At 71.1% G+C, this 55,808-nt stretch carries 48 protein-coding genes, 1 tRNA gene and 1 pseudogene; 33 read left to right on the top strand and 17 right to left on the bottom strand.

All coding sequences use genetic code 11. The features are described from left to right. Positions 1-12: 12 nt before the first annotated feature. Positions 13-1,410, bottom strand: a complete 1,398-nt coding sequence (locus ABD207_RS03660; protein ID WP_344009978.1) for a GntP family permease — start codon at positions 1,408-1,410, stop codon at positions 13-15. A gap of 85 nt (positions 1,411-1,495) precedes the next feature. Beyond that, positions 1,496-2,014, bottom strand: a complete 519-nt coding sequence (locus ABD207_RS03655; protein WP_344009976.1) for a gluconokinase — start codon at positions 2,012-2,014, stop codon at positions 1,496-1,498. Between the two features lie 139 nt (positions 2,015-2,153). On the opposite strand from ABD207_RS03655, the gene ABD207_RS03650 reads away from it, so the two are divergent. Continuing rightward, a complete protein-coding gene (locus tag ABD207_RS03650; RefSeq protein ID WP_344009974.1) occupies positions 2,154-2,855 on the top strand; it encodes a FadR/GntR family transcriptional regulator in 702 nt (233 codons plus the stop codon). A gap of 63 nt (positions 2,856-2,918) precedes the next feature. Here ABD207_RS03650 and ABD207_RS03645 read toward each other — a convergent pair whose 3' ends face one another. Further along, positions 2,919-3,290, bottom strand: a complete 372-nt coding sequence (locus ABD207_RS03645; protein WP_344009972.1) for a YchJ family protein — start codon at positions 3,288-3,290, stop codon at positions 2,919-2,921. A 92-nt stretch (positions 3,291-3,382) separates the two neighbouring features. Beyond that, positions 3,383-3,467 (bottom strand) — tRNA-Leu (locus tag ABD207_RS03640). A gap of 194 nt (positions 3,468-3,661) precedes the next feature. Here ABD207_RS03640 and ABD207_RS03635 point away from each other — a divergent pair. From ABD207_RS03635 to ABD207_RS03625, 3 genes are all read left to right on the top strand, one after another. Then, complete coding sequence (locus ABD207_RS03635; RefSeq protein ID WP_344009970.1) at positions 3,662-4,987, top strand: M20/M25/M40 family metallo-hydrolase; 1,326 nt, start codon at positions 3,662-3,664, stop codon at positions 4,985-4,987. A gap of 148 nt (positions 4,988-5,135) precedes the next feature. Beyond that, positions 5,136-5,369 (top strand): chaplin ChpH, encoded by a 234-nt coding sequence (chpH, locus tag ABD207_RS03630; protein ID WP_343997868.1) that lies wholly within the window; start codon positions 5,136-5,138, stop codon positions 5,367-5,369. Positions 5,370-5,499: 130 nt separating this feature from the next. Beyond that, complete coding sequence (locus ABD207_RS03625) at positions 5,500-6,231, top strand: chaplin (RefSeq protein WP_344009969.1); 732 nt, start codon at positions 5,500-5,502, stop codon at positions 6,229-6,231. Positions 6,232-6,299: 68 nt separating this feature from the next. Here ABD207_RS03625 and ABD207_RS03620 read toward each other — a convergent pair whose 3' ends face one another. Beyond that, positions 6,300-6,488 (bottom strand): DUF5703 family protein, encoded by a 189-nt coding sequence (locus ABD207_RS03620; RefSeq protein ID WP_167990418.1) that lies wholly within the window; start codon positions 6,486-6,488, stop codon positions 6,300-6,302. A gap of 47 nt (positions 6,489-6,535) precedes the next feature. On the opposite strand from ABD207_RS03620, the gene ABD207_RS03615 reads away from it, so the two are divergent. Then, positions 6,536-7,258: a hypothetical protein gene (locus ABD207_RS03615; RefSeq protein WP_344009968.1), complete on the top strand. Its 723-nt coding sequence runs from the start codon at positions 6,536-6,538 to the stop codon at positions 7,256-7,258. A gap of 45 nt (positions 7,259-7,303) precedes the next feature. Here ABD207_RS03615 and ABD207_RS03610 read toward each other — a convergent pair whose 3' ends face one another. Both ABD207_RS03610 and ABD207_RS03605 read right to left on the bottom strand, forming a co-directional pair. Then, a complete protein-coding gene (locus ABD207_RS03610; RefSeq protein ID WP_344009966.1) occupies positions 7,304-9,325 on the bottom strand; it encodes a helix-hairpin-helix domain-containing protein in 2,022 nt (673 codons plus the stop codon). Further along, the gene (locus ABD207_RS03605) at positions 9,322-10,308 is read right to left on the bottom strand and encodes an aldo/keto reductase (protein WP_344009964.1); all 987 of its coding nucleotides are present in this window, start codon (positions 10,306-10,308) and stop codon (positions 9,322-9,324) included. The genes ABD207_RS03610 and ABD207_RS03605 overlap by 4 nt, the downstream gene beginning before the upstream one ends. A 286-nt stretch (positions 10,309-10,594) precedes the next feature. Here ABD207_RS03605 and ABD207_RS03600 point away from each other — a divergent pair, with 286 nt between their 5' ends. Together ABD207_RS03600 and ABD207_RS03595 are read left to right on the top strand one after the other, a co-directional pair. After that, positions 10,595-11,650, top strand: a complete 1,056-nt coding sequence (locus tag ABD207_RS03600) for an LLM class F420-dependent oxidoreductase (protein ID WP_344009962.1) — start codon at positions 10,595-10,597, stop codon at positions 11,648-11,650. Positions 11,651-11,939: 289 nt separating this feature from the next. Continuing rightward, the gene (locus tag ABD207_RS03595) at positions 11,940-12,728 is read left to right on the top strand and encodes a ferritin-like domain-containing protein (protein ID WP_344009960.1); all 789 of its coding nucleotides are present in this window, start codon (positions 11,940-11,942) and stop codon (positions 12,726-12,728) included. 51 nt (positions 12,729-12,779) lie between these two features. Here the strand turns inward: ABD207_RS03595 and corA are convergent, their stop codons facing one another. Continuing rightward, positions 12,780-13,775 (bottom strand): magnesium/cobalt transporter CorA, encoded by a 996-nt coding sequence (gene corA / locus ABD207_RS03590; protein ID WP_344009959.1) that lies wholly within the window; start codon positions 13,773-13,775, stop codon positions 12,780-12,782. 158 nt (positions 13,776-13,933) lie between these two features. On the opposite strand from corA, the gene ABD207_RS03585 reads away from it, so the two are divergent. The 4 genes from ABD207_RS03585 (at position 13,934) to mshC (ending at position 17,783) form a co-directional block, all read left to right on the top strand. Continuing rightward, positions 13,934-14,620, top strand: a complete 687-nt coding sequence (locus ABD207_RS03585) for a histidine phosphatase family protein (RefSeq protein WP_344009958.1) — start codon at positions 13,934-13,936, stop codon at positions 14,618-14,620. Positions 14,621-14,749: 129 nt separating this feature from the next. After that, positions 14,750-15,340, top strand: coding sequence for a DUF3090 domain-containing protein (locus tag ABD207_RS03580; RefSeq protein ID WP_343997857.1), 591 nt, complete (start codon positions 14,750-14,752; stop codon positions 15,338-15,340). Beyond that, positions 15,304-16,137, top strand: a complete 834-nt coding sequence (locus ABD207_RS03575; protein WP_344009956.1) for an SCO1664 family protein — start codon at positions 15,304-15,306, stop codon at positions 16,135-16,137. The genes ABD207_RS03580 and ABD207_RS03575 overlap by 37 nt, the downstream gene beginning before the upstream one ends. A 416-nt stretch (positions 16,138-16,553) precedes the next feature. Then, on the top strand, positions 16,554-17,783 hold the full coding sequence (gene mshC / locus ABD207_RS03570) for a cysteine--1-D-myo-inosityl 2-amino-2-deoxy-alpha-D-glucopyranoside ligase (RefSeq protein WP_344009954.1): 1,230 nt from the start codon (positions 16,554-16,556) through the stop codon (positions 17,781-17,783). A 111-nt stretch (positions 17,784-17,894) separates the two neighbouring features. Here mshC and ABD207_RS03565 read toward each other — a convergent pair whose 3' ends face one another. The 5 genes from ABD207_RS03565 to ABD207_RS03545 all read right to left on the bottom strand — a co-directional run bounded on the left by ABD207_RS03565 (position 17,895) and on the right by ABD207_RS03545 (position 24,324). After that, complete coding sequence (locus tag ABD207_RS03565; protein ID WP_344009953.1) at positions 17,895-18,881, bottom strand: PAC2 family protein; 987 nt, start codon at positions 18,879-18,881, stop codon at positions 17,895-17,897. A 286-nt stretch (positions 18,882-19,167) separates the two neighbouring features. After that, positions 19,168-20,790 (bottom strand): glycerol-3-phosphate dehydrogenase/oxidase, encoded by a 1,623-nt coding sequence (locus tag ABD207_RS03560; protein WP_344009952.1) that lies wholly within the window; start codon positions 20,788-20,790, stop codon positions 19,168-19,170. 9 nt (positions 20,791-20,799) lie between these two features. Then, positions 20,800-22,338, bottom strand: a complete 1,539-nt coding sequence (gene glpK / locus ABD207_RS03555; protein WP_344009951.1) for a glycerol kinase GlpK — start codon at positions 22,336-22,338, stop codon at positions 20,800-20,802. 59 nt (positions 22,339-22,397) lie between these two features. After that, entirely contained in the window at positions 22,398-23,192 is a 795-nt protein-coding gene (locus ABD207_RS03550) for an MIP/aquaporin family protein (protein WP_344009950.1), read from the bottom strand. Between the two features lie 358 nt (positions 23,193-23,550). Next, positions 23,551-24,324 carry an IclR family transcriptional regulator gene (locus ABD207_RS03545; RefSeq protein WP_344009949.1) on the bottom strand — a complete coding sequence of 258 codons (774 nt, stop codon included), beginning with the start codon at positions 24,322-24,324 and terminating at the stop codon, positions 23,551-23,553. 296 nt (positions 24,325-24,620) lie between these two features. On the opposite strand from ABD207_RS03545, the gene metH reads away from it, so the two are divergent. The 4 genes from metH (at position 24,621) to ABD207_RS03525 (ending at position 32,682) form a co-directional block, all read left to right on the top strand. Further along, a complete protein-coding gene (gene metH / locus ABD207_RS03540; protein ID WP_344009948.1) occupies positions 24,621-28,133 on the top strand; it encodes a methionine synthase in 3,513 nt (1,170 codons plus the stop codon). A gap of 142 nt (positions 28,134-28,275) precedes the next feature. Further along, positions 28,276-28,977: an HAD family hydrolase gene (locus ABD207_RS03535; protein ID WP_344009946.1), complete on the top strand. Its 702-nt coding sequence runs from the start codon at positions 28,276-28,278 to the stop codon at positions 28,975-28,977. A gap of 443 nt (positions 28,978-29,420) precedes the next feature. Beyond that, positions 29,421-31,025, top strand: coding sequence for an ABC transporter substrate-binding protein (locus ABD207_RS03530; RefSeq protein WP_344009944.1), 1,605 nt, complete (start codon positions 29,421-29,423; stop codon positions 31,023-31,025). Between the two features lie 67 nt (positions 31,026-31,092). After that, a complete protein-coding gene (locus ABD207_RS03525) occupies positions 31,093-32,682 on the top strand; it encodes an ABC transporter substrate-binding protein (RefSeq protein ID WP_344009942.1) in 1,590 nt (529 codons plus the stop codon). A 123-nt stretch (positions 32,683-32,805) separates the two neighbouring features. On the opposite strand, the gene ABD207_RS03520 is transcribed toward ABD207_RS03525, so the two are convergent. Together ABD207_RS03520 and ABD207_RS03515 are read right to left on the bottom strand one after the other, a co-directional pair. Beyond that, entirely contained in the window at positions 32,806-33,477 is a 672-nt protein-coding gene (locus tag ABD207_RS03520) for a response regulator (RefSeq protein ID WP_344009941.1), read from the bottom strand. 16 nt (positions 33,478-33,493) lie between these two features. Next, positions 33,494-34,432, bottom strand: coding sequence for a RecB family exonuclease (locus tag ABD207_RS03515; RefSeq protein ID WP_425580619.1), 939 nt, complete (start codon positions 34,430-34,432; stop codon positions 33,494-33,496). 896 nt (positions 34,433-35,328) lie between these two features. Here ABD207_RS03515 and ABD207_RS03510 point away from each other — a divergent pair. The 3 genes and pseudogenes from ABD207_RS03510 to ABD207_RS03500 all read left to right on the top strand — a co-directional run. Beyond that, positions 35,329-36,963: pseudogene (locus tag ABD207_RS03510) on the top strand (site-2 protease family protein); the annotation flags it as partial. Between the two features lie 43 nt (positions 36,964-37,006). Next, positions 37,007-37,909, top strand: a complete 903-nt coding sequence (locus ABD207_RS03505) for a tRNA (adenine-N1)-methyltransferase (RefSeq protein ID WP_167990455.1) — start codon at positions 37,007-37,009, stop codon at positions 37,907-37,909. Between the two features lie 226 nt (positions 37,910-38,135). Continuing rightward, positions 38,136-38,714, top strand: coding sequence for a hypothetical protein (locus tag ABD207_RS03500; RefSeq protein WP_344009940.1), 579 nt, complete (start codon positions 38,136-38,138; stop codon positions 38,712-38,714). Between the two features lie 67 nt (positions 38,715-38,781). Here ABD207_RS03500 and ABD207_RS03495 read toward each other — a convergent pair whose 3' ends face one another. Then, positions 38,782-39,087 carry a ferredoxin gene (locus ABD207_RS03495; RefSeq protein WP_344009939.1) on the bottom strand — a complete coding sequence of 102 codons (306 nt, stop codon included), beginning with the start codon at positions 39,085-39,087 and terminating at the stop codon, positions 38,782-38,784. 246 nt (positions 39,088-39,333) lie between these two features. Between ABD207_RS03495 and arc the strand changes: the two genes are divergently transcribed. The 5 genes from arc (at position 39,334) to prcA (ending at position 45,261) form a co-directional block, all read left to right on the top strand. Beyond that, positions 39,334-41,100, top strand: coding sequence for a proteasome ATPase (arc, locus tag ABD207_RS03490; RefSeq protein WP_344009937.1), 1,767 nt, complete (start codon positions 39,334-39,336; stop codon positions 41,098-41,100). Between the two features lie 231 nt (positions 41,101-41,331). Continuing rightward, on the top strand, positions 41,332-42,843 hold the full coding sequence (dop, locus tag ABD207_RS03485) for a depupylase/deamidase Dop (RefSeq protein WP_343997836.1): 1,512 nt from the start codon (positions 41,332-41,334) through the stop codon (positions 42,841-42,843). A 198-nt stretch (positions 42,844-43,041) separates the two neighbouring features. Continuing rightward, positions 43,042-43,260, top strand: a complete 219-nt coding sequence (locus ABD207_RS03480) for a ubiquitin-like protein Pup (RefSeq protein WP_344009936.1) — start codon at positions 43,042-43,044, stop codon at positions 43,258-43,260. 338 nt (positions 43,261-43,598) lie between these two features. Further along, positions 43,599-44,444 carry a proteasome subunit beta gene (gene prcB / locus ABD207_RS03475; protein ID WP_344009934.1) on the top strand — a complete coding sequence of 282 codons (846 nt, stop codon included), beginning with the start codon at positions 43,599-43,601 and terminating at the stop codon, positions 44,442-44,444. 64 nt (positions 44,445-44,508) lie between these two features. Then, positions 44,509-45,261 (top strand): proteasome subunit alpha, encoded by a 753-nt coding sequence (gene prcA / locus ABD207_RS03470; RefSeq protein ID WP_344009933.1) that lies wholly within the window; start codon positions 44,509-44,511, stop codon positions 45,259-45,261. A 678-nt stretch (positions 45,262-45,939) separates the two neighbouring features. Here prcA and ABD207_RS03465 read toward each other — a convergent pair. Continuing rightward, complete coding sequence (locus ABD207_RS03465; RefSeq protein WP_344009931.1) at positions 45,940-46,965, bottom strand: LacI family DNA-binding transcriptional regulator; 1,026 nt, start codon at positions 46,963-46,965, stop codon at positions 45,940-45,942. A 113-nt stretch (positions 46,966-47,078) separates the two neighbouring features. On the opposite strand from ABD207_RS03465, the gene ABD207_RS03460 reads away from it, so the two are divergent. The 10 genes from ABD207_RS03460 to tatC all read left to right on the top strand — a co-directional run bounded on the left by ABD207_RS03460 (position 47,079) and on the right by tatC (position 55,698). Then, the gene (locus tag ABD207_RS03460) at positions 47,079-48,338 is read left to right on the top strand and encodes an MFS transporter (RefSeq protein ID WP_344009929.1); all 1,260 of its coding nucleotides are present in this window, start codon (positions 47,079-47,081) and stop codon (positions 48,336-48,338) included. A gap of 9 nt (positions 48,339-48,347) precedes the next feature. Continuing rightward, positions 48,348-49,709, top strand: a complete 1,362-nt coding sequence (pafA, locus tag ABD207_RS03455; RefSeq protein WP_344009928.1) for a Pup--protein ligase — start codon at positions 48,348-48,350, stop codon at positions 49,707-49,709. Between the two features lie 179 nt (positions 49,710-49,888). Continuing rightward, positions 49,889-50,890: an FKBP-type peptidyl-prolyl cis-trans isomerase gene (locus ABD207_RS03450; RefSeq protein WP_344009927.1), complete on the top strand. Its 1,002-nt coding sequence runs from the start codon at positions 49,889-49,891 to the stop codon at positions 50,888-50,890. 61 nt (positions 50,891-50,951) lie between these two features. Continuing rightward, complete coding sequence (locus ABD207_RS03445) at positions 50,952-51,323, top strand: FKBP-type peptidyl-prolyl cis-trans isomerase (RefSeq protein ID WP_184824563.1); 372 nt, start codon at positions 50,952-50,954, stop codon at positions 51,321-51,323. 115 nt (positions 51,324-51,438) lie between these two features. Further along, on the top strand, positions 51,439-52,392 hold the full coding sequence (locus tag ABD207_RS03440) for a helix-turn-helix transcriptional regulator (protein WP_344009923.1): 954 nt from the start codon (positions 51,439-51,441) through the stop codon (positions 52,390-52,392). Between the two features lie 18 nt (positions 52,393-52,410). Further along, on the top strand, positions 52,411-53,406 hold the full coding sequence (locus ABD207_RS03435) for a helix-turn-helix transcriptional regulator (protein WP_343997823.1): 996 nt from the start codon (positions 52,411-52,413) through the stop codon (positions 53,404-53,406). An 85-nt stretch (positions 53,407-53,491) separates the two neighbouring features. Next, positions 53,492-53,785, top strand: a complete 294-nt coding sequence (locus ABD207_RS03430; RefSeq protein WP_344009921.1) for a hypothetical protein — start codon at positions 53,492-53,494, stop codon at positions 53,783-53,785. Between the two features lie 156 nt (positions 53,786-53,941). Next, positions 53,942-54,136, top strand: a complete 195-nt coding sequence (locus ABD207_RS03425) for a hypothetical protein (RefSeq protein ID WP_167990479.1) — start codon at positions 53,942-53,944, stop codon at positions 54,134-54,136. Positions 54,137-54,430: 294 nt separating this feature from the next. Beyond that, positions 54,431-54,712: a Sec-independent protein translocase subunit TatA gene (tatA, locus tag ABD207_RS03420; RefSeq protein WP_167990480.1), complete on the top strand. Its 282-nt coding sequence runs from the start codon at positions 54,431-54,433 to the stop codon at positions 54,710-54,712. A 47-nt stretch (positions 54,713-54,759) separates the two neighbouring features. Continuing rightward, complete coding sequence (gene tatC, locus ABD207_RS03415; protein ID WP_344009918.1) at positions 54,760-55,698, top strand: twin-arginine translocase subunit TatC; 939 nt, start codon at positions 54,760-54,762, stop codon at positions 55,696-55,698. The last annotated feature ends 110 nt before the right edge of the window (positions 55,699-55,808 follow it).

The raw sequence follows: 55,808 nt of genomic DNA, 5'->3' as shown, positions 1-55,808 counted from the left end.
GTCCGACCGCCGCTATATGAGCAGGGACAGCAGCAGCACGATCGCCCCGGCGACCACCGAGATGATCGTCTCCATCACGGACCAGGTCTTGATGTTCTGGCCGACGCTGAGCCCGAAGTACTCCTTCACCAGCCAGAACCCGGCGTCGTTGACATGGCTGAAGAAGAGCGAGCCGGCACCGATCGCGAGGACCAGCAGCGCCGCGTGGGTGGTGGACATGTCGGCCGCCAGCGGCGCCACCAGACCGGCCGCCGAGACGGTCGCCACGGTCGCCGAACCGGTCGCCAGCCGGATCGCCACGGCGATCAGCCAGGCCAGCAGCAGCGCGGGGATCGACCAGTCCTCGGAGATCTCCAGGACCATCTGACCCACGCCGGTGTCGATCAGCGTCTGCTTGAAGCCGCCGCCCGCGCCGACGATCAGCAGGATGCCCGCGATGGGGGCGAGGCTCTTCTCGACCAGCGGCGACAGGCGCTCCTTGCCGAAGCCGGCCGGCCTGAGCAGCGTGAAGATGCCGACCAGCACGGCCGAGAGCAGGGCGATCAGCGGGGAGCCGATGACGTCGAAGACCCGCTGGACGGTGTTCTCCGGGTCGTCGATCACGATGTCCACCAGCGCCTTGGCGAGCATCAGCACGACCGGCAGCAGGATGGTGAACAGGGTCGGGCCGAAGCCGGGCCGCCGCTCCAGTTCCTCCGAGGCGCGCTGCGGGATCATCCGCTCGGGCGCGGGCACGTCCACCCAGCGGGCGGCGTACTTCGAGAAGACGGGGCCGGCGATGATCACGGTCGGGAGGGCGACCAGCACGCCCAGGGCCAGGGTGACACCGAGGTCGGCGCCCACCGCGTCGATGGCGACCAGCGGGCCGGGGTGCGGCGGGACCAGCCCGTGCATCACCGACAGACCGGCGAGCGCCGGGATGCCGATGCGCATCAGCGAGTAGTTGCCGCGCTTGGCCACCATCAGCACGACCGGGATCAGCAGGACGACGCCGACCTCGAAGAACAGCGGCAGACCGATCACCGAGGCGATCAGCACCATCGCCCACGGCATCGCACGCCCGCCCGCCTTGGCGAGGATGGTGTCGACGATCTCGTCGGCGCCGCCCGAGTCGGCGAGCATCTTGCCGAGGATCGCGCCGAGCGCGATCAGTACGCCGACACCGGCGACGGTGGAGCCTAGCCCGGTGCTGAAACTGGTGATGACCTTGTCCAGGGGCGCCCCGGCGAACGCGCCGAGCGCCAGTGACCCGATGGTCAGCGCCAGGAAGGCGTGCAGCTTGAACTTGGTGATGAGCAGGACGATGACGGCGATGCCCGCCAGGACGGCGATGCCCAGCTGAGCGTGGCCGGCCGAGGTGATCGGCTCGGGTGCGTCCGCTGCCAGCATCTCGACGCTGAGTCTGGTCACGGTGGATCCCTTGCAGGTACGGGGAGTCGGGGGGAGAAGTCCGGGGAGGTGGGGGAGCACCCCGGGGATAAGCGGCCGGTCGGGCTCATGCGGCCGGCTCGGGGAGCTCGGCGAGGGCGGCGACCGCCCGCGCGGTGATCTCCTCCGGGCTGCCCGTCACGTCCACGGCGACCCCGGCCTCGTCCCGCTCCAGCGGCTGGAGCGTGGCGAACTGGGAGTCGAGCAGCGCCGTGGGCATGAAGTGGCCCTTCCGGTGCGACATCCGGTCCTCGATCAGCGCGCGGTCACCCGTGAGGTGCAGGAAGACCACGCCCGGTGCGGCATTCCGCAGCCGGTCGCGGTACGACCGCTTCAGCGCCGAGCAGCTGACCACCCCGCCGAGCCCGGCCCGCCCCTGCGCCCAGTCGCCGATGGCGTCCAGCCACGGCCACCGGTCCTCGTCGGTGAGCGGGATGCCGGCCGACATCTTGGCGATGCTGGCCCGCGGGTGGAAGTCGTCGCCCTCGGCGTACGGGACGCCGAGCCGGGCGGCGAGCAGAGGACCGATGGTGGTCTTGCCGGTGCCCGCGACGCCCATGACCACGACGACATGGGGGGTGTTCATCCGCTGCCTCACTGTCTGCTGTCTTCGTCGACACGTGATGTCGACGCACACTGAAACCCATTAGGTACGACGAATTCAAGAGTCTGTGACATATAAGTCTGACTTTTTGTTTCCGTGATCCGCCTCGTACGCTGAGTGCATGAGCACCACGGGCCGGGGGCTGCACGGCCGCGTACTGGACACCCTCGGCCCCGAGATCACCGCGGGTACGTACCCGCCCGGCAGCGTGCTGCGCACCGACGAGCTGGCCCAGCGTTTCGACGTGTCACGCTCCGTGATGCGCGAGGTGGTGCGGGTCCTGGAGTCCATGCACCTGGTCGAGTCCCGGCGGCGGGTGGGCGTGACCGTCCTTCCGGCCTGCGAGTGGAACGTCTACGACCCGCAGGTCATCCGCTGGCGCCTGGCCGGCGCGGACCGCCCCCGCCAGCTGCGCTCCCTCACCGTGCTGCGCTCGGCCGTCGAACCCGTCGCCGCCCGGCTCGCCGCCGAGAACGCCACGGCGCAGCAGTGCGCCGAACTCACCGAGGCCGCGCTCGGCATGGTCGCCCACTCGCGCGGCCACAAGCTGGAGGGCTACCTCTTCCACGACGTGGCCTTCCACCGCGTCATCCTCACCGCGTCCGGCAACGAGATGTTCGCCCGGCTCGGCGACGTCGTCGCCGAGGTCCTGGCCGGCCGCACCCACCACGACGTGATGTTCCACGACCCCGACCCGGCCGCCGTCACCCTGCATGTCCAGGTCGCCGAGGCGGTCCGCGCACGCGACGCGGAACGCGCGGAACGCCTGACCCGCGAGATCACCGAGGGCGCGCTCCAGGAGCTGGACATCCTGGCGCCGTAGTGCTGTTGCGGGTGGACGGTACGACCGTGCGGGCGCCGGGTGCCCGCACTCAGGAAGTCGCTGTCAGCTCAGGAAGTCGCCGTCGACATAGACCCAGGCGCCGTCCACTCGCTCGAACCGGCTGCGCTCGTGCAGCGAGCCGCCCCGGTAGGACGCCCGGAAGGTGACGGTCCCGGTGCTGTGGAAGGCGGACCCGTCCGTCGTCTGAAGGATCTCCAGGCCCGTCCAGCGCATCCCGGGGTCGAAGTCGATCCGCTCGGGGCGGGTGCGAGGATGCCAGGTCCGCAGCAGATAGCCGGCGTCCTGCCGGACGAAGGCGCTGTAGCGCGACCGCATCAGCTTCTCGGCGGTCGGCGCCGCCGCGCCGCCGTGGTACCGGCCGCAGCACTCCTCGTACGCCGCGGGCAGCCCGCACGGACAGGAACGCGTGGTCATGATCACCCTCCGCGGCGCGATCGTCTTCCCTGCAGCTCTTCCCTGCAACGCGCGAGGGCCGCGACCTTCGCGGTCGCGGCCCTCGCCTCACGTGTCCGAGGGGGGACTTGAACCCCCACGCCCGATAAAGGGCACTAGCACCTCAAGCTAGCGCGTCTGCCATTCCGCCACCCGGACAAGGTGTCTGTCGCGCGGGTTTCCCCCCGCGGCGACGACGTAAACATTACCAGGTGTTCCCCGGTGACCCGATCACCCCCGGCCCCGAAAGCCCCGATCGCCGCGGCCGGGCCGGGGCTTGGGTGCCGGGCGGTGCGGGGAGAGGATGTGGGGAGCACCCACAGCCCACCAGCAGTGACAGCGGGAGGAAGCACGTGAGCGAGACGGACACGGCCAGGAGCGTCACCGGTGAGGACGAGGTCGTGGACCTCTGCCGCGAGCTGATCCGGATCGACACCAGCAACTACGGCGACCACTCCGGCCCCGGCGAGCGCAAGGCGGCCGAGTACGTCGCCGAGAAGCTCGCCGAGGTCGGGCTCGAACCGAAGATCATCGAGTCCCACCCGGGGCGCGCCTCCACGGTGGCCCGGATCGAGGGCGAGGACCCCTCCCGGCCCGCGCTGCTCATCCACGGCCACACCGACGTCGTCCCGGCCGACGCCGACGACTGGACCCACCATCCGTTCTCCGGGGAGATCGCCGACGGATGCGTGTGGGGGCGCGGCGCCGTCGACATGAAGGACATGGACGCGATGACCCTCGCGGTCGTCCGCGACCGGCTGCGCAGCGGCCGCAAGCCCCCGCGCGACATCGTGCTCGCCTTCCTCGCCGACGAGGAGGCAGGCGGCACCTACGGCGCCAAGTACCTGGTGCGCGAGCACCCCGAGCTCTTCGAGGGCGTCACCGAGGGCATCGGCGAGGTCGGCGGCTTCTCCTTCACGGTCAACGAGCAGCTGCGCCTGTACCTGGTGGAGACCGCCGAGAAGGGCATGCACTGGATGCGGCTCACCGTCGAGGGCACTGCCGGGCACGGCTCGATGACCAACACCGACAACGCCATCACCGAGCTGTGCGAGGCCGTCGCCCGCCTCGGCCGCCACACCTGGCCGGTGCGCGTCACCAAGACCGTACGAGCCTTCCTGGACGAGCTGTCCGACGCGCTCGGCACCGAGCTCGACCCGGAGAACATGGACGAGACGCTCGCCAGGCTCGGCGGCATCGCCCGGATGATCGGCACCACGCTGCGCAACTCGGCGGCGCCCACCATGCTCGGCGCCGGCTACAAGGTCAACGTCATCCCCGGCCAGGCCACCGCCCACGTCGACGGCCGCTTCCTGCCCGGCTACGAGGAGGAGTTCCTCGCCGACCTCGACCGCATCCTCGGCCCGCGGGTGAAGCGGGAGGACGTGCACGCCGACAAGGCGCTGGAGACCGACTTCGACGGCAGGCTGGTCGACGCCATGCAGACCGCCCTGCGCGCCGAGGACCCGATCGCCCGGGCCGTGCCCTACATGCTCTCCGGCGGCACCGACGCCAAGTCCTTCGACGACCTGGGCATCCGCTGCTTCGGCTTCGCCCCGCTGCAGCTGCCCCCGGAGCTGGACTTCGCCGGGATGTTCCACGGTGTGGACGAGCGGGTGCCGGTTGACGGTCTCAAGTTCGGGGTTCGCGTCCTCGACCGGTTCCTGGACGCCTCATGACCCTCCCGACGCCCCCAACAATCGGGCAGATGTCCGGAGTTGACCGGTACGGGTGAATGCGACCATAAGCTCGTAGCCTCATTACTCCTCCTTCGTTACCCGAGGTGTGATCCGCAATTTGGGATCGCATTGCCAACAAGGAGGAATAATGATCAAGAAGGTCGTCGCTGTCGCGGCTGCCACCGGTGGGCTGGTTCTCGCGGGCGCGGGCATGGCCGCTGCGGACTCCGGTGCCCAGGGTGCCGCGGTGCACTCCCCGGGCGTCGTGTCCGGCAACGTGATCCAGGCCCCGATCCACGTCCCCGTGAACGTCTGCGGCAACACGGTCTCCGTGATCGGGCTGCTGAACCCCGCCTTCGGCAACACCTGCGTCAACCAGTGACCTTGTGCCCCGCCCGCTAGGGCAGGTCACTTCAGGGTTTGAACCCGTCGGCCCCGGAACGCGCGCCGTGCGCTCCGGGGCCGACGGTCTTGACGAACGTGGGAACCTTCCGAAGGCAGGGAAATCGACTATGCGACAGGTCACCCGCAAGGGACTGATGACCGTGGCGGCCGCGACCGGGGTCATCGCCGCCGCGGGCGGCGCCGCCCACGCCGACTCCGGAGCACACGGCACCGCCTCCGGCTCGCCGGGCGTCCTCTCCGGCAACTCGGTGCAGGCACCCGTGGACGTACCGGTCAATGTCTGCGGCAACACCGTCAACGTCGCCGGGATCCTCAACCCGGCCATGGGCAACACCTGCGTCAACGAGGGGGGCTCCGCGGCGTCCGGCAACGGCGGCTCCGGCGCCCACGGCGGCGCGCACGCGGACGGCAAGGCCTCCGGCTCGCCCGGTGTCGCCTCCGGCAACAAGGTGCAGGCACCGGTGCACATCCCGGTGAACGTCTGCGGCAACAGCGTCGACGTCCTGGGCGCCGGCAACGGCGCGGAGGGCAACGGTTGCGCGAACGACTCCTCCGGCACCCCCGGCACGCCCGGGCAGCCCGGTGAGCCGGGCAGCCCGGACGAGCCCGAGCGTCCCGGCCGGCCCGACGGGCCGGACACCCCGTCCACGCCGGACGACACCGGGCGCTCCCCGGATGGCGGCGACCAGCCGGGCGCCCGCGCCGACATCCAGCCCGCCGCGGAGGCCCAGCTGGCCCACACCGGCAGCGACCTGCCGGTTGGCCTCGCCGTGCCGCTCGGCGCCGGCGCGCTGCTCGGCGGCGCGATCCTCTACCGCAAGGCGCGCGCGGCCCGCTGATCCCGGCACCCATCGGGTGATTCCGGGCACACGTCAGGGGCCTGCGGTGACTCCGCAGGCCCCTGCACTCACCAGGTGGCGCGCACCTGGCGGATGATCCGCCGCCTCAGCCGCACTCTGCGACTGCCGTCCCGCAACAGGGTCAGGCGGTACAGCTCCCAGTGACCGTACTCTGCATGGTCCGTCAGCAGACGCGTCGTCTCCTTGCGGGAGACCCCGCGCGGCACGTACACGTCGACAAATTCGTATTCCGGCATCGCATCTATTGTGCGGTCCGGGGCCCGGTACGGATAGCGTCTGCACTATGTCTGATGCTGCGCAGCCCACCGCTGCCGAGGTACGCGCCGCCGCCGAGGCGGTCAAGGCCGCGCTCGACCGCCACCTTGCCGCGGTCGAACGCCGGTCGGGGGACGACGACCCGGCCGTCTACGAGGCGTTCAACCAGCTGGCCGCAGCCGCGGAGGCGTACGACGAACTGCTCTACGACCGCTACGACGAGGTCACTCCTTTCGAGATCCCCGGCGGGGACGGCACGCTGCCGCCCTACGCCGGCCCCGAGGAGCCGAACGCCCTCAGCGTGCTGATCCGCCGCGACTACACCGTCGCGCAGCCCAAGCGGCTGCTGGCACACGCCCAGCGGATCGAGGCGGCTGACGAGGGCGAGCCCACCCAGGCCTCCGGCACCGTGCACGGTGCGCTCGGCATCCTCTTCGGCGAGTTCGAGCCCGACGAGATCGCCTCCCGGCACAAGGAGTTCGGGCTGGAGGAGGGCGACTCCACCCTCTGGGTCACAGCGTCGGACGACCCGCCGGAGCCGGGGGAGTGGCTGGAGGCCCCCTTCGAGCAGGTGGACCCGGAGCGGGTGGTGTGCCGCTTCGACGTCAGCGCGGTCTTCGACGAGGAGGCCGACGACGAGGACGACGAGGACGACGACCTCCAGGAGGACGTCGAAGACGACGAGGCGGACGTGGACGACGCGGCCCTGGACGTGGACGAGGACCTGGAACCCCTCGACACCGACCGCTGACGACGGTGGCCCGGCCCGGGCCACCGTCCACTCCTCGCCTCGCCGTCAGCCGGTCACGACCTGCGGGGCCAGCAGATGGGGCAGGCGCGTGGTCCGCGGCTTGGCCGGCACCTCGGCCACGGCCCTCGGCAGCGCCTGCTCCACCCCGTGCACCACGGACAGATGCCGGTCGGCCCGGCTGAACGCCGTGTACACCCACGGCCGGCTCAGCGCCGGCACCGCGTCCCCCGGCAGCACCACGACCGCCGCCGGCCAGCGGCAGCCCACCGCCTGGTGCGCGGTCAGCGCCCAGGCGTGCCGCACGGAGCGCTCCACCCGCTCCTTCGGCACGACGATCTCCTCACCGGCGCAGTCCAGATGCAGCCCCTCGGCGTCCGCCCGCACCACCCGGCCCGGCAGCATCCGCCCCGGAGCGGGGGAGTAGGCCACCCGGTCGCCCGGATCGAACCCGCCGAACCGGCCCGGACCGGGATTCAGCCGCTCCTTCAGCGCGGCGTTCAGCACCCGCGTCCCGACCGCGCCGCCATGGCCCGGCGTGATCACCTGCGTCTCCTCGGCCGGCACACCGAGGGCACGCGGCACCGAGTCCACCACCAGCTGCACCGTCCGGTGCACCGCCTCGCCCGCGTCCCGCACCGGCACGATCACCACTTCCTTGCCGGGCGCCTCGACCTGGAGCAGCTCCCCGGCGCCGACACCGGAGACCAGCTCGCCGAGCGGCCCCGGATCCGGCCGCCGGGAGGCGATCTGCGGACACACCCGCGCCGCCAGCAGATCGGCGAACACCCGCCCGGGCCCCACGGACCACAGCACCCCCGGATCCCCGGACAGCACCAGCCGCGCCCCGTCCGGCAGCGACTCCGCCAGCAGCGCCGCCGCCTCCACATCCAGCTGCGGGGCGTCCAGCACCACCAGCAGATCGACGTCCAGCGTCCCGTCGGCGTCCCGCCCGGGACCCTCGGCCCCGGCCAGCAGCCCGGCAACCGTCGCGACACCCGGGCCGTCCTCGCCCACCAGCGCAGCGAACCGGGCCCGCCCCACGGGGCTGTGCACGGCGGCCCAGGCCCGCAGCCCCATGCCCCGCGCGGCCCGCAGCAGCGCCGCCGGCTCGGCCCGCGCCGCCTCGCCGCCGGTGTGCAGCACCAGCCCATGCCCGGCGACGGCACGGATCAGATCAGCCGCGGCCCCCTCGGCCTCTGCGGCAGCGGACTCCCACTCCTCACCGGACCCGTCCTGCTTGGGCACGGAGTTGACCAGCCGGGCCAGCCCGTCGGCGAGGCTCTCCTCGGCCAGCGCATACCGCTCCAGCCCCACCAGCACCCGGACCGGCACCTCCTCCTCCCCCTCGGAGGGCGCCTCCAGGCCGTCCTGGAAGACCAGCACGTCCCCCTCGGAGACGGCACCGCGCACCGCCCCCTCCGCGTCCGGAACCCCCTGCCGCTCCAGCGCGGCGACCAGCGCCGGCATCTCCAGCGCCGTGTGCCCGGCGAGCGCCGCCTGCTCCAGCAGCCACACGGTGACCGCCCGGCCCCGCCGCTCGTCGTCCGGGGACGCCTCACCGCCGAGCAGCGCCCGCGCGAACGCGTCGGCCTGCTCCCGCCGCACCCCGAAGACCCGCAGCAACTGCCACGGATCCGCGCGCAGCAGCTCCCCGGCGCCCTCGCCGAGCACCTCCGCGGTCTGCACGGCGAGCCCCTCGGGCGCGCCGCCCTCCGCGAGCACCCCCCGCACCGCCTCGACGACATGCGGGGCGGCCTCCGCGCCGGCCGCCGGGACCGGCATCCGCCGCACCGGCTCGGGCGCGGGCCGCCGGGGCGCGGGCGCGGGCGCGGGCTCCTCGAACACCGTGGCCGGCGGCTTCTCCCCGCTCTCCACAGCCCGCACCGCGGCGAGCAGATCGGCGGCCTTGCCGCTCAGCTTGGCGCCGGCCTCGATGCGCCCCTTCTCCGCCTTGCGCCGCTCGATGCGCTCCCGCTCGATCCGCTGGGCCCGCAGCTCGGCCTCGGCCTCCGACAGCTGCTCACCCTCGGCCGGCTCGGCGTCCTCGGGAGTCTCGGGCGTGGTCACAGCGTGCTCCAGTCATGATCGGGATACCGGTGCACGGGCGCCGACACGTCGTCCAGCGCCCGGCAGATCTCGTCAGGAAGACTAAGCGCCTCCACTGACAATGCCGCCGTGAGCTGCTGTGCGTTGCGCGCGCCGACGATGGGGGCGGTCACTCCGGGACGGTCGCGCACCCAGGCGAGGGCCACCTGCAGCGGGGTCACCGCCAGACCGTCGGCCGCGGTCGACACGGCGTCCACGATCCGCCCGGCCGTCTCGTCCAGATACGGGGCGACGAACGGAGCGAGATGCTCCGAGGCACCCCGGGAATCCGGGGGCAGCGCGTCATTGCGGTACTTCCCGGTCAGCACGCCGCGCCCCAGCGGCGAGGAGGGAAGCAGCCCGATGCCGAGATCGATGGCGGCCGGGAGCACCTCCCGCTCCACGCCCCGCTGCAGCAGCGAGTACTCCATCTGGGTGCTCGCCAGCCGCGTCCGGGCGCCCGGCGCCGCCAGCTGCCAGGTGCCGGCCTTGGCCAGCTGCCAGCCGCAGAAGTTGGAGACCCCGGCGTAGCGGGCCCGGCCGCTGCCGACGGCGATGTCCAGGGCCTGGAGGGTCTCCTCCAGTGGCGTCGTCGGGTCGTATGCATGTACATGCCATACGTCGACGTGGTCGGTGCCGAGCCTCTCCAAGGAGGCGTCCAGGGCGGACAGCAGATGGCCACGGGAGCCGTTGAAACGGCGGTCGGGGTCCGGGACGCTGCCGGCCTTGGTCGAGATCACCAGGTCCCGGCGGGGCACCAGGCCGGCCATCAGCTTTCCGAGCAGGTACTCGGCCTCGCCGTCGCCGTACACGTCCGCGGTGTCGACGAGGGTTCCGCCCGCTTCCCAGAAGGTCTTCAGGAGATCCGCGGCGTCGTGCTCGTCGGTGTCCCGACCCCAGGTCAGGGTCCCGAGCCCGATCCGGGACACGCGCAGGCCGGTACGGCCGAGATGCCTCTGCTCCATGAACGCCGAGATTACTGGCCAGAACCGTGCCGGTGGGTGCCTGTGGACAAGGCAATTCCCCTTCCCGGGGAGGGTCCACTGCGGCAACACCGGTGCAGGTCGCTCACGCGGGTGTTGACAAGTCACCGCCCGGCGCCCGGAGTTGCGTACGCACCCGGTGCGGGTGTTGGCCGGGGGTGGGTTTGTCGCGCACCCCCACCCACCACCAGGCACCCCACCACGCGACCCGCCGGAGGTATACCCTGCCCGCACAAGCCACGTTACTCATCGGTAAGGGGAGACGGCCATGCAGCTCGGGATCAACCTCGGCTACTGGGGTGCCGGAATGGACGCGGACAACCTCACCGTGGCGCAAGAAGCCGACCGGCTCGGCTACTCGGTCTGCTGGGCCGCCGAGGCCTACGGCTCCGACGCCGCCACCGTTCTCGCCTGGGTCGCCGCCCAGACCACCCGCATCGACGTCGGCTCGGCCATCTTCCAGATCCCCGCCCGCCAGCCGGCGATGACCGCGATGACCGCCGCCACCCTCGACTCCCTCTCCGGCGGCCGCTTCCGGCTCGGCCTCGGCGTCTCCGGCCCCCAGGTCTCCGAGGGCTGGTACGGCGTCAAGTTCGACAAGCCCCTCGCCCGCACCCGCGAGTACGTCGAGATCATCCGCAAGGCGATGACCCGCGAGCGCCTCACCTACGAGGGCGAGCACTGGACGCTCCCCCTCCCCGGCGGCCCCGGCAAGCCCATCAAGCTCACGGTGCACCCCCAGCGCGAGCACATCCCGCTCTACATCGCCGCCATCGGCCCGAAGAACCTCGAGCAGACCGGCGAGATCGCCGACGGCGCCCTGCTGATCTTCCCCTCCGCCGACCACCTCGAGGAGACCGCCGTCAAGCACATCCGCGCGGGCCGCGAGAAGGCCGGCAAGACCCTCGACGGCTTCGACATCTGCCCCACCGTCCCGCTCGCCACCGGCGACGACAAGGACATCACCACCCTCGCCGACACCTTCCGGCCCTACACCGCCCTCTACGTCGGCGGCATGGGCAGCCGCAAGCAGAACTTCTACAACCAGCTCGCCCGGCGCATGGGCTACGAGAAGGAAGCCGCCGAGATCCAGGACAAGTACCTGTCCGGCGACAAGGAGGGCGCTGCGGCCGCCGTCCCGCACGACCTCATCGACTCCACCACGCTCCTCGGCTCGGTCGACCGCATCGCCGACCGCATGAAGGCCTACGCCGAAGCCGGCGTCACCACCCTCACCCTCGCCCCCGCCGGCTTCACCCTCGAGGAGCGCCTCGCCTCACTCCGCGCCGGCACGGAGGCCCTGGAGCGCGCCGGGCTGGCATAACGCCATAGCCGCAGCCACAACAGCAACCACATCCGACCGGCAACCGGCAACCACATCGGACAGGCGCAACCCGCAAAACCCCACGGCCGTGGTGGGGGCTCGGGGGCCCACCCCGCCACGGCCGTCAAACACAACAACGCCTGACAGCCCCCACGGTTACGCCCCCCGACCCCCACTCCGTCCTCCATTTGGCGGAGTTGTCCGCCCCACCTGTTGCGGCGCCCGCCCGATCCGCATTTGACTCGTTCTTGGCCCGGCTTGCGCATCGGCGGAGAGGTGGCTGGTCCCCTTGCTTTCGGCCAAGAGTCTGTTCCAGGAGATCGTCGACAACGACGAGTCCTTCGCGCTGTTCTGCTCCATCGCCGCCAGCGGCGAGTCCCAGGGCGGCTGGGAGAACGCCCGCATCGCCGCCCTCGTCCCCGAGACCGAGCGCGACATGGCCCCCAAGATCACCCGCCACGGCGCCGACGAGGACAAGCACGGCCGCATCTTCCACGCCCTGATGAAGAAGCGCGGCCTGGACCCCGTCCCCGTACCGCCCGAGACCGACTACACCATGCTCCTCGAACGGGGCGGCATCGGTCTGGCCCACGACAAGCTCAAGCGGGACGAGCCTCTCACCGTCCAGGACGTCGTCACCTACCTCGCCCACAGCAGGGTCACCGAGCAGCGGGCCTCCGAGCAGATGCAGCTGCTGCGCAAGCAGTTCGCCGACCACCCCGACCTGGGCCGCGCGGTGAAGATGATCTCCAACGACGAGGACAACCACCTCGCCTACTGCCACGAGGAACTGCTCCGCTTCGCCCGCGCCGGACACGGCCGCACCATCCAGCGGACCCTGCGCGAGTGCGCGCTCGCCGAGATCCGGATCTACCGCGACGTCAGCCTCGCCGTGATGGCCCACATGGGCCGCATCCTCGGCTGGTCCAGGCCCAAGGCCGCGCTCCTGGCCCTCGGCATCCGCGCGGTGTACCTCGTCGAACGCCTCGTCGGCTGGCGCCGCATGGTCTCCCTCAGGATGCCGGCCCGCCGCAACGCCCTCGGCGGCCCCGCCGGCCCCGAACCGGAATTCGCCTGAGCCCCCGCTCCTGGACTGAGCCCTCCCGCTCCCGGGGCGGCCACGCCTGCTCTACAGCCACCCCCGGCTCTTGAACAGCCGGAACAGCAGCACCTCCAGCCCGGCCATCAGCACGATCACCGCCGGATACGACCACCCCCACCGCAGCTCCGGCATGTGCTCGAAGTTCATGCCGTAGACCCCGGCGATCATCGTCGGCACCGCCGCCATCGCCGCCCACGCCGAGATCTTCCGCATGTCGTCGTTCTGCCGCACGCTCATCTGCGCCAGATGCGCCGACAGGATGTCCGACACCAGCCGGTCCAGCCCCTCCACGGACTCGTTCACCCGGGTGAGGTGGTCGTGCACGTCACGGAAGAACGGCCGGGCCTTCTCCGCGACGAACGGCACGCTCACCCCGGAGACGCCCACCCCCGCCAGCCGGTTCATCGGCAGGGACAGCGGGCCCGTCGCCCGCCGGAACTCCAGGATCTGCCGCTTGAAGTTGTAGATCCGCGACGCGGTGTGCCGCGAGCCCCCGCCGCCCGGGGAGAAGACCTCCGCCTCCAGCTCCTCCAGATCGGTCCCCAGCTCGGTGGCGACCTCCAGATAGTGGTCGACGGTGGCGTCGGCGATCGCGTACAGCACGGCCGTCGGCCCCTTGCCCAGCAGCTCCGGCTCCTGCTCCAGCCGCTTGCGTACCGTCCCGAGCGGTGCGCCCTCCCCGTGCCGGACGGTCACCACGAATGCGTCACCGAGGAAGACCATGATCTCGCCGGAGGACACCGTGTCGCTCCGGGGCTCGTAGACGACCGGCTTGAGCACCAGGAACAGCGAGTCGTCGTACACCTCCAGCTTGGGCCTCTGATGCGCCTTGAGGGAGTCCTCGACGGCCAGCGGATGCAGGCCGAACTCCTGCGAGACCGCATCGAACTCGTCCTCGGTCGGCTCGTGCAGCCCGATCCACACGAAGCCCCCCGCCGACCGCGCCGTGGCGAGCGCAGAGGTGAAGTCCCCGTCCCCCTCCGCACGGCGCCCCTCCCGGTAGACGGCACAGTCGACGATCACGAAGCGCACGCTCCTTCCACCGGCCGCACGTCACAGCCCACCGTCCGGCTCACGCAGCTCACCACCCGCACCTCATGGCCCTCACGGCCCACCGGCCGGACCCTCCGGCCGAACGGCACGCCACCCCGCTCCTGCCCGATACGCCTACCCTGGGCCGCATGCCCACCTTGCTGCTGGTCCGGCACGGACGTTCCACCGCCAACACCGAGCGCGTGCTCGCCGGTCAGATGCCCGGCGTCGCCCTCGACGAACGCGGCGCCGCGCAGGCCGCCGCCCTGCCCGCGCGGCTCGCCGAGGTGCCCCTCGCCGAGGTCGTCACCAGCCCGCTGCAGCGCTGCCGCGAGACCATCGGCCCGCTGCTCGAGGCCCGCCCCGGCCTGACCGCGCACACCGACGACCGCATCGGCGAGTGCGACTACGGCGACTGGTCGGGCCGCAAGCTCGACGAGCTGAAGGACGAACCGCTGATGGAAGTGGTGCAGGCGCACCCGACGGCCGCGGCGTTCCCCGGCGGGGAGTCCATGCGGGCGATGCAGCACCGCGCCGCCGAGGCGGTGCGCGAGTGGAACGCGCGGGTGGAGCGCGACCACGGCGCCGACGCCGTGTACCTGATGTGTTCGCACGGGGACATCATCAAGTCCCTCGTCGCCGACGCACTCGGACTTCATCTCGACCTCTTCCAGCGGATCTCCGTAGATCCGTGTTCCGTCACCGCGATCCGCTACACCCGGCTGCGTCCCTTCCTGCTCCGCCTCGGCGACACCGGCGACTTCGCCTCGCTGGTGCCGAAGAACGAGCCGCCCGCCGACGACGCCACGGTCGGGGGCGGCGCGGGCGCACCGTGATCGTCGGCCGCAGTAGGGTGAAGCGGTTGCAGCACTGTCCGCCTTCGAGTTCACAAGCCGCCCGTACCCCCGACTCGCATCCCTACCCACAGCACCCACCACACCCACGACTCGCAATGGAGACAGGACGTGTCCCGTCAGGTGTTCCTCTATGACCAACCGGACCGCTTCGTGGCCGGTACGGTCGGACTGCCCGGGCGCCGTACGTTCTTCCTCCAGGCCTCCGCCGGCTCCCGGGTGACCAGCGTGGCCCTGGAGAAGACCCAGGTCGCCGCGCTCGCCGAGCGCATGGACGAACTGCTCGACGAGGTGGTCCGGCGCAGCGGCGGCAGCGCCGCGGTTCCGGCCGTGGCACCGGCCGAGATCACCGACACGGCCCCGCTGGACACCCCCGTGGAGGAGGAGTTCCGCGTCGGCACGATGGCCCTGGCCTGGGACGGCGAGGAGCAGCGCATGATCGTCGAGGCGCAGGCCCTGGTCGAGCTGGACGCGGAGTCCGAGGAGGATCTCGCCGAGGCCGAGGAGCGGCTGCTCCAGGACGAGGAGAACGGCCCCCCGATGCTGCGCGTCCGGCTCACCGGCGCACAGGCCCGGGCCTTCGCCAAGCGCGCCCTCGACGTCGTCAACGCCGGGCGGCCGCCGTGCCCGCTGTGCAGCCTCCCGCTCGACCCGGAAGGACACGTATGTCCGCGCCAGAACGGATACCGCCGCGGAGCGTGACGCCCGCCGGCCCGGCCGTCCGGGAGCTGCTCGCCCAGGGCGAGCTGACCGTGCGCGGCCGTATCCGTGAGGCGTCGAACGCCGCCCTGTACTGCACCGTCCGCCACGACGGCCGCGAGGCCGCCTGCGTCTACAAGCCGGTCGCGGGGGAGCGGCCCCTGTGGGACTTCCCCGACGGCACGCTCGCCGGGCGGGAGGTCGCGGCCTACGAGGTCTCCGAGGCGACCGGCTGGGGCCTGGTCCCGCCGACCGTGCTGCGCGACGGCCCGTACGGCGAGGGCATGTGCCAGCTGTGGATCGAGGCCGCGCCGGACGCCGAGCTGCTCGCCCTGGTGGACGGCGAGGAGCCGGAACCCGGCTGGAAGGCGATCGGCCTCGCCGACGTCGGCGAGGGCCGCAGCGCGCTGCTGGTGCACGCCGACGACGAGCGGCTGCGGCGGCTCGCGGTCCTGGACGCGGTGATCAACAACGCCGACCGCAAGGGCGGCCATCTGCTGCCCGCCGAGGACGGCCGCCTGTACGGGATCGACCACGGCGTCACCTTCAACGTCGAGAACAAGCTGCGCACCCTGCTGTGGGGCTGGGCGGGTGAGCCGCTGACGCCGGAGGCCCTGGAGGTCCTGGACGGGCTCGGCAAGGCGCTGGCGGACGGCGGTCCGCTCGCCGCCCGGCTCGCCCCGCTGCTCACCCCGGCCGAGATCGAGCAGACCCGCGCCCGGGTCGAGGGGCTGCTCACCAGCGGCCGTCACCCGGAGCCGAGCGGCGAGTGGCCCGCCATCCCCTGGCCGCCGGTCTGAGCGGCGCAGGCGCCCGGCTGCCCCGAGGGACGGTGCCGGAGCACCGGCGCTGCCCGTGTCCGGCCGCCCCGGGGGGACGGCGCCGAGGCACCGGCGCTGCCCGTGTCCGGCCGCCCCGGGGGGACGGCGCCGAGGCACCGGCGCTGCCCGTGTCCGGCCGGCCCGGGGGGACGGCGCCGAGGCACCGGCGCTGCCCGTGTCCGGCCGGCCCGGGGGGACGGCGCCGAGGCACCGGCGCTGCCCGTGTCCGGCCGCCCCGGAGGGACGGTGCCGGAGCACCGGTACCGCCCGCCGTGCGGACCGCGGGACGCGAAGAGCGGCGCAGCACAGCGGGCGGTGCTGCGCAAGAGCGCCTGTTTGGTCATCCGGCCTGCTCCGGTTCGTATCCGGAACTGCGGTCCGGTTAGGCTCGAGGCATGCATGCCTGGCCCGCTTCCGAAGTCCCCGCCCTGCCCGGTCAGGGCCGCGACCTGAGGATCCATGACACCGCGACCGGCGGTCCGGTCACCCTGGACCCCGGCCCCGTCGCCCGCATCTACGTCTGCGGCATCACCCCCTACGACGCCACCCACATCGGGCACGCGGCGACCTACAACGCGTTCGACCTCGTGCAGCGCGTGTGGCTCGACAACAAGCGGCAGGTGCACTACGTCCAGAACGTCACCGACGTCGACGATCCGCTGCTGGAGCGGGCCCAGCGCGACGGCGTCGACTGGGCCGTCCTCGCCGAGAAGGAGACCGCGCTCTTCCGCGAGGACATGACGGCCCTGCGGATGCTGCCCCCGCGCCACTACATAGGCGCCGTGGAGGCCATACCCGGCATCGTCCCGCTCGTGGAACGGCTGAAAGAGCTCGGCGCCGCCTACGAGGTCGAGGGCGACATCTACTTCTCCGTCGAGTCCGACCCGCACTTCGGGGAGGTCTCCCACCTCGACGCCGCCGCCATGCGGCTGCTGTCCGCCGAGCGCGGCGGGGACCCCGACCGGCCGGGCAAGAAGAACCCCCTCGACCCGATGCTGTGGATGGCCGCCCGCGAGGGCGAGCCCAGCTGGGACGGCGGTTCCCTCGGCCGGGGCCGCCCCGGCTGGCACATCGAGTGCGTGGCGATCGCCCTGGACCACCTCGGCATGGGCTTCGACGTCCAGGGCGGCGGCTCCGACCTGGTCTTCCCGCACCACGAGATGGGCGCCTCCCACGCCCAGGTGCTCACCGGCGAGTTCCCCATGGCCAAGGCCTATGTGCACGCCGGCATGGTCGCCCTGCACGGCGAGAAGATGTCCAAGTCCAAGGGCAACCTGGTCTTCGTCTCCCAGCTGCGCCGTGAGGGGGTCGACCCCGCCGCCATCCGGCTGGCGCTGCTCGCCCACCACTACCGCAGCGACTGGGAGTGGACCGACCAGGTCCTGCAGGACGCGGTGACCCGCCTCGGGCACTGGCGTGCGGCGGTCTCCCGCCCCGACGGCCCGCCCGCGGACGCGCTGGTCGAGGAGATCCGCGACGCCCTCGCCGACGACTTGAACGCCCCGGCCGCGCTGGCCGCCGTCGACCGCTGGGTGGTGCGGCAGGAGGAGACCGGCGGCACCGACACCGGCGCGCCCGGAATCGTCTCCCGCGCGGTGGACGCCCTGCTCGGCGTCGCGCTGTAGCGGGACGTCCGGCACCGGCGCGTCCTCGGACACCGGAAACGAGTGGGGCTCCCCGTCCAGGACGGGGAGCCCCACTCGCATGCCGGCAGACCGGCCATCGGTCGCCGGCCGTCAGTCCTCCGGGGACTCCTCGTCGTCGGAGTCCTGCTGCGGCGGCTTCGGCGGGCGGGTGCGCCCGCCCGGGGTGTCCCGCCGGTAGGACGACGGTCCCTCCCCGCCGTCCGCCGTGGCGTGCCCGCCCGCGGGCGGGCCCGAGGAGCCGTCACGCCGCCGCAGATAGCGCTCGAACTCGCGGGCGATCGCCTCACCGGACGCCTCCGGCAGCTCCGCGGTGTCGCGGGCCTCCTCCAGCGTCTGCACGTACTCGGCGACCTCGCTGTCCTCGGCGGCCAGCTGGTCCACGCCCACCTGCCAGGCGCGCGCGTCCTCGGGCAGCTCGCCCAGCGGGATCCGCACGTCGATCAGGTCCTCCAGGCGGTTGAGCAGCGCCAGCGTGGCCTTCGGGTTGGGCGGCTGGGAGACGTAGTGCGGCACCGCCGCCCACAGCGAGACCGCCGGGACGCCCGCGTGCGTGCACGCCTCCTGCAGCACGCCGACGATGCCTGTGGGACCCTCGTACTTGGTCTCCTCCAGGTCCATCCGGCGGGCCAGGTCCGCGTCGGAGGTGGTCCCGCTGATCGGGACCGGACGGGTGTGCGGGGTGTCCCCGAGCAGCGCGCCCAGGATCACCACCAGCTCGATGCCGAGCTCATGGGCGAAACCGAGCAGCTCGTTGCAGAACGAGCGCCACCGCATCGACGGTTCGATGCCGCGGACCAGCACCAGGTCGCGCGGCTTGTCACCGCCGACCCGGACCACCGACAACCTTGTCGTCGGCCAGGTGATCTTGCGGACACCGGCCTCCATGAACACCGTGGGACGGTTCACCTGGAAGTCGTAGTAGTCCTCGGCGTCCAGCGCCGCGAACACCTCGCCCTTCCACTCCCGCTCCAGATGCGCGACCGCGGTCGAGGCGGCGTCGCCGGCATCGTTCCAGCCCTCGAACGCGGCCACCATGACCGGGTCGACCAGCTCGGGAACCCCCTCGAGCTCGATCACCCACGGCCTCCTTCCGACGAGCCCTCACGTACCCCCCAACCTTACGGCGTGCGGAGGGGACGCCCGCAGCCCCCTCGCAGAGGGAGTGCCCCATCACTGCCCCTGCGGGACGCACGGAAACACCGGGTGGCGGGCACCGGCCAATCCGGTCGTCCCCGAACGGAGTTCGGCCCGCGTCGTGCGGGTGCGGGCCGGTGGTGAGCGGCCTCCCCAAGGACGGCGAAGGGGCGGCCCCGTCGGCGAGGGGCCGCCCCCGGACCGGCTCCCGTGCGGGGGAGCCGGGCTCTCACGCCTGCTTCTTGTCCAGGATCTCCTGCACGTCCGCGCGGACCTCGTCGGTGGCCAGGCCGCGGATCGTCAGGGTGGTGCGGCGGCGCAGCACGTCGTCCACCGTCTCGGCCCACTCGTGGTCCCGGGCCCAGACGACCTGCGCCCAGATCTCCGGCGCGTCCGGGTGGATGCGCCGGCCGAGCGCCGGGTCCTCGTTGGCCAGGCGGGCGATGTCGAAGGCCAGCGAACCGTAGTGGGTGGCCAGGTGCTTCGCGGTGTCCGCGGCCATCCGCGGGCCCGGCGCCGGGTGATCGACCAGCAGCCGGTGGGCCACGGCGCGCGGGTTGGCGACGCCGGGCAGCGGCAGCTTCTTCGGCAGCGAACCGATCGGCTCGAAGTCGTCGCCCAGCGGCCGGCCCGGCAGCGTCTGCAGCTTGCGCATCACCGTCCGGCCGATGTGGCGGAAGGTGGTCCACTTGCCGCCGGCCACGGAGAGCATGCCGCCCCGGCCCTCGGTCACCACGGTCTCCCGCTTGGCCTTCGCGGTGTCGCCGGGACCGCCCGGCAGCACCCGCAGACCGGCGAAGGAGTAGGTGATCAGGTCGCGCTTCAGCTGCTGGTCACGGATGGAGAAGGCGGCCTCGTCGAGGATCTGGGAGACGTCCTTCTCGATGACCGCCACCTCGGCCGGGTCGCCCTCGTACTCCTCGTCGGTCGTGCCCAGCAGCAGCATGTCCTCCCAGGGGAGGGCGAAGGTGATCCGGTACTTGTCGATCGGGGTGGCCAGCGCGGCCCGCCACGGGGAGGTCCGCTTCAGGACCAGGTGCGCGCCCTTCGACAGGCGGATGGACGGAGCGGCGTTGGGGTCCTCCATCCGGCGCAGGTGGTCGACCCACGGTCCGGTCGCGTTCAGCACGAGCCGGGCGTTCACCCCGAACTCGTCGCCGGAGAGCCGGTCGCGCAGCTCGGCGCCGGTGACCCGGCCCCGGGTGAAGCGCAGCCCCGTCACCTCGGCGTGGTTGAGGACGACGGCGCCCGCGTCGGCCGCGGCCCGTACCGTCATCAGCGCCATGCGCGCGTCGTTCATCTGGTCGTCGCCGTACACGGCGACGGCCTTGAGGTTCTCGGTGCGCAGCTCGGGGACGTCCTGCGCGGCCTTGGAGGGGCTGAGCAGGTGGCCGACGCCGTCACCGAAGGCGGAGAGCGCGGAGTAGGCGAACACGCCCGCCCCGAGCTTCGCCGCGCCGTGCGGCCCGCCCTTGTACACGGGGAGGTAGAAGGTCAGCGGATTCGCCAGGTGGGGGGCCACCTGGCGGGAGACCGCACGGCGCTCGAAGTGGTTCTCCGCCACCAGCTTCACCGCGCCGGTCTGCAGGTAGCGCAGACCGCCGTGGAGCAGCTTGGAGGAGGCGGAGGAGGTGGCGCCGGCCCAGTCGCCGGCGTCCACCAGAGCCACCCTGAGGCCGGACTGCGCGGCGTGCCAGGCGGTGGAGATGCCCAGAATGCCGCCGCCGATGACGAGAAGGTCGTACGACGCCTTGGCAAGCTGCTCCCTGGTCTCGGCCCGGCTCGGGTTCGAGCCGGAGGCCGGGCGCGTGCCCAGAGCAGGTATGGACTGCAGGGTGGACTGAGTGGTCATGTCGGGTTCTTACTCCTCGTCCTCGAGCCAGCCCATGGTCCGCTCGACGGCCTTGAGCCAGTTCTTGTACTCACGGTCGCGGGTCTCCGCGTCCATGCGGGGTGTCCACTCGGCGGCCCGGCGCCAGTTGGCGCGCAGGTCGTCGGTGCTGTTCCAGAAGCCGACGGCGAGGCCGGCGGCGTATGCGGCGCCGAGGCAGGTGGTCTCGGCGACCATCGGGCGCACCACGGGGGCGTCCAGGAAGTCCGAGAGCGTCTGCATCAGCAGGTTGTTGGAGGTCATGCCGCCGTCGACCTTGAGGGCGGTCAGCTCCACTCCGGAGTCCTTCGTCATGGCGTCCGCGATCTCCCGCGTCTGCCAGGCGGTGGCCTCCAGGACGGCGCGCGCGAGGTGCGCCTTGGTGACGTACCGGGTCAGGCCGGCGATCACACCGCGGGCGTCGGCGCGCCAGTACGGGGCGAACAGGCCGGAGAAGGCCGGCACGAAGTAGGCGCCGCCGTTGTCCTCGACGGAGAGCGCGAGGGTCTCGATCTCGGCGGCGGTGGAGATCAGGCCCATCTGGTCGCGCATCCACTGCACCAGCGAGCCGGTGACGGCGATCGAGCCCTCCAGGGCGTAGACCGGCTTCTGGTCGCCGATCTGGTAGCCGACCGTGGTCAGCAGGCCGCTGTAGGAGTTGATCAGCTTGTCACCGGTGTTCATCACCATGAAGGTGCCGGTGCCGTAGGTCGACTTGGTCTCGCCCTCGGAGAAGCAGGTCTGGCCGAACAGGGCCGCCTGCTGGTCGCCGAGCGCGGAGGCGACCGGGATGCCGCCGAGCAGGTCGCCCAGCTTGCCGCCCTTGATCTCGCCGTAGACCTCGGCGGAGGAGCGGATCTCCGGGAGCATCGCGAGCGGCACGCCGATGGACTCGGCGATCTTCTCGTCCCACTGCATGGTGTGCAGGTTCATCAGCAGGGTGCGGGAGGCGTTGGTGACGTCGGTGACGTGCCGCCCGCCGTTCACACCGCCGGTCAGGTTCCAGATGACCCAGGTGTCCATGGTGCCGAAGAGGATGTCGCCCGCCTCGGCGCGCTCTTTGAGGCCCTCGACGTTGTCGAGCAGCCAGCGGGCCTTGGGACCGGCGAAGTAGGAGGCGAGGGGAAGGCCGGTCTCGCGGCGGAAGCGGTCCTGGCCGACGTTGCGCCCGAGCTCCTTGCACAGGGCGTCGGTGCGGGTGTCCTGCCAGACGATGGCGTTGTGGACGGGCTCACCGGTGTTCTTGTCCCACAGCACGGTGGTCTCGCGCTGGTTGGTGATGCCGATGGCCTTGATGTCGTCGCGGGTGATGCCGGCCTTCTCCACGGCACCGGCGACGACCTCCTGCACATTGGTCCAGATCTCGGTGGCGTCGTGCTCGACCCAGCCCGGCTTGGGGAAGATCTGCTCGTGCTCCTTCTGGTCGACGGCGACGATGCGGCCGTCGCGGTCGAAGACGATGCAGCGGGACGAGGTCGTGCCCTGGTCGATGGCTGCGATGAACGGGCCGGCGGTGTGGGCGTCGGTCACTGTGTGCTCCTGGGGGTTCCTTGGTTACGGGGCTTTACGTACGGCGCTTCTACTGAAGCTCAGGCGAAGGCGACGTTGTAGATGCCGGCCGCGATGGCGCCGCCGATCAGCGGACCGACCACCGGGATCCAGGCGTAGCCCCAGTCGGAGCCGCCCTTGTTGGGCAGGGGCAGCAGGGCGTGCACGATGCGGGGGCCGAGGTCGCGGGCCGGGTTGATGGCGTAGCCGGTCGGACCGCCCAGCGACAGGCCGATCGAGACGACCACGAGCGCCGTGATCAGACCGCCGAGGACACCGAGGCCGTTGCCCTCGGCGTTGAGGCCCTGGGTGAGCACGGCGAGCAGCAGAACGATGGTGCCGATGATCTCCGTGGCCAGGTTCTGCACCGCGTGGCGGATCTCCGGGCCGGTGGAGAAGATGCCGAGCACCGGGCCCGCGCCCTGTTCCTGGGCCTCGACCGACTTGGCGGTGGTGGCCTGCGCCCCCGGACCGCCGACGATCTCCTTGTCGGTGAGGTGGGCGTGGAACTGGCCGTAGTAGGCCACCCAGACCAGTGCCGCACCGATCATCGCGCCCAGGAACTCTCCGGCGAAGTAGGTCGGAACGTTCGACCACTCGCCGTCCTTGATGGCGAGAGCCACGGTCACGGCCGGGTTGAGGTGTGCGCCGGACATGGGACCGGCGATGTACACCGCCGTCATGACGGCGAAGCCCCAGCCGAAGGCGATGGTGAGCCAGCCGGCGTTACGGGCCTTGGAGGCCTTCAGCGTCACGGCGGCACACACGCCGCCGCCGAGCAGGATGAGTATGGCGGTACCGATGGTCTCGCCGATGAAGATGTCGGAGCTGGACACCCGCGACTCCTTTGTCCTTACGTCCAGGGAAGCCGACCCCCGGGTCCCACCGGGGAGCGGCGCCCTCGAGGGGTGAGAGCGAAGCCGGCCCTTGGCGTTGCCACACTCTAGCGCGTATTGCCGGTAGGTGTTCGACAATGCCGACCGATGGACGGGAGTCTTGCCCGGCGTAAGACGTGCGTCAAGAGTCTGGTTGTCGAAAGTGCGATCGTTATGGATCGCCGTGAGTTATTGATCTACGGGTGGAACCTGTCACCCTGTGCCCGATATGTCCGTCTCAGGGTATGGCCGGAGCCGGAACGCCGTACGGCATCCCGGTCCTCGTGCCCCGCAGTGGCCCCGTGCGCGCCGGGCCGGCTCAGAAGCGCCCGGCGCCCAGATCCCGCGACACGGCGCGGGCGCAGTCGCGCACCGCCGCGATCAGCTCGGGGCGCAGCGCCCCCTCCTCGTCGGGCCGGCACACCCGCTCCACGGCGCCGGTGATGCCCACCGCGCCCACCGGCATGCGCCGCCGGTCGTGGATCGGCGCCGCGATGGAGGCGACGCCCTCCCAGGTCTCCTCCACGTCCGCCGCGTAGCCGCGCGCCCGGGTGAGGTCGAGGATGCTCTCGAAGGCGTCCAGGTCGCACACGGTCCGCTCGGTGAACGCCTTGCGGTCGGCCTCGATCGCCTCGCTGTGCGCCACCGGGTCGTAGGCGGAGAGCACCTTGCCCAGCGCCGTGGAGTGCAGGGGCTGCATGGCGCCTATCTCCAGCACCTGCCGGCTGTCGTCGGGCCGGAAGACGTGGTGCACGATCAGTACGCCCTGCTGGTGCAGCACACCCAGATAGACGCTCTCGCCGCTGGAGCGGGCCAGGTCGTCGGTCCACACCAGCGCCCGCGCCCGCAGCTCGTGCACGTCCAGGTAGGTGGTGCCCAGGCGCAGCAGCTCCGCGCCCAGCTGATAGCGGCCGGAGGCCTCGTCCTGCTCGACGAAGCCCTCCTGCTGAAGGGTGCGGAGTATCCCGTGGGCGGTGCCCTTGGCGAGGCCCAGCGACGAGGCGATGTCCGACAGACCGAGCCGTCGCTCGCCGCCCGCGAGCAGCCGCAGCATCGCCGCCGCCCGTTCGAGCGACTGGATGTTCCGTGCCATCGCCGTACTGCCTCCGTCCCCTTCGAGCGTCGACGTGCGACGTCGATGCCGCTGTTCGGCAATGTCGAACACTACCGGTCCATGCCGACCTCTCGCTAATGGTCGTGCAAGATCCGTTGCTTCAACTGCCGCACACGCCGCAGCCGCCGGTCATCATCGTCCGCCCCGTGGACGCTCTGAACATCAGGGCGCGGTCCCGGATACCCTGACGGCGTGCGCCTGCGCCGGGGAAGTCCCCCCGTGACTTCCGGGCAGGCGCAAAGCCGACAGCCGTCGCACCTGAGGGAGCCCCTTTCATGGCCTCGTTGCCGCCCACCCCTACCGCCGACAGCAGGACCCGTGTGTCCGAACTCCGCGAGGCGCTCGCCACCCGAGTGGTCGTAGCCGACGGAGCGATGGGCACCATGCTCCAGGCCCAGGACCCCACGCTCGAGGACTTCCAGAACCTCGAGGGCTGCAACGAGATCCTGAACCTGACCCGCCCCGACATCGTCCGTTCGGTCCACTCCGAGTACTTCGACGCCGGAGTCGACTGCGTCGAGACCAACACGTTCGGCGCCAACCACACCGCAATGGCGGAGTACGACATCTCCGACCGGGTGTACGAGCTGTCCGAGGCGGGTGCCCGGATCGCCCGCGAGGTGGCCGACGAGCACGCCGCCCGCGACGGCCGCACCCGCTGGGTGCTCGGCTCCATCGGCCCCGGCACCAAGCTGCCCACCCTGGGCCACATCGACTACGGCACCATCCGCGACGGCTACCAGGCCAACGCCGAGGGCCTGCTCGCGGGCGGCGCCGACGCGCTGATCGTGGAGACCACCCAGGACCTGCTGCAGACCAAGGCGTCCATCCTGGGCGCCCGCAAGGCGATGGAGGCGACCGGCACCGAGGTGCCGCTGCTGGCCTCCATGGCCTTCGAGACCACCGGCACCATGCTGCTCGGCAGCGAGATCGGGGCCGCGCTGACCGCGCTGGAGCCGCTCGGCATCGACATGATCGGCCTGAACTGCTCCACCGGCCCCGCCGAGATGAGCGAGCACCTGCGCTTCCTCGCCCGGCACTCGCGCATCCCGCTGCTGTGCATGCCCAACGCCGGCCTGCCCGTCCTCACCAAGGACGGCGCCCACTTCCCGCTCGACGCCAAGGGTCTGGCCGACGCCCAGGAGGCCTTCGTCCACGACTACGGCCTGTCCCTGGTCGGCGGCTGCTGCGGCACCACCCCTGAGCACCTGCGCCGGCTGGTGGAGCGGGTGCGGGGCGTGACCCCGCCGGAGCGCGACCCGCAGCCCGAGCCGGGCGCCGCCTCCCTCTACCAGTCGGTGCCGTTCCGCCAGGACACCTCCTACCTGGCCATCGGCGAGCGCACCAACGCCAACGGCTCGAAGAAGTTCCGCGAGGCCATGCTGGACGGCCGCTGGGACGACTGCGTGGAGATGGCCCGCGAGCAGATCCGCGAGGGCGCGCACATGCTCGACCTGTGCGTCGACTACGTCGGCCGCGACGGCGTCGCCGACATGCGCGAGCTGGCCGGGCGCTTCGCCACCGCCTCCACCCTGCCGATCGTGCTGGACTCCACCGAGGTGGACGTCATCCGGGCGGGCCTGGAGAAGCTCGGCGGACGCGCCGTGATCAACTCGGTCAACTACGAGGACGGCGACGGACCCGACTCCCGCTTCGCGCAGGTCACCCGGCTCGCCAAGGAGCACGGCGCCGCGCTGATCGCGCTCACCATCGACGAGGAGGGCCAGGCCCGCACCGCCGAGAAGAAGGTCGAGATCGCCGAACGCCTGATCGCCGACCTCACCGGCAACTGGGGCATCCGCGAGGAGGACATCCTCGTCGACTGCCTGACCTTCACCATCTGCACCGGGCAGGAGGAGTCCCGCAAGGACGGCGTCGCCACCATCGAGGCCATCCGCGAGCTCAAGCGGCGTCACCCGCGCGTGCAGACCACGCTCGGCCTGTCCAACATCTCCTTCGGCCTCAACCCGGCCGCCCGCATCCTGCTGAACTCCGTCTTCCTCGACGAGTGCGTCAAGGCGGGCCTGGACTCGGCGATCGTGCACGCGAGCAAGATCCTGCCCATCGCCCGGTTCAGCGAGGAGGAGGTCAGCACCGCGCTCGACCTCATCTACGACCGGCGGCGCGAGGGCTACGACCCGCTGCAGAAGCTGATGCAGCTCTTCGAGGGCGCCACCGCCAAGTCCCTGAAGGCGGGCAAGGCGGAGGAGCTGGCCGCGCTGCCGCTGGAGGAGCGCCTGAAGCGGCGCATCATCGACGGCGAGCGCAACGGCCTGGAGGCCGACCTCGACGAGGCCCTCAAGACCCGCAAGGCCCTGGACATCGTCAACGACACGCTGCTCGACGGCATGAAGGTCGTCGGCGAGCTGTTCGGCTCCGGGCAGATGCAGCTGCCGTTCGTGCTCCAGTCCGCCGAGGTGATGAAGGCCGCGGTGGCCCACCTCGAGCCGCACATGGAGAAGACCGACGAGGCCGGCAAGGGCACCATCGTGCTGGCCACCGTCCGGGGCGACGTGCACGACATCGGCAAGAACCTGGTCGACATCATCCTGTCGAACAACGGCTACAACGTGGTCAACCTCGGCATCAAGCAGCCGGTCTCGGCGATCCTGGAGGCCGCCGAGGAGCACCAGGCCGATGTGATCGGCATGTCCGGGCTGCTGGTGAAGTCCACGGTGATCATGAAGGAGAACCTGGAGGAGCTGAACCAGCGCGGCCTCGCCGCCCGGTACCCGGTCATCCTCGGCGGCGCCGCCCTCACCCGCGCCTATGTCGAGCAGGACCTGCACGAGCTCTACCAGGGCGAGGTCCGCTACGCCCGCGACGCCTTCGAGGGCCTGCGCCTGATGGACGCCCTCATCGGCATCAAGCGCGGCGTGCCCGGCGCCAAGCTGCCCGAGCTGCGCCAGCGCCGGGTCCGCGCGGCCACCGTCGAGGTCGAGGAGCGCCCCGAGGCCGGGCACGTCCGGTCCGACGTCGCCACCGACAACCCGGTGCCCACCCCGCCGTTCTGGGGCACCCGCGTGGTCAAGGGCATCCAGCTCAAGGAGTACGCGAGCTGGATCGACGAGGGCGCCCTGTTCAAGGGGCAGTGGGGGCTCAAGCAGGCCCGCACCGGCGAGGGCCCGACCTACGAGGAGCTCGTCGAGACCGAGGGCAGGCCCCGGCTGCGCGGCCTGCTGGACAAGCTCCAGAGGGAGAACCTGCTGGAGGCGGCCGTGGTCTACGGCTACTTCCCGTGCGTCTCCAAGGACGACGACCTGATCATCCTCGACGAGCAGGGCAACGAGCGCACCCGCTTCACCTTCCCGCGCCAGCGCCGCGGCCGCAGGCTGTGCCTGGCCGACTTCTTCCGCCCGGAGGAGTCCGGCGAGAAGGACGTCGTCGGCCTCCAGGTCGTCACCGTCGGCTCCCGCATCGGCGAGGAGACCGCGCGGCTGTTCGAGGCCAACGCCTACCGCGACTACCTGGAGCTGCACGGGCTGTCCGTGCAGCTCGCGGAGGCGCTCGCCGAGTACTGGCACGCCCGGGTCCGCTCCGAGCTGGGCTTCGCGGGGGAGGACCCCGCCGAGATGGAGGACATGTTCGCCCTGAAGTACCGGGGCGCCCGCTTCTCCCTCGGCTACGGCGCCTGCCCCGACCTGGAGGACCGCGCCAAGATCGCCGACCTGCTCCAGCCGGAACGCATCGGCGTCCGTCTCTCCGAGGAGTTCCAGCTGCACCCCGAGCAGTCCACCGACGCCATCGTGATCCACCACCCGGAGGCCAAGTACTTCAACGCCCGCTGAGACCGCGCCGGGGCCCCGTCAGCGGGCCCCGGCGCGGGACAAGAGGCGTTCGTCCGGCCCACGACGTACACTGGTCGGTCCACTGCAGGCCGGTTCCCGCATGGGGAACCGGCCTGATCGTCCCTGTGAAGGAGGTACGTGGATGACCAGTACGGTCCCCGCGCTCGGTACCCGGACGGCCGAGGGCTCCGCCCTGCAGGCCGTGCTCCTCGACATGGACGGCACGCTGGTGGACACCGAGGGCTTCTGGTGGGACGTCGAGTGCGAGGTCTTCGCCTCCCTCGGCCACACCCTCGACGAATCCTGGCGCCATGTCGTGGTCGGCGGGCCGATGACCCGCAGTGCGGGGTTCCTGATCGAGGCGACCGGTGCCGACATCTCCCTCGAAGAACTCACGGTGCTGCTCAACGACGGATTCGAGCAGCGCATCGGCCAGGCCCTGCCGCTGATGCCCGGCGCCGCCCGGCTGCTCGCCGAACTGCGCGAGTACGAGATCCCCACGGCGCTCGTCTCCGCCTCCCACCGGCGCATCATCGACCGCGTGCTGTCCGTCCTCGGCTCGCACCACTTCGCGCTGTCGGTCGCGGGCGACGAGGTCCCGCGCACCAAGCCGCACCCCGACCCCTACCTGGCGGCCGCGGCCGGGCTGGGCGTGGACCCGATGCGGTGCGCCGTCGTCGAGGACACCGCGACCGGAGTGGCTTCCGCCGAGGCGGCCGGCTGCCAGGTCGTGGCCGTGCCCTCCGTCGCGCCGATCATGCCGGCTGCCGGCCGTACCGTCGTTCCCTCGCTGGAAGTCGTGAACCTGTCATTTCTGCATGGCCTGATGACGGAAATGCTCTGACCGTTCACCCAGCGTGCAACCGGCCTTGCGTAGTAATTTCCACCCGAACACTCCGTGGCCGTCAGCACATCTGTACGAGGAAATTCGGCCGCTCAACCGCGGATGATTTCCAGTACCACCGACCCTGTTTTTGCTGTGATTTTCACCACGTTCACGGGGGTCGACGACGGGGGCGGCATGTGCCGTCCGCCCCTTTTCGGCGGTCGCGGGTGCGCCCTTGTGTCCCGATTGGGTGGCGGCTGTACGAATCCTTCCCGGGGCACCTTTACCGATGCGTTCACACCCGGTTCCGCTGCGTGATGAGGGCCCAACTCCGGTGACTGCGAACCCTTCTGCGGGTGCGGACTAATCTCATCGCGAGAACATCGCCCCAACGCCGTGGTCCGCTGCGCCACCCCTGCATGCCGGATACACGGAGTCGACAGCTGTGGAGAAACCCGAGCATGAACCGGAAGACTTTGGTGCCTGCGGCCGCACTCGGCCTGCTCGCACCGGTGCTCGCCGCCTGTGGTGACACCGAGAGCGGGCGCACCGACGGCGACGCGATCGTCGTCGGCACCACGGACCGGTTCACCGCCTCCGAGGAGACGCCCGCGCCCCTGGACCCCGCCTACGCCTACGGCGTGGACACCTGGAACATCCTCCGCCAGACCGTGCAGACGCTGATGGTCCAGCCGCGCGGCGAGGGCGAACCCGTGCCCGAGGCGGCCGAGTCCTGCGGCTTCACCGACGCCGGCAACGAGCGCTACAGCTGCACCCTGCGCGACGGCCTGACCTTCGCCGACGGCGACCCCATCACCGCCGCCGATGTGAAGTACTCCATCGACCGGGCCCGCTCCCTGAAGGCCGACAGCGGCGTCTCCGCCCTGCTGTCCACCATCGACACCGTGGAGACCCAGGGCGACCGCGAGGTCATCTTCCACCTCAAGACCGCCGACGCCACCTTCCCGTACAAGCTGTCCACCCCGGTCGCCGGCATCGTCGACCCGGACGACTACGCCAAGGACAAGCTGCGCGAGGGCTTCGAGGTCGACGGCTCCGGCCCCTACACCGTGGACATCGAGGCCGAGAACGACGAGCTGGTCCGCGCCACCTTCACCAAGAACCCCGACTACAAGGGCGCTCTGAAGGTGAACAACGAGAAGGTCGTGATGGTCTCCTTCGACAGCGCCGACGCCATGGGCGAGGCGCTGGAGAAGAACGACATCGACGTCATGAGCCGCACGATGTCGCCCGAGCAGATCAAGGAGCTCTCCGGCAACGCCGACGACGACATCGACCTGGTCGAGCTGCCCGGCCTGGAGATCCACTACCTGGGCTTCAACACCGAGGCCGGACCGGCGAAGAGCAAGGCCGTCCGCCAGGCCATGGCCCAGATCGTCGACCGCGGCGAACTCGTCTCCAAGGTCTACGGCAGCCAGGCCGAGCCGCTGTTCTCCCTGGTCCCGGCCAGCGTCACCGGCCACTCCAACTCGTTCTTCAACAAGTACGGCGAGCCCAGCACCGCCAAGGCCCGCGCCCTGCTGGAGCAGGCCGGCATCTCCACGCCCGTCGAAGTGACGCTGCACTACACCACCGACCACTACGGACCGGCCACCAAGAAGGAGTTCGAGCAGCTCCAGAAGCAGCTCAACGACAGCGGCCTGTTCAAGGTCGGCATCGAGGGCGAGCCCTGGTCGACGTTCCGCCCCGCCGAGCTCAAGGGCAAGTACGACGTCTACGGAATGGGCTGGTTCCCCGACTTCCCCGACGCCGACAACTTCCTCGCTCCCTTCCTGGACGAGGACAACTTCCTCAACTCGCCGTACTCCAACGCCGAGATCCAGAAGAAGCTGATTCCCCAGTCGCGCCGCCAGGCCGACCGGCTCTCCGCGGCCGGAAGCCTGACGGCGATGCAGAACACCGTGGCCGAGGACGTGCCGGTCCTGCCCCTGTGGCAGGGCAACCAGTACGTCGCCGCCCGCGGCGACATCACCGGCACCGCCTACGCCCTCAACTCCTCCTCCACGCTCCAGCTGTGGGAGCTCGGCCGCGGAGTGAGCGGCTGACGGACCGTCCTGGTCCCGGGCGAGGACGTGGCCCGGGATCCGAAGCAACGAACGACAAGGCACACACGTGAACCTGCGCAACCAGTGGCGGGTCCTGCCGATCGTGGCAGTACTCGCCTCCGGCCTGCTGACCGGCTGCGGATCGGAGAACGGCGACTCGGGGGACGACGGCAACAACGTCGTCGTCGGCATGTCCGACGACGTCCTCGCCACCGACCCCGCCTCGGGCTACGACCCGGGCTCCTGGCTGTTGTTCAACAACGTCTTCCAGTCGCTGCTCAGCTTCCCCAAGGGAGCCACCGAGCCGCAGCCGGAGGCCGCCCAGGAATGCTCGTTCCAGGGCACCGGGACCAAGGTCTACACGTGCACCCTCAAGGACGGGCTGAAGTTCAGCAACGGTGACCCGCTCACCTCGAAGGACGTCAAGTTCTCCTTCGACCGCATGCTGAAGATCGACGACCCCGACGGCCCGGCGATCATGTTCCCGAGCCTGGAGAAGGTGGAGACCCCGGACGACAAGACCGTCGTCTTCCGCCTCAACACGCCCGACGCCACCTTCCCGAGCAAGATCGCCTCCGGTGCCGGCTCCATCGTCAACCACCGCGAGTACGACGCCAACGGGCTGCGCAAGGACGGCAAGGCGGTCGGCTCCGGCCCCTACAAGCTGGACTCCTTCACCGACAAGGAAGCCGTCTTCTCCGTCAACGAGCACTACAAGGGCACCGTCGAGCCCAAGAACACCGGCGTCACGCTGAGGTTCTTCCACGGGGACCAGGACGCCCTGAAGCAGGCCGTCCAGAACGCCGAGGTCGACGTCGCCTACCGAGGCCTCACCGCCGAGGCCATCTCCGACCTGGAGAAGTCCGACGACGGCACCGGCGCCATCGAGGTCATAGAGGGCAGCAGCGCCGAGGTCCAGCACCTGGTGTTCAACATGGATCACCCGGTCACCGGCAAGCTGGGCGTGCGCAAGGCCATCGCCCATCTGCTCGACCGCGACGCCCTGATCCAGGACGTCTACCAGGGCACCGCCACCCCGCTGTACTCGATCATCCCGGCCGGTATCGGCGGCCACAACACCGCCTTCTTCGACACCTACGGCGACCGCCCCTCCAAGGCCAAGGCCGCCGCGGCGCTCGCCGAGGAGGGCATCACCGGCAAGGTGAAGCTCACCCTCTGGTCCACCCCGTCCCGCTACGGCCCGGCCACCGACCAGGAACTCGCCACGATCGCCAAGCAGCTCAACGACTCCGGCCTGTTCGACGCCCAGATGAAGTCCGTCGACTTCGAGCAGTACGAGAAGGACATCGAGGCCGGCAAGTACGGCGTCTATGTCAAGGGCTGGGTGCCCGACTACCCCGACGCCGACAACTTCACCGCCCCCTTCTTCGGCAAGGGCAACGTCCTGAACAACAACTACGAGAACGACACCATCACCGGCATGCTGATCCCCAGCACCGCCGCCGAGGGCGACCGCTCCGCCACCGACCAGGAGTTCGGCCGGCTGCAGGACATCGTCGCCGACGAACTGCCCGTCCTCCCGGTGTGGCAGGGCAAGCAGTACGCCGTCGTCCGCGACGGCGTCGCCGGGCTCGAGTACTGCCTCGACGCCTCCACCGTCTTCCGCTTCTGGGAGATCAGCAAGAGCGAGGTCTGAGCGGGCCACGGCCCGGCAACGGCAGCAGGGCGCCCCTTCCGTACGGGAAGGGGCGCCCTGATCCGTTCTGTTTCGACGCCCTGTCAGGTTCGTTGTGACTCGAACCGTCACGCCGAGCCGGGGTCACTGCGTGCCGGGACGCACCAGCCCGCTCTCGTAGGCGTACACCGCCGCCTGCACCCGGTCCCTGAGGCCCAGCTTGGTCAGCACATGGCCCACATGCGTCTTCACGGTCGTCTCGCTGACGAACAGATCCGCCGCGATCTCCGCGTTCGACAGGCCGCGCGCCACCAGCTTCAGCACCTCGACCTCACGGTCGGTCAGCCTGTGCAGCGTGTCCGGCACCGGCTCCTCGCCCGAGGGCAGATGCGTCGCGTACTTGTCCAGCAGCCGCCGCGTGATGCTCGGGGCCAGCATCGCCTCACCGGCCGCCACCACCCGGATCGCCTGCACCAGCTCGTTGGCCGGGGCGTCCTTCAGCAGGAAGCCGCTGGCCCCCGCCTTCAGCGCCTCCACCACGTACTCGTCCAGGTCGAACGTCGTCAGCACCAGCACCTTGGCCGGGCCGTTCCGCTCCGGGCCGGTGATCTGCCGGGTCGCCTCCACCCCGTCCATCCGCGGCATGCGGATGTCCATCAGCACCACATCGGGCTGCAGGGCACGCACCTGGTCAAGGGCCTGGAGGCCGTCACCGGCCTCGCCGACGACCGCGATGTCCTGCTCGGCCTCCAGGATCATCCGGAAGCCCGTACGCAGCAGCGGCTGGTCGTCGACCAGTAGGACGCGGATGGCCACGTAAGTCTCCTTCTCGCTAGTCCGGCCCCATTCTGCCCTGTTGAGGCCCGCCGGACCCGGCCGCCCTCACCGGCAGCGGATACGGCGGGGGAGTACCGCCGAACTCCGGGCAGAGCGCCTGGTGGTCGCACCAGCCGCACAGCTTCGTGGGACGCGGCCGCCAGTCACCCGTCTCCGTCGCCCGGCGGATCGCCTCCCACAGCGCCAGCAGCTTGCGCTCCACCCGCTGCAGATCGGCCGGGACCGGGTCGTAGGTGAGCACCTCGCCGCTGCCCAGATACACCAGCTGCAGCCGGCGCGGGACCACGCCCTTCAGCCGCCACACCACCAGCGCGTAGAACTTCATCTGGAACAGGGCGTCCTCCGCGTACTCCGGGCGGGGCGCCCTGCCCGTCTTGTAGTCGACGATGCGCACCTCGCCGGTGGGCGCCACGTCCACCCGGTCGATGATGCCGCGGAGCATGAGCCCCGACTCCAGCTCCGCCTCGACGAACAGCTCCCGCTCCGCAGGCTCCAGCCGGCTCGGGTCCTCCAGCGTGAACCACCGCTCGACCAGCGCCTCCGCCTCCGCGAGCCAGCGCGCCAGCCGCTCGCCCTCCGGGTCGTCGGCGAACAGCTCCAGAACCTCCGGCCGGGATTCACGCAGCCGGTCCCACTGGGCCGGGATCAGCGCCTTGGCCCGCGGCGCGGTCCGCTCGGCCGCCGGGGCGTCGAACAGCCGCTCGAGCACAGCGTGCACCAGCGTGCCCCGGGTCGCCGCCTCGCTGGGCTTCTCCGGCAGCCGGTCGATCACCCGGAACCGGTACAGCAGCGGGCAGCGCATGAAGTCGCTCGCACGCGAGGGGGACAGCGAGGCGGGCGGTATGGCGGGGACACCGGCCGGCACGTCCGGCTCGTCCCGCGGCATGACCGCGCTCTCGTCGCACTGCTGCGCGTCCTCGGTGCTCGTCTCCATGACCACAGACCATACGACCCGCCACCGACAGTGACGCGGGCGCCCGTAGGCGTGACGCAGCAGGACGCAGCAGGACGGACGAGGACGGAGGAGCATGGAGGGGTACGCAGGGGCGAGGAGGGAAAGGAGGGGAGCGAGAGGCGCGGCCGCGGGCGGGGAACGACAGGGGTGCCGAGGCGAGACGGGCGGCGACGGCCGCATACCATCGACTCGAGACCTCCCGTCCGGCAGGCGCGGGAGACGCAGCGAACGAGGGGACACCGGTGGACGTAAGCGGCGGGCGCGGGCAGCCGCAGCCCGGCAACGACAAGTCGGCCGAGCACCACCACAAGCCCATCCCTCCGGCCCCCGACCCGGCCACCCCTGCGCCCCCGGACGCCGCCGAACAGTTCGCACAACCCGGCCCCGCAGCCGGCCCGGCGGCGCCGAACGCGCCCCATGGCGCGGCGACCGACTCCGGCCTCGCCGGCCGGGATTCCGGGCCGGATTCCGCCGAGGAAACCGAGAACGCGGGCGCCGCTGCCCACCGGCCGGGCCGGGCGTCTGCTGACGCCGGGTCCGGCGGCGCGCCCCGCCCGGACGACTCCGCCGCGCGGCCTGGGACCGCTGCGAAGACGGACGGGGCGTCCGGTACCCGGTCCACCGGGGCTGATGCTGCCGAGCCGTCCGATGACGCGGCCGCGGCCGCGCATCGGCCTGGCGGCCTGTCCGGCGGTGCGGATGCCGGCACGGCTCCGCCCTCGGACGAGACCGCCGCGCGGAATGCGGCCGCCCCGCGGAAAGACGGTGTGTCCGACGTGTGGGACGCGGCTCCTGCCCCCGTCACGCGGCCCGGCAACACCCCGCCGGACGCTGTCGCCCGACGTGCGGACGGTGCGCCCGGCGACGGGACGGACGGTTCTGGTGCGGCGGGAACAGGCGACGACGAGCGGGGCGGGCGTCATGGCGCCGGCTCTGACGGGCCCGGTGGGCCGCGTCGCGAGGCCGGCCGGACGGATGCGGCCGGGCCCCGTGCCGTTCCGCCGCGCGAGCCACAGGCCCGGCCAGGCGCCGGCGACCCGGGGCGGACCGGGACCGCCGATGGCCACGCGGGGACCCACGGCGCCCCCGACGCCCGACACGACTCCCACGTCACTCAGCAGGCCGCCGGTCACGGCCCCCAGGACGATGGGGACCCCGGCCGACACGGCACCCACGAGACTCCGCACGCCGGCGGTCACCGAAACCACGACACCCCGGGCACCCCCCGCCACGACGACACCCAGGGCCCCGCTCCCCAGCACACCCCCGCCGGACCCGCACCCGGCCCTTCCGGCTCCTCCGGGCGGACCCCCGCGCACTCCGGCAACACGGGTGGGAAGGGAAGCCCGCCCGAGTCGTCCCGGCGCGGCGGGCTGCTGATGGGGCGGCCGTTCGGCGTGCCCGTCTATGTGGCGCCCAGCTGGTTCCTCGTCGCCGTGCTGATCACCTGGGTGTTCGGCGGACAGGTCGACCGCGTGCTGCCCGAGCTCGGGGCCGCCAGCTACCTGGTCTCCCTGTTCTTCGCGGTCGCCTTCTACGCCTCCGTCCTGGTCCACGAGCTGGCCCACACGCTCGCCGCCCTCCGCTTCAAGCTCCCGGTCCGCCGGATCCAGCTGCAGTTCTTCGGCGGTGTCTCCGAGATCGAGAAGGAGGCCGAGACCCCCGGCCGGGAGTTCGTGCTGGCCTTCGTCGGCCCGTTGCTCTCGCTGGTGCTGTCCGGCCTCTTCTACCTGGCCCTGCTCGCCGTCGACCCGGGAACCGTCCCCGGTGTCCTGCTGGCCGGCCTGATGATCTCCAACCTCATCGTGGCCGCCTTCAACCTCCTGCCGGGCCTCCCGCTGGACGGCGGACGCATGCTCCGTGCCGTCGTGTGGAAGATCAGCGGCAAACCCATGACCGGCACCGTCGCCGCCGCCTGGGTCGGCCGCGCCCTCGCCGTCTCCGTGCTGATCGGCCTGCCGCTGCTCACCCAGTCCGGCGCCCTGGGCTCCGCCGCCGAGGACAGCGTCGGCATGGACACCGTGCTGGACGCCCTGCTCGCCGCGATCCTCGCCGCGATCATCTGGACCGGCGCCGGCAACAGCCTGCGCATGGCCCGGCTGCGCGAGCACCTGCCCGAGCTGCGCGCCCGCACCCTCACCCGCCGGGCCGTCCCGGTGGAGACCGACACCCCGCTGTCCGAGGCCCTGCGCCGCGCCAACGCCGCCGGGGCCCGCGCCCTGGTCGTCGTCGACGCCGAGGGCAGCCCCATCGCCATCGTCCGCGAGGCCGCCATCGTCGGCGTGCCCGAGCACCGCCGCCCCTGGGTCCCCGTCGGCACCCTCGCCCAGGACCTCACCGACGGCATGCGCGTCTCCGCCGAGCTGTCCGGCGAGGAGCTGCTGGACGCCCTGCGGGCCACCCCGGCCACCGAGTACCTGGTCGTCGAGGAGACCGGCGAGATCTACGGTGTGCTCAGCGCCGCCGACGTGGAGCGGGCCTTCGTCAAGGCCATGGCCCGGCCCAGCTGAACCGTGGTCCAAGCGGCCGCGGCGAGCGGTTAGGCTTGGTCACATGTCCGAACCGACCGGTGCCGCCCGCCGCCGCGGGCCCTTCAAGGTCGGGGACCAGGTACAGCTGACCGACCCCAAGGGCCGCCACTACACGTTCACGCTCGAGGCCGGGAAGAACTTCCACACCCACAAGGGTTCCTTCCCGCACGACGAACTGATCGGCGCTCCCGAGGGAAGCGTTGTCCGCACCACCGGGAACGTCGCCTACCTCGCGCTGCGCCCCCTGCTCCCCGACTACGTCCTGTCCATGCCCCGCGGGGCAGCCGTCGTCTACCCGAAGGACGCGGGGCAGATCCTCGCCTTCGCCGACATCTTCCCCGGCGCGCGCGTCGTCGAGGCCGGCGTCGGCTCCGGCTCGCTCAGCAGCTTCCTGCTGCGCGCCATCGGCGACCAGGGCATGCTGCACAGCTACGAACGCCGCGAGGACTTCGCCGAGATCGCCAGGCAGAACGTCGAGCGCTACTTCGGCGGCCCGCACCCGGCCTGGCAGCTGACCGTCGGCGACCTCCAGGACAACCTGTCCGACACGGACGTCGACCGGGTCATCCTCGACATGCTCGCCCCCTGGGAGTGCCTGGAGGCCGTCTCCAAGGCGCTCGTCCCGGGCGGCATCCTGTGCTGCTACGTCGCCACCACCACCCAGCTCGCCCGGACCGTGGAGTCCATCCGCGAGATCGGCTGCTTCAACGAGCCGACCGCCTGGGAGACGATGATCCGCAACTGGCACATCGAGGGCCTGGCCGTGCGCCCGGACCACCGGATGATCGGCCACACCGGCTTCCTGCTCACCGCCCGCCGCCTCGCCGACGGCGTCGAGCCGCCCATGCGCCGCCGCCGCCCCGCCAAGGGCGCCTACGGCGAGGACTACACGGGCCCCAACGCCGGCGGTGGCACCGCCCGCTGACGCCGTCCGGCACACCGTCAACGCACCGGCGCCGTGCCGCAGTTCCGCCCCCGGGCCGGGAACTGCGGCACGGCGCCGCCGCGTTGCAGGGCGTATCCGGCCTTCACCGCACCGCCCGTGCGGACCGGCGCATCACAACTGCGCACCCCGCCGTTCCCAGGGACTGTGACGTGTGGCACCATGCTGGCCACCCCCACCGGCACAGCCCTCACAGGAGACACTCCTCGTGCAGCCATCCGCCGTTCCGGAGCTCGCCCACACGCACACCCGCCCCATCCACTGGGTCGCCACCGCAACGGCCGTCGCCGGAGTCGTGGCGCTCTCCTCGGTCCTCCAGCCCGACGCCGCCACCGCCGCCCAGACCCCCGGCGCCAAGCCGAAGAGCGCCCCCGCGCACATCGCCCCGCCCGACCCAGGGGGCGTGAAGTTCCCGCTCGACTGCGGACCGGTGAAACCCGTCGTGAAGCAGAAGGCGTCCGGGGACCTGGACGGTGACGGACGCCCCGAGACGGTCGCCGCGGTCCACTGCGACTCACCCATGGGCACCCCGCCCGACGGCCTCTACGTCCTCACGCAGGCCGCGGGCAGCAACGAACCGCGCGTGGTGGCCACCCTCGTCGATCCCAAGGACCAGACCAACGTCGACGACTTCACCGTGCGCAACGGCGTCATCGGCGCCACCGTGCTCGGCTACTCCTCCTCCGACGTGCCCCGTTGCTGCCCCGATGTGCGCAAGACGGTGAAGTGGCAGTGGGACAACGGCGCGTTCGTGCGCTCCGGCCCCGCCGACGCCCGCCGGGTGTGAGACAGCGGTGAGCGCGGTGACACCGGTGTGAGATATCAGACAGCGATGACCGACGGTGCCGCCGCCGTCACCCCGCGTCGGGGCCGTACACCTCGACACTGTCCGAAACGCGGCGTACGTGGATACACTCGCCCGGACACTCCCTCGCCGAGTCGATCACGTCCGTGACGAGCGGCAGCGGTACGGGCGTTGCCGCCCCCTTCTCCTGCAGCAGCTCGTCGTCCGCGCCCTTCACATACGCCAGACCGTCGATGTCCAGCTCGAACACCTCCGGCGCGTACTGGGCGCAGATGCCGTCGCCGGTGCACAGGTCCTGGTCGATCCAGACCTCCAGGGCCTCCGTACCGGCACCGGCCTCCTGCTGCACGTCCATCTCTCCTGCCGTCCGAAGTGCCGGAGCGGCACGGGAATCCGGCCAGCTCCGAGGGGTGTTGAACACTTCGACCCTACCTCTGCCTGGGTTCCGATCGACTTCCGTGGGTATCCCCCTGGCGTGAGGGAGAGCGCAAGGGTGAAGATCGGACACTCCCCGACCGTCTTTGTGATCTAGGGGTTTCAATCGACACCCGCCCAGGTAGGGTCTGGAAGCGTCCAGCTCCCCTTGGAGGAGGTGAGGACCGTGGCAGCCCACGACGACGACACTAACCGCGGCATCCGCCCGGGACGCGGGTCCGACGACCCGGCCGGGCAGATCGCCTACCTTGAGCAGGAGATCGCCGTCCTGCGACGCAAGCTCGCCGACTCTCCGCGACACACGAGGATTCTCGAAGAGCGGATCGTCGAGCTGCAGACCAACCTGGCCGGCGTTTCCGCCCAGAACGAACGACTTGCCAACACGCTCCGTGAGGCCCGCGACCAGATCGTGGCCCTCAAGGAGGAGGTCGACCGGCTCGCGCAGCCCCCGGCCGGCTTCGGGGTCTTCCTGCAGGCGAACGAGGACGGCACCGCCGACATCTTCACCGGCGGCCGCAAGCTCCGCGTGAACGTCAGCCCGAACGTCGAGCTCGACGAGCTGCAGCGCGGCCAGGAAGTGCTGCTCAACGAAGCGCTCAACGTGGTCGAGGCCATGGAGTTCGAGCGCGTCGGCGAGATCGTCACCCTCAAGGAGATCCTCGAGGACGGCGAGCGCGCCCTGGTGCTCGGTCACACCGACGAGGAGAGGGTGGTGCGGCTCGCCGAGCCGCTGCTGGACGCCACCATCCGCGCGGGTGACGCCCTGCTGCTGGAGCCCCGCTCCGGCTATGTCTACGAGGTCGTCCCGAAGAGCGAGGTCGAGGAGCTCGTCCTCGAGGAAGTCCCGGACATCGGCTACGAGCAGATCGGTGGCCTCAGCAACCAGATCGAGGCCATCCGCGACGCCGTCGAGCTGCCGTACCTCTACCCCGACCTGTTCAAGGAGCACGAACTGCGCCCGCCCAAGGGCGTGCTGCTCTACGGCCCGCCCGGATGCGGCAAGACGCTGATCGCCAAGGCCGTCGCCAACTCGCTGGCCAAGAAGGTCGCCGAAGTGACGGGCCAGGCCGCCGGCAAGAGCTTCTTCCTCAACATCAAGGGCCCGGAGCTGCTCAACAAGTACGTCGGCGAGACCGAGCGGCAGATCCGCCTGGTCTTCCAGCGGGCCCGTGAGAAGGCCAGCGAGGGCACGCCCGTCATCGTCTTCTTCGACGAGATGGAGTCCCTCTTCCGCACCCGCGGCTCCGGCGTCAGCTCGGACGTGGAGAACACCATCGTCCCGCAGCTGCTCGCCGAGATCGACGGCGTGGAGGGGCTGCAGAACGTGGTCGTGATCGGTGCCTCCAACCGCGAGGACATGATCGACCCCGCCATCCTGCGACCCGGCCGGCTCGACGTGAAGATCAAGATCGAACGTCCGGACGCGGAAGCCGCCAAGGACATCTTCGGCAAGTACCTCACCGAGCGGCTCCCGCTGCACGCCGACGACCTCGCCGAGCACGGCGGCGACAGGGCCATGACGGTCCAGAGCATGATCCAGACCGCCGTGGAACAGATGTACGCGGAATCCGAGGAGAACCGCTTCCTCGAGGTCACCTACGCCAATGGCGACAAGGAAGTCCTCTACTTCAAGGACTTCAATTCCGGCGCCATGATCGAGAACATCGTGGGCCGCGCCAAGAAGATGGCGATCAAGGATTATCTCGAGAAGAACCAGAAGGGCCTCCGCGTCTCCCATCTGCTCCAGGCCTGCGTGGACGAGTTCAAGGAGAACGAGGACCTGCCGAACACCACCAACCCGGACGACTGGGCCCGGATCTCCGGAAAGAAGGGCGAGCGGATCGTCTACATCCGCACCCTCATCACCGGAAAGCAGGGCGCGGACACCGGACGCTCCATCGACACGGTGGCGAACACCGGTCAGTACCTGTAAAAGGCAGGGCGGCTGCGGGTGCCCTCGGCGGGTACCCGCAGCCGAGTGCTTTTCGGGCCACGGCTGGAGCACAGCAATGACGCAAATGATCTCCCCGCCGGCGCAAAGGCGTTCTAGGCTCTTCCGTACCGCCGCGTCGCGCAGTGCGGGGTCGGGCACCGCACACGCACCCGAGCGCCAGCGGTACTGCGGCGCCCCCGACCGGGGACGCCGCCGGGCAAGGAGGGCCGCATGACCGTACGGCGAGTAATGGGCATCGAGACGGAGTACGGAATCTCCGTCCCCGGCCACCCGAACGCCAATGCCATGCTCACCTCGTCCCAGATCGTCAACGCCTACGCGGCTGCGATGCACCGGGCCCGCCGGGCCCGCTGGGACTTCGAGGAGGAGAACCCCCTGCGCGACGCGCGAGGCTTCGACCTGGCCCGGGAGGCCGCCGACGCCAGCCAGCTCACCGACGAGGACATCGGCCTCGCCAACGTGATCCTCACCAACGGTGCCCGGCTCTACGTCGACCACGCCCATCCGGAGTACAGCGCCCCCGAGGTCACCAACCCGCGCGACGCCGTGCTCTGGGACAAGGCCGGCGAGCGGATCATGGCCGAGGCCGCGGAACGCGCCGCCCAGCTGCCCGGTGCCCAGCCGATCCACCTGTACAAGAACAACACCGACAACAAGGGCGCCTCCTACGGCACGCACGAGAACTACCTGATGAAGCGGGAGACCCCCTTCTCGGACATCGTGCGCCACCTGACGCCCTTCTTCGTCTCCCGCCAGGTCTTCGCGGGCGCCGGCCGCGTCGGCATCGGCCAGGACGGCCACGAGCACGGTTTCCAGCTGAGCCAGCGCGCGGACTACTTCGAGGTCGAGGTCGGCCTGGAGACGACGCTCAAGCGGCCGATCATCAACACCCGCGACGAGCCGCACGCGGACGCCGAGAAGTACCGCAGGCTGCACGTGATCATCGGCGACGCCAATCTGTCCGAGATCTCGACCTACCTGAAGCTCGGCACCACGGCGCTGGTGCTGTCCATGATCGAGGACGGCTTCATCGCGGTCGACCTGGCCGTGGACCAGCCGGTGCGCACCCTGCACCAGGTCTCGCACGATCCGACGCTCAAGCGCCTGATCACGCTGCGCAGCGGGCGGACACTCACCGCGGTGCAGCTCCAGATGGAGTACTTCGAGCTGTCCCGCAAGTACGTCGAGGAGCGCTTCGGGGACGACGCCGACGAGCAGACCAAGGACATCCTGGCCCGCTGGGAGGACACCCTCACGCGCCTGGAGAACGACCCGATGAGCCTGGCCGGCGAGCTGGACTGGGTCGCCAAGCGGGAGCTCATGGAGGGCTACCGGCGCCGGGACAACCTCGACTGGGACGCGGCGCGGCTGCACCTGGTCGACCTGCAGTACGCCGACGTACGGCCTGACAAGGGCCTGTACAACCGTCTGGTGGCCCGCGGGCGGATGAAGCGGCTGCTGGACGAGAGCGAGGTCGACAAGGCCCGTACGAAGCCGCCGGAGGACACCAGGGCGTACTTCCGGGGGCGCTGTCTGGAGCAGTACGCGGACGACGTGGCGGCGGCCTCCTGGGACTCGGTGATCTTCGATCTGCCGGGCCGGGACTCGCTGCAGCGGGTTCCGACCCTGGAGCCGCTTCGCGGAACGCGTAATCACGTCAAGGAGCTGCTGGACCGTTGCCGGACGGCCGAGGACCTGGTCAGGGTGTTGTCCGGGGGGTGAGCCGGCGGCCCGGGGGGAATCCTGGGTACCCGGGCTCCCCGGAAGGTCCGGCCGGACAGGGTGGAAAATCCCCGGTCCGGGAATCATCGAGGTGGTCCCCGTACGTTGGAGCAACTACGGGGCCATTGTCGGACCCGGCTTGTAGGGTCTGATCTTGACCGAGCAACTGTGTCGGGCGAACCGAGCGGGGTGAGGGTGATGGCGACCAAGGACACCGGCGGCGGGCAGCAGAAGGCCACGCGGTCCACCGAGGAGGTCGAGGAGCAGGCTGCGCAGACGCAGGCCTCCGAGGACCTCAAGGAGCGGCAGGAGAAGCTCTCCGACGACGTGGACTCCGTGCTGGACGAGATCGACGACGTGCTCGAGGAGAACGCCGAGGACTTCGTGCGCTCCTTCGTGCAAAAGGGCGGACAGTAAAGGTCGGCGGCTCACTTCACCTTCGAAACCAAGACACGGGGGCATGGAGTGGGTGGCGGGCCTCGGGTGCGGTGCCGGCAGTGCGCGGCGGGGTTCCCGTCCGCGCGCTGCCGGCACCGGCCTCTCGCCGGTGCTCGCCGAGGCCGGATGCGAGGGACCGGCCGCCCCTGGGCGGGCGGTAGTTGCATATGTTTGTCAGCGCCCGCAGCGAATGTGGATCACTGCCAGGAGACGGGTAGGGTCCGTGGCGTACTGTGCTTCAGCAGCAGGCCGCGCTGGGGCAGTTCAGGACCGGCCCGATGCCATCAGGCGGGCTGCCGCTACGTGGAAGGAATCGCGTGGAAGCCAACTCTCGTGACACCGGGCGTCTGCCAGCTGCCTTCCTGACGCCAGGGTCTTCCTCCTTCATGGACTTCCTCTCCGAGCACCAGCCGGAGCTGCTGCCGGGCAGGAGGTCGCTGCCGCCGGTACAGGGCGCCATCGAGGCCCCGCACGGCACGACCATCGTGGCCGTGACGTTCCCCGGCGGGGTGGTGCTCGCCGGCGACCGGCGGGCGACCATGGGCAATGTGATCGCGCAGCGGGACATCGAGAAGGTGTTCCCGGCCGACGAGTACTCCGCGGTGGGCATCGCCGGCACCGCGGGCATCGCCGTGGAGATGGTGAAGCTGTTCCAGCTGGAGCTGGAGCACTTCGAGAAGGTCGAGGGCGTGCAGCTGTCGCTGGAGGGCAAGGCGAACCGGCTGTCGACCATGATCCGGTCCAACCTGGGCATGGCCATGCAGGGACTGGCCGTGGTCCCGCTGTTCGCCGGGTACGACGTGGACCGGGAGAAGGGGCGGATCTTCTCCTACGACGTCACCGGCGGGCGCTCCGAGGAGCACGGCTTCGCGGCGACCGGTTCGGGTTCGGTCTTCGCGCGCGGTGCGATGAAGAAGCTCTACCGGGACGATCTGAGCGAGACCGAGGCCACCACGCTGGTGGTGCAGGCCCTGTACGACGCGGCCGACGAAGACTCGGCGACCGGTGGTCCCGATGTCGCCCGCCGGATCTATCCGATCGTCACCGTGATCACCGAGGACGGCTTCCGCCGGCTGACCGAGGAGGAGTCCTCCGAGATCGCCCGGTCCGTGCTGGAGCGGCGGCTGGAGCAGCCGGACGGGCCGAGGGCGGCGCTGCTGTAGCCGGCCGTGACGTCCGTGTGGTGTGGGTGATCCAGTGACTTCGACAGAAAGGGACGGGTAACCGGTGTCGACGCCGTTCTATGTCTCACCTCAGCAGGCGATGGCCGACCGGGCGGAGTACGCCCGCAAGGGCATCGCCCGGGGACGCAGCCTGGTGGTGCTGCAGTACGCCGACGGGATCGTCTTCGTCGGCGAGAATCCGTCCCGCGCGCTGCACAAGTTCAGCGAGATCTACGACCGGATCGGCTTTGCCGCGGCCGGCAAGTACAACGAGTACGAGAACCTGCGGATCGGCGGCGTCCGCTACGCCGACCTGCGGGGCTACACCTACGACCGGGCCGATGTGACGGCCCGGGGGCTGGCGAACGTCTACGCCCAGACGCTGGGCACCATCTTCTCCAGCGCGGGGGAGAAGCCCTACGAGGTCGAGCTGGTCGTGGCCGAGGTCGGGGAGACCCCGGAGCAGGACCAGATCTACCGCCTGCCGCACGACGGCTCGATCGTCGACGAGCACGGCTCGGTGGCCGTCGGCGGCAACGCGGAGCAGATCAGCAGCTACCTGGACCAGCGCCACCGCGACGGCATGACCCTGGCGGAGGCCCTGCACCTCGCGGTCCAGGCCCTGTCCCGCGACACCAACGGCAGCGAGCGGGAGATCCCCGCCGAGCGCCTGGAAGTGGCGGTCCTTGACCGCACCCGCCCCCAGAAGCGCAAGTTCCGCCGCATCACCGGCCGCCAGCTCGTCCGCCTCCTGGAGGCAGGCGCCCCCGACTCCTCCTCCGACTCCACCCCCGACAAGGACAACTCCGCCGAGTAGCCTCGAAGCTCCCTCACGAGCCCGCCCACCCCGCCCGCACGGAGTGAGCGGGCTCGTTCGGCTCCCCTCGGGTGCGCGTCCCGGCCTGGGCGGCCGGTGGCCCCGGGGCCGGCGCGGATCCGTCGCTCCCAGCGAGCGATTGCGGCGGCTGGAGGCTTTCGCCGGCGGGCGGCGGGCCCGCCATCCCGCGGGCGGGATGTGGCGCGTGGGCCAGCGGGGTTCTCGGTCGGCTGGCGGTCGGGTCCGCCCATCCGCGGCAGTCGTGTCGCCTGTGGGTGAGCTGGGCCCTGCGGGTGGCCGGAACCGCCATCTTGCGGGCGCCCGCGGCGTCGCTGGTCAGGGGACCGCGCCGTGAGGTCGAGTGACGCCTCGCGGCCGGCGGGCGATCGGCCAGTCGGGTGGCCTCGCTGTCCGCGGGTGGGTTGTGGCGCGGGAGCCGGCGGAGGCCCGTGGTCGCCAGGCGGCCGGGTTCGCCAAGCCGCGGGCGGTCGTGCCGCCGGGGGCGACGGGGGTCCCCCCGCTCGAGCGAAGTCGAGAGCGGGGGAGGGTGGGCGCGGGCGGCGCCGGGCTGCGCGACCCACCCCCGGCCCGCACCAGCGCCGGGCAAGGCGCTGACCGACCTACCGGAAGCTACCGGCACCGTCAGCTACGTCCACCGAGCGACCGAGGCCCCCAGCGTCACGCCCCTGGCGCCGCCGTGGACCCCCTCACCACCAGGCTCACCGGAATGTCCCCCTCCTCCGGCTCCTCGCCCTCCAGGACCGCCAGCAGCGCCCGCATCCCCCGCTCCCCGAAGAGCTCCGCATCCAACCGCACCGTCGTCAGCTCAGGATCGATCGCCGTGGCCACCGCCAGATCATCGATCCCCGTGACCGACAGATCCTCCGGAATCCGCAACCCCACCCGCCGCGCGGCCTTGTACGTACCCGCCGCCAGCTGATCGTCGTCGCACACCACCGCCGTGGGCCGCTCCGCTCCCTCCAGCGCCCCCCGCACCGCCGCTTCCGCCCCCTTGATGGAGATCGGCGACCGCACCGTGCGCAACCGCGTCCCCGGCACCCCCGCCAGCCGCGCCGCCAGCTCCCGCGCCCGCACCTCGAACGTCCACGACGGCACATCGGCCGCGAGATGCAGAAAGTCCCGGTGCCCCAGCCCCAGCAGATGCTCCGCGACCTGCCGCACCCCGTCCGCGATGTCGAGATTGACCGTCGCCGTCCCCGGCCCCTCCGGATCGCTGTCCAGCATCACCAGCGGCAGCTGATCCCCGCGGTCCCCGCGGTCCCCGCGGATCGCGCTCAGCGCATCCGCCGCCATCGAGGAGGCGATCACCCCGTCCAGTGCGGACTGCGCCGAGGCGAAGGGGTCCCGGGCCGGCCCGATGCCCTCCGGCGAGGGATACAGCACCACCCCGAAGCCGTGCCGCGCAGCCACCCGCGCCGCCCCGGTGTAGACACCGGCGAAGAACTCCGTGGTGAGCGCCGGAACCACCAGCAGCACCGTCCGCGTCCGCCCCAGCCGCAGATTCCGCGCCGCGAGATTGGGCCGGTACCCCAGCTCCGCCGCGGCTGCCCGCACCCGCTCGGCGGTGGCCGCCGAGACCCTGCCCTTCCACTTGCCGCCGAGCACCAGGCTCACCGAGGCCTGCGAGACGCCTGCGGCCTGGGCGACATCCCGGCTGGTGGGGCGCGTGCTGGCTCGTGGCACCGTCGGGCCGCTCTCTCTCGTAGGGGCTGCTCTCGTATGGACTGGCGGACAGGCGCCATGGTACGTATGGAGGCGGAAGTTATACGTAAAACCTGGCGAGCGGAGGGGCCGGCATGGCCACGGGATACCTGGACGTCCTCCGGGCACGGCACGCCACCCGGCTGCTGGTGGGGACGCTCGTCGGCCGCCTGCCGAACGCGACCGCCGCCATCGCCATCGTGCTGTTCGTGCGCGCGGAGGGCGGCTCGTACAGCCTCGCCGGCGCGCTGGCCGCGGTCTACGGCCTGTTCAACGCCGTCGGCCAGCCGGTGCTCGGCCGCCTGGTCGACCTGCGCGGCCAGCCGCGGGTGCAGCTGCCCGCGGCCGTGCTCTCGGCCCTGGCGATGGCGGTCTTCGCCTGGGCGGGCATCCAGCCACCGGCCCTGGCCTGCGCCGCCGTGGCCGCCGCCGGGCTGTTCACACCGCCCCTGGAGGGCGGGCTGCGGGCCCTGTGGTCCTCGGTGCTGCACCGGGAGGAGCAGGTGCACCGCGCCTATGCGATGGACGCCGTGGCCCAGGAGGTGATGTTCACCGTCGGACCGCTCCTGGTCACCCTGTGCGTCTCCCTGTGGTCCGCCCAGGCCGCCCTGCTGCTGATCAACGCCGTGGGCGTGCTGGGCGCGCTCTCCGTGGTCGCCTCGCCGCCCTCCCGGGCGTGGCGCTCGGCACCCCGCGAGGCCCACTGGCTGGGCGCCCTGCGCTCTCCCGGGCTGCTGGCGCTGCTCGGTGCGTTCCTGTGCGTGGGGATGGCTCTGGGCTCCATCACGGTCGCCTCGGTGCCGTACGCCGACGAGCACGGCGGGGACCGGGTGTACGGCTGGCTGTTGGCCGGGATCGGCCTGGGCGCGCTGCTCGGCGGTGTGGCGTACGGGGCCCGGCAGTGGAGCGGTCCGCCCGGACGGCGACTGCAGGTGCTGGTCGCGATGCTGACGGTGTGTTACCTGCCGCTGACTCTGATGCCCGATGCGGTGGCCATGACGTTGCTCGCCGTAGTCGCCGGCCTGTTCCTCGCGCCCGCCATCGCCTGTGCCTTCGTGCTGGTCGACCGGCACGCGCCGCGCGGCACGGTGACGGAGGCGTTCTCCTGGCTGGTGACCACCTTCACGGTCGGCGCCTCGGCCGGCACCGGCCTCGCGGGACCCGTCGTGGAGGCGGGCGGCGCCCAGTGGGGCTTCGCCCTGCCGGCCGCCGCGGGTGGCGTGTCCTCGCTGGTTTTGGCCGCCACCAGGAGGGTATTGGCAGGTCCCGCCGGGGGAGCGGTGGTGGCCGCCGGTGCGGAAAATGATCCGAACCGAGCCGCCGAACCCCGTTTCAGTTCGGGGGATCGGGCGTAATGTTCCCTCATGGACCGCCGCATTTTCGGGCTGGAGAACGAGTACGGCGTCACGTGCACGTTCAGGGGACAGCGCCGCCTGTCGCCTGACGAGGTGGCGCGGTACCTCTTCCGCCGTGTCGTGTCATGGGGCCGAAGCAGCAATGTCTTTCTGCGGAACGGCGCCCGCCTCTATCTCGACGTGGGGTCACACCCGGAATACGCCACACCGGAGTGTGACAACGTGACCGAACTGGTCACCCACGACAAGGCCGGCGAGCGCATTCTCGAAGGACTCCTGGTGGACGCCGAACGACGCCTGCACGAGGAGGGAATCGCGGGCGACGTCTACCTCTTCAAGAACAACACCGACTCGGCGGGCAACTCCTACGGCTGCCACGAGAACTATCTGGTGGCCCGGCACGGGGAGTTCTCCCGGCTCGCGGACATCCTCATCCCGTTCCTGGTCACCCGGCAGCTGCTGTGCGGCGCGGGCAAGGTGCTGCAGACGCCGCGCGGCGCGGTGTACTGCGTCAGCCAGCGGGCGGAGCACATCTGGGAGGGCGTCTCCTCGGCGACGACCCGCTCCCGGCCGATCATCAACACCCGCGACGAGCCGCACGCGGACGCCGAGCGCTACCGCCGCCTGCACGTCATCGTCGGCGACTCGAACATGTCCGAGACGACCATGCTGCTCAAGGTCGGCGCCACCGACCTGGTACTGCGCATGATCGAGGCGGGCACGGTGATGCGGGACCTCACCCTGGAGAACCCGATCCGGGCGATCCGCGAGGTCAGCCACGACATCACCGGCCGGCGCAAGGTGCGCCTGGCCAGCGGACGCGAGGCCTCCGCACTGGAGGTGCAGCGCGAGTACTACGAGAAGGCGCTGGACTTCTGCGAGCGCCGCGGCATCCGCACCGGCACCGTCGAGCGGGTGCTGGAGCTGTGGGGACGGACCCTGGAGGCGATCGAGACCGAGGACCTGGACCGGATCGACACCGAGATCGACTGGGTCATGAAGTACAAACTGCTGGAGCGCTACCGCGCCAAGCACAACATGACCATGTCGCATCCGCGGGTCGCCCAGATAGACCTCGCCTACCACGACATCCACCGCCGTCGTGGCCTGTACTACCTGCTGGAGAAGAAGGGCCAGGCCGCCCGGATCTGCAACGATCTGAAGATCTTCGAGGGCAAGTCGGTGCCCCCGCAGACCACCCGGGCCCGGCTGCGCGGCGACTTCATCCGCCGTGCCCAGGAGCAGCGCCGCGACTTCACGGTCGACTGGGTGCACCTCAAGCTCAACGACCAGGCGCAGCGGACCGTGCTGTGCAAGGACCCGTTCCGTGCCGTGGACGACCGGGTGGAGAAGCTGATCGCCGGCATGTGAGACCGGCATGTGAGACACACGCGAGACAGGAGCGTCAAGGGACGAGACAGGAGCTCCAAGGAGACGAAAATCTCCGGAACGTGACACGGGCGCCGTTCGTTACGCCGTGCGGCGCCCTTCTCACTGCGTAGAGTTGCGCGCACGCCACTGACAAGATCGACGATTACGAGGCCCCCACCGTGCGCCGACGCTCACTTCTCATTGCCGTTCCTGCCGGACTGGTCACCCTCGCCGCCTGCGGCGACGACAAGGGTGATTCGGGCAAGGCCAGCGAAAGCGCCGAGCCGTCGGCGCCCGAGACCTCGGCCGCGCCCCCGCCGAAGATCGTGGACGGCCCGCTGCCGGCCATCACCGCCGGCAAGAAGTTCGACGAGAAGCCGACCGTGGCCAAGGGCAGCGGAGAGCCGTCCAAGGACCTCGCAGTGAAGACCGTCATCGCGGGCAACGGCCGCTCGGTCGCCGAGAACGACTACGTCGTGGCCAACTACCTCGGCCAGATCTGGGACACCGGCAAGGTCTTCGACAACTCCTACGACCGCGGGGCCCGCCTCGCGCTCCCGCTCACCCAGGGCCAGATCATCGACGGCTGGCGCTACGGCCTGATCGGCAAGAAGGCCGGCAGCCGGGTGCAGATGGCCGTCCCGCCCACCTGGGGCTACGGCAAGCAGGGCAATCCGCAGGCCGGCATCAAGGGCACCGACACGCTGGTGTTCGTGGTGGACGTGCAGGGCACCTTCAACGCCAGGAGCAGCGCCGAGGGCTCCGAGGTGGCGCAGGACAACATCGACCTGCCCAAGGCCGGCACCAACACCGACGGCAAGGCCCCGTCCATCAAGGTGCCCGACGCCGCCGCGCCCAAGGAGCTCGTGGCGAACTACGTCATCGAGGGCGACGGCGAGAAGGTCGGCGCCCAGGACAGCGTGCTGGTGCAGTACAAGGGCGTGCTGTGGGACGGCGGCAAGGAGTTCGACTCCACCTACAAGCGCGGGCAGCTCACCTCGTTCTCCCTGCAGCAGGTCGTCAAGGGCTGGTCGCAGGGCCTGACCGGCAAGAAGGTCGGCAGCCGGGTCCTGATCGTCATCCCGCCGAAGCTGGGCTACGGCGACAACCCGCCGCAGGGCAGCGAGATCAAGAAGGACTCCACGCTGGTCTTCACCGTGGACATCCTCGCCAAGCTCTGAGCCGGGCGGGATGCGAGACTGGGTGCGTTCGCCTTTCCGCAGACAAGCAGGAGCTATTGACGTGAGCATCGACAAGCCCGAGATCGACTTCCCGGGCGGCGAGCCCCCGGCGGACCTCGAGATCAAGGACATCTGGGAGGGCGACGGAGAGGTCGCGCAGGCGGGCCAGACGGTCACCGTGCACTACGTGGGTGTCGCCTTCAGCACTGGCGAGGAGTTCGACGCCAGCTGGAACCGCGGCACGCCCTTCCGTTTCCCGCTGGGTGCGGGCCGGGTCATCAAGGGCTGGGACCAGGGCGTGCAGGGCATGAAGGTCGGCGGCCGCCGTCAGCTGACCATCCCGGCGCACCTCGCCTACGGCAACCAGAGCCCCACCCCGGCGATCAAGCCCGGTGAGACGCTGATCTTCGTGGTGGATCTGCTCGGAGTCTGATCGAAGCCGATCATCCGGGGCCCATGCCTGGTCGGGCATGGGCCCTCCGCTTTTGCCGCGACACCGCGGAGCGGTACGGTCATCGGTCGTAAGCACCATAGGGAGAAGGGCGTCGATGGCCATTGCCAAGGCCGAGCGGCTGATGAACCTGGCGCTGTGTCTGCTCGGGACGCGGCGACCGCTCACCAAGCGTGAGCTGCGTGAGTCCATCGAGGCCTATCTCGAGGCGGGCAGCGACGAGTCCTTCAACCGCATGTTCGAGCGCGACAAGGACGATCTGCGCGAACTCGGGCTGGTCATCGAGACCGTGGAGAACCTCGACGGCGAGGTCGGCTACCTCGCCCGCCGCGACAGCAACCGGCTGCCGCCCATCACCCTCGACGCCGAGGAGGCCGCCGCCCTCGGACTCGCCGCCAAGGTGTGGCAGCAGGCCCGGCTGGCCGGAGCGGCCAGCGGCGCCCTGCAGAAGCTGCGCGCCGCAGGACTCCCCGAGGACGTCGACCCCTACGGCGCGCACAGCGCCCTGGAGCCGCGCATCCCGGTGCACGAGGCCGCGTTCGAACCGCTGATGCTGGCCTGCCGCGACCGCCGCCCGGTCGTCTTCGACTACCGCAAGGCCACCGCCGCCCAGCCGGAGCAGCGGCATGTCGAGCCCTGGGCGCTGGAGTGCTGGCGTGGCCACTGGTACCTGGCCGGCTGGGACCGCGACCGGGGCGCCGAGCGGGTCTTCCGGCTCTCCCGGATCACCGGCAAGGTCCGCTCGCGCAGCGGCCGCTTCACCGCCCCCGTGCCGGACGTCGTGACCGTGCGCGAGACGGTGGCGAGCTGGGCGGGGGAGATCGCCGACCGGTCCGCGCGGATCCTGCTGCGCTCCGGCGCCGGCTACCCCCTTCGGGCAAAGGCCACCGCGGTGCGGGAACGCGGCGACGGCTGGGACGAGTTGGAGATTCCGTACGGGCACGGCCTGGACGCCTGGCTGGTGGAGTTCGGACCCGATGTGGTGGTCCTGGAGCCGGCCGAGCTGCGGGCCGACGTGGTGGACCGGCTGCGCGCCGTCGCCAAGGGCTGAGGGGGAGCGGAAAGAGACGTGGCAGGCAAACCGGCCAGGACCGTGAACGCCATCGACCAGACCCGGCGGATGCTGTCCCTGGTGACCTACCTCAGGGAGCGGCCCGGCGCCCGGATCGAGGACGTGGCGCGCGCCTTCGGTATCACCGAGGACGAGCTGGTCTCCGACCTCGATGTGCTGCCCATGTGCGGCACCAGCTTCCGCGGCGGCGATCTGCTGGACATCGACACCGACGGCGAGCGCATCTGGTGGCACAACCCCGCGGCCCTCGGCGCGGAGACGGCCGAGCCGCTGCGGCTCGCCGCCGACGAGGCCACCGCCCTGCTGGTCGCCGCCCGCGCGGTCGCCACGCTGCCCGGCCTCCGGGAGAGCGACCGCCAGGCGCTGCTGCGGGCCACCGCCAAGGTGGAGGCCGCGGCAGGCGAGGCGGCCGGCGCCAGCTCCCGGCTGTCGGTGACCTTCGAGTCCGAGGGCGGGGTCTTCGCCGACGTGGACCGGGCCATCTCCGAGCGGCGCAGACTGTGGATCCGCTACTACTCGCCCGCCCGCGACGAGGTCACCGAGCGGGAGATCGACCCCATCCGCCTGGTCAGCGTCGGCCACACCTATGTGGAGGCGTGGTGCCGCCGCTCCGAGGCCCGCCGCACCTTCCGGCTCGACCGGGTCGCCGAGATCAAGATCCTGGACGAGCCGTCCCAGCCGCCCGAGATCGAGCTGCGGGACCTTTCGGAGGGACTGGTGCAGCCGGCCGCGGAGGACCCGGAGGTCGTGGTGGAGGTCGGCCCCGGCGGACGCTGGGTCGCCGAGTACTACCCGCACGACAGCGCCGAGGAGCTGCCCGACGGTGGTCTGCGGATCACCCTGCGCACTCCCGATCCGGCGTCGCTGCGCCGGCTGGCGCTGCGGCTCGGCCGCGACGGGCGGATCGTCGAGCCCCGGGAGCTCGCCGAGAGCGCCCGCCGGGCGGCCCGCGAGGCGCTGGCGGCGTACGACGGGGTCGAGGCGGCGGGGTGACGCGGGGGCCGGCGGAGCGGACGGCGGCATCCGAGGAGCACGCGGCGGTGTGCGGCAGGCAGGACGACAGGCAGGAGCGAGGGCTTTGAGCGAGTCGGCGACGTCTGGAGCGCGGGGGATGACGGTGGCGTCCGCTTTCGCCGGGATGCGGAACGCGGCCCCGGTGATGTTCCGGGCGGGCTGCCCGGACTGCCGGGGGCGGTTCGAGCTCTCCGCGAGCGCGCTGCGGCTGGCGATAGGCGCCAGCAGCCGCACCACCTTCTACTCCTTCACCTGCCCCGGCTGCGGGGCGGCCGTGCGCAAGCCGGCGGGGGAGCGGATCGTGGAGCTGCTCACCGGCGGCGGGGTGCGCACGCTGCGGCTGCACTCGACCGTGTAGGGCCTGTCCTCCGGCCAGGACGTGCGGCGTCAGAGTCCCGTGGAGGACGTGCGGCGTCCGAGTCCCGTGGAGGACGTGCGGCGTCCGAGGCCCGTGGTGATGCCTGCGGCGAGGCCCTCGGCACGGCCGGGGCCCGGCACGGTCTAGGCTCGCCTCATGTTCTGGCCGATGTTCGCGGTTGCTCTGGGTTTTCTGGGACTGGTGGTCCTGGGAGTGTTCGCCGTCCGGGTGTTCCTGGAGGCCGAGCGGCTCGGCAGACAGGTCTCCGAGTCCGCGCGCCGGATCAGCCGCGCCGCGGAGGATCTGGAGCGGGCGGCGGCCGGTGCGGCCCGGTCCGCCGAGGCACTCTGAGTGCACCCTTGGTATGCCCTCGGTGTGCGCCTCGGTGTGCGTCCGGTACATCCTCGGTACGGCTTGTACCGCTTCGCCCTGTCACCCCGCCGCCGCCGACAGGTACGCTGCTGAGGCGGCCCGGAGAACGAGGCCCGGTCCGCGGACGGGAGCACGTGCGGGGGATGCACGGGGATTGCCTCGCGTTCACCCCCGAGAGTTACGATCGCTGCACGACACGATCGATCGGACAGCTGTCCGGCCGGTCGGACAGCACCGCCACCCCCAGCAGCCTCGGTGAGAAGGTAAAGACTTATGTTCGGAAAGCTCGGAGCCCCCGAGATCATTCTCATCCTCGTCGTCATCATCCTGCTGTTTGGCGCGAAGAAGCTTCCGGACATGGCGCGGTCGCTCGGCAAGTCCGCGCGCATCCTCAAGAGCGAGGCCAAGGCGATGAAGGAGGACAAGTCCTCCGCCCCGGCCGACCCGCCGAACCCGGGTGAGCAGCCCCCGGCGCAGCGCACCATCCAGGCCGCCCCCGGCGACGTCACCAGTTCCCGCCCGGTGACGGAGCCGACGGACACGACCAAGCGCTGACGCAGGGCCGGTGAGAACCGGCCCGCCGCACGAGATGGGAACGTGGGTTGCTCAAGTCTGCCCGCAAGCAGGAGAAGGATCCCGAAGGGCGGATGCCCCTCGCGGAACACCTTCGTGAGCTCCGCAACCGGCTCGCGAAGGCGCTGGTGGCCATCGTCCTGGTGACGGTCGTCGCGGCCTTCTTCTACAACGACATCATCAATTTCTTCACCGAGCCGATCCTCAGGGCGGTCGGGTGCCAGCAGTCCTTCGAGGAACTGGCCAAGCTCGACGAGGAAACCCGCTGTGCCCGGATCACCATCAACGGTCTGCTCACCCCCTTCACGCTGGCGCTGAAGGTCTCCCTGATGGCCGGTGTGGTGCTGGCCTCACCGGTCTGGCTCTACCAGCTGTGGGCCTTCGTCGCCCCGGGGCTGCACCGGCACGAGAAGAAGTACGCCTACGCCTTCGTCGCCACCGGCGTCCCGCTCTTCGTCGGCGGCGCCTACTTCGCGTACCGGGTGCTGCCGACCACCGCCAAGGTGCTCATCGAGTTCACGCCCTTCGGCGTGGACAACCTGCTGCCGCTGGACGACCTGCTCGACCTGGTCACGCGCATGGTCGTGGTCTTCGGCCTCTCCTTCGAGCTGCCGCTGCTGCTGATCATGCTGAACTTCACCGGGACGCTCAGCGGCAAGCGCATGCTCGGCTGGTGGCGCGGCATGATCCTGAGCATCACGCTCTTCGCGGCGATCGCCACGCCGAGCACCGACCCGCTGACCATGCTGGCGCTGGCCGGACCGATCTGGGTGCTGTACTTCGGCGCGGTCGCCGTCGCCCTGCTCAACGACCGGCGCAGGCGCCGTATCGAGGCCATGGGGCCCGGGGACGACGAGGCCTCCGAGCTGGACCTGACGCCCGAGCCGATCGACCCGGTCGAGCCCGTGGCCGCGCTGCCCGAGCAGAGCACCAAGGACCGGGTCAACGGTTATGACGACGTGACCTGACGGACCGGCCGCACCTCGTATGGTCACTTGCGTGACCAGCGAGATCACCCTCTTCGTCAACCCCACCGCCGGACGCGGCCGGGGCGCCCGCGCGGCGCAGCCGGCCGCCG

Origin of the sequence: Streptomyces thermospinosisporus (assembly GCF_039526425.1) — a bacterium.
Classification (GTDB): Bacteria; Actinomycetota; Actinomycetes; order Streptomycetales; family Streptomycetaceae; genus Streptomyces; species Streptomyces thermocarboxydovorans.
Note: the sequence above shows the minus strand (reverse complement) of the source record. Positions and strands in the feature narration are given on the sequence as shown.

Excerpts from the sequence above, each read along its gene's own strand:
- ABD207_RS03605 (WP_344009964.1), bottom strand. The coding sequence starts at position 10,308 with ATGGAGCAGAGGCATCTCGGCCGTACCGGCCTGCGCGTGTCCCGGATC.
- ABD207_RS03625 (WP_344009969.1), top strand. The coding sequence starts at position 5,500 with ATGCGACAGGTCACCCGCAAGGGACTGATGACCGTGGCGGCCGCGACC.
- ABD207_RS03495 (WP_344009939.1), bottom strand. The coding sequence starts at position 39,087 with ATGGACGTGCAGCAGGAGGCCGGTGCCGGTACGGAGGCCCTGGAGGTC.
- chpH (WP_343997868.1), top strand. The coding sequence starts at position 5,136 with ATGATCAAGAAGGTCGTCGCTGTCGCGGCTGCCACCGGTGGGCTGGTT.
- ABD207_RS03600 (WP_344009962.1), top strand. The coding sequence starts at position 10,595 with ATGCAGCTCGGGATCAACCTCGGCTACTGGGGTGCCGGAATGGACGCG.
- ABD207_RS03620 (WP_167990418.1), bottom strand. The coding sequence starts at position 6,488 with ATGCCGGAATACGAATTTGTCGACGTGTACGTGCCGCGCGGGGTCTCC.
- dop (WP_343997836.1), top strand. The coding sequence starts at position 41,332 with ATGACCGTACGGCGAGTAATGGGCATCGAGACGGAGTACGGAATCTCC.
- ABD207_RS03515 (WP_425580619.1), bottom strand. The coding sequence starts at position 34,432 with ATGGAGACGAGCACCGAGGACGCGCAGCAGTGCGACGAGAGCGCGGTC.
- ABD207_RS03460 (WP_344009929.1), top strand. The coding sequence starts at position 47,079 with ATGGCCACGGGATACCTGGACGTCCTCCGGGCACGGCACGCCACCCGG.
- ABD207_RS03655 (WP_344009976.1), bottom strand. The coding sequence starts at position 2,014 with ATGAACACCCCCCATGTCGTCGTGGTCATGGGCGTCGCGGGCACCGGC.
- metH (WP_344009948.1), top strand. The coding sequence starts at position 24,621 with ATGGCCTCGTTGCCGCCCACCCCTACCGCCGACAGCAGGACCCGTGTG.
- ABD207_RS03425 (WP_167990479.1), top strand. The coding sequence starts at position 53,942 with ATGTTCTGGCCGATGTTCGCGGTTGCTCTGGGTTTTCTGGGACTGGTG.
- ABD207_RS03545 (WP_344009949.1), bottom strand. The coding sequence starts at position 24,324 with ATGGCACGGAACATCCAGTCGCTCGAACGGGCGGCGGCGATGCTGCGG.
- tatA (WP_167990480.1), top strand. The coding sequence starts at position 54,431 with ATGTTCGGAAAGCTCGGAGCCCCCGAGATCATTCTCATCCTCGTCGTC.
- mshC (WP_344009954.1), top strand. The coding sequence starts at position 16,554 with ATGCATGCCTGGCCCGCTTCCGAAGTCCCCGCCCTGCCCGGTCAGGGC.
- ABD207_RS03615 (WP_344009968.1), top strand. The coding sequence starts at position 6,536 with ATGTCTGATGCTGCGCAGCCCACCGCTGCCGAGGTACGCGCCGCCGCC.
- ABD207_RS03535 (WP_344009946.1), top strand. The coding sequence starts at position 28,276 with ATGACCAGTACGGTCCCCGCGCTCGGTACCCGGACGGCCGAGGGCTCC.
- pafA (WP_344009928.1), top strand. The coding sequence starts at position 48,348 with ATGGACCGCCGCATTTTCGGGCTGGAGAACGAGTACGGCGTCACGTGC.
- ABD207_RS03480 (WP_344009936.1), top strand. The coding sequence starts at position 43,042 with ATGGCGACCAAGGACACCGGCGGCGGGCAGCAGAAGGCCACGCGGTCC.
- ABD207_RS03575 (WP_344009956.1), top strand. The coding sequence starts at position 15,304 with ATGTCCGCGCCAGAACGGATACCGCCGCGGAGCGTGACGCCCGCCGGC.
- ABD207_RS03585 (WP_344009958.1), top strand. The coding sequence starts at position 13,934 with ATGCCCACCTTGCTGCTGGTCCGGCACGGACGTTCCACCGCCAACACC.
- ABD207_RS03505 (WP_167990455.1), top strand. The coding sequence starts at position 37,007 with ATGTCCGAACCGACCGGTGCCGCCCGCCGCCGCGGGCCCTTCAAGGTC.
- ABD207_RS03530 (WP_344009944.1), top strand. The coding sequence starts at position 29,421 with ATGAACCGGAAGACTTTGGTGCCTGCGGCCGCACTCGGCCTGCTCGCA.
- ABD207_RS03650 (WP_344009974.1), top strand. The coding sequence starts at position 2,154 with ATGAGCACCACGGGCCGGGGGCTGCACGGCCGCGTACTGGACACCCTC.
- ABD207_RS03645 (WP_344009972.1), bottom strand. The coding sequence starts at position 3,290 with ATGACCACGCGTTCCTGTCCGTGCGGGCTGCCCGCGGCGTACGAGGAG.
- ABD207_RS03560 (WP_344009952.1), bottom strand. The coding sequence starts at position 20,790 with ATGACCACTCAGTCCACCCTGCAGTCCATACCTGCTCTGGGCACGCGC.
- ABD207_RS03440 (WP_344009923.1), top strand. The coding sequence starts at position 51,439 with ATGGCCATTGCCAAGGCCGAGCGGCTGATGAACCTGGCGCTGTGTCTG.